28 protein-coding genes, 2 tRNA genes and 7 pseudogenes are annotated in these 42812 nt (G+C 65.9%); 22 read left to right on the top strand and 15 right to left on the bottom strand.

Annotated elements, in window-relative coordinates; translation table 11 throughout:
- Nucleotides 1-508: 508 nt before the first annotated feature.
- Together ACESMN_RS06435 and ACESMN_RS06430 are read left to right on the top strand one after the other, a co-directional pair.
- Nucleotides 509-943, top strand: a pseudogene (locus ACESMN_RS06435) (peptidoglycan-binding domain-containing protein); the annotation flags it as partial.
- Nucleotides 944-1012: 69 nt separating this feature from the next.
- A complete protein-coding gene (locus ACESMN_RS06430) occupies nt 1013-4384 on the top strand; it encodes a hypothetical protein (RefSeq protein ID WP_373052770.1) in 3372 nt (1123 codons plus the stop codon).
- 81 nt (nt 4385-4465) lie between these two features.
- Here the strand turns inward: ACESMN_RS06430 and ACESMN_RS06425 are convergent.
- Together ACESMN_RS06425 and ACESMN_RS06420 are read right to left on the bottom strand one after the other, a co-directional pair.
- A pseudogene (locus tag ACESMN_RS06425) lies at nt 4466-4972 on the bottom strand (IS21 family transposase); the annotation flags it as partial.
- Nucleotides 4973-5777: 805 nt separating this feature from the next.
- Nucleotides 5778-6110 (bottom strand): annotated as a pseudogene (locus ACESMN_RS06420) (GNAT family N-acetyltransferase); the annotation flags it as partial.
- A gap of 766 nt (nt 6111-6876) precedes the next feature.
- On the opposite strand from ACESMN_RS06420, the gene ACESMN_RS06415 reads away from it, so the two are divergent.
- The 6 genes and pseudogenes from ACESMN_RS06415 to ACESMN_RS06390 all read left to right on the top strand — a co-directional run.
- The gene (locus ACESMN_RS06415) at nt 6877-7116 is read left to right on the top strand and encodes a ribbon-helix-helix domain-containing protein (protein ID WP_373052768.1); all 240 of its coding nucleotides are present in this window, start codon (nt 6877-6879) and stop codon (nt 7114-7116) included.
- Nucleotides 7116-7526 (top strand): annotated as a pseudogene (locus tag ACESMN_RS06410) (putative toxin-antitoxin system toxin component, PIN family). Before ACESMN_RS06415 ends, ACESMN_RS06410 begins: the two are co-directional and overlap by 1 nt.
- A gap of 330 nt (nt 7527-7856) precedes the next feature.
- Nucleotides 7857-8213: pseudogene (locus ACESMN_RS06405) on the top strand (argininosuccinate synthase); the annotation flags it as partial.
- A gap of 93 nt (nt 8214-8306) precedes the next feature.
- The gene (locus ACESMN_RS06400; protein WP_373052767.1) at nt 8307-9080 is read left to right on the top strand and encodes a VacJ family lipoprotein; all 774 of its coding nucleotides are present in this window, start codon (nt 8307-8309) and stop codon (nt 9078-9080) included.
- Between the two features lie 692 nt (nt 9081-9772).
- Entirely contained in the window at nt 9773-11047 is a 1275-nt protein-coding gene (locus ACESMN_RS06395) for a PQQ-dependent sugar dehydrogenase (RefSeq protein WP_373052766.1), read from the top strand.
- Between the two features lie 341 nt (nt 11048-11388).
- Nucleotides 11389-11649, top strand: a pseudogene (locus tag ACESMN_RS06390) (SOS response-associated peptidase family protein); the annotation flags it as partial.
- A gap of 18 nt (nt 11650-11667) precedes the next feature.
- Here the strand turns inward: ACESMN_RS06390 and ACESMN_RS06385 are convergent.
- Nucleotides 11668-11778, bottom strand: a complete 111-nt coding sequence (locus ACESMN_RS06385) for a carbon storage regulator (protein WP_373052769.1) — start codon at nt 11776-11778, stop codon at nt 11668-11670.
- A 155-nt stretch (nt 11779-11933) separates the two neighbouring features.
- Between ACESMN_RS06385 and ACESMN_RS06380 the strand changes: the two are divergent.
- Nucleotides 11934-12251 (top strand): annotated as a pseudogene (locus ACESMN_RS06380) (site-specific integrase); the annotation flags it as partial.
- A gap of 4 nt (nt 12252-12255) precedes the next feature.
- Here ACESMN_RS06380 and ACESMN_RS06375 read toward each other — a convergent pair.
- Both ACESMN_RS06375 and glgB read right to left on the bottom strand, forming a co-directional pair.
- Nucleotides 12256-12331, bottom strand: a tRNA-Ala gene (locus ACESMN_RS06375).
- Nucleotides 12332-12421: 90 nt separating this feature from the next.
- Nucleotides 12422-14638, bottom strand: coding sequence for a 1,4-alpha-glucan branching protein GlgB (gene glgB / locus ACESMN_RS06370; protein WP_373052765.1), 2217 nt, complete (start codon nt 14636-14638; stop codon nt 12422-12424).
- Nucleotides 14639-14746: 108 nt separating this feature from the next.
- Here glgB and glgC point away from each other — a divergent pair, with 108 nt between their 5' ends.
- The 3 genes from glgC to malQ are packed head-to-tail and all read left to right on the top strand — an operon-like array spanning nt 14747 to nt 19201.
- Nucleotides 14747-16012 carry a glucose-1-phosphate adenylyltransferase gene (glgC, locus tag ACESMN_RS06365; RefSeq protein ID WP_373052764.1) on the top strand — a complete coding sequence of 422 codons (1266 nt, stop codon included), beginning with the start codon at nt 14747-14749 and terminating at the stop codon, nt 16010-16012.
- The gene (locus tag ACESMN_RS06360) at nt 16002-17729 is read left to right on the top strand and encodes a glycoside hydrolase (protein WP_373052763.1); all 1728 of its coding nucleotides are present in this window, start codon (nt 16002-16004) and stop codon (nt 17727-17729) included. The genes glgC and ACESMN_RS06360 overlap by 11 nt, the downstream gene beginning before the upstream one ends.
- Nucleotides 17726-19201, top strand: coding sequence for a 4-alpha-glucanotransferase (gene malQ, locus ACESMN_RS06355; RefSeq protein WP_373052762.1), 1476 nt, complete (start codon nt 17726-17728; stop codon nt 19199-19201). The genes ACESMN_RS06360 and malQ overlap by 4 nt, the downstream gene beginning before the upstream one ends.
- On the opposite strand, the gene ACESMN_RS06350 is transcribed toward malQ, so the two are convergent.
- Together ACESMN_RS06350 and ACESMN_RS06345 are read right to left on the bottom strand one after the other, a co-directional pair.
- Nucleotides 19198-19380, bottom strand: coding sequence for a PLDc N-terminal domain-containing protein (locus tag ACESMN_RS06350; RefSeq protein WP_373052761.1), 183 nt, complete (start codon nt 19378-19380; stop codon nt 19198-19200). The genes malQ and ACESMN_RS06350 overlap by 4 nt on opposite strands.
- A gap of 56 nt (nt 19381-19436) precedes the next feature.
- Nucleotides 19437-20294 carry a tetratricopeptide repeat protein gene (locus ACESMN_RS06345; RefSeq protein WP_373052760.1) on the bottom strand — a complete coding sequence of 286 codons (858 nt, stop codon included), beginning with the start codon at nt 20292-20294 and terminating at the stop codon, nt 19437-19439.
- A 32-nt stretch (nt 20295-20326) separates the two neighbouring features.
- On the opposite strand from ACESMN_RS06345, the gene ACESMN_RS06340 reads away from it, so the two are divergent.
- On the top strand, nt 20327-21040 hold the full coding sequence (locus ACESMN_RS06340) for a hypothetical protein (RefSeq protein ID WP_373052759.1): 714 nt from the start codon (nt 20327-20329) through the stop codon (nt 21038-21040).
- 49 nt (nt 21041-21089) lie between these two features.
- Here the strand turns inward: ACESMN_RS06340 and egtC are convergent, their stop codons facing one another.
- On the bottom strand, nt 21090-21875 hold the full coding sequence (gene egtC, locus ACESMN_RS06335) for an ergothioneine biosynthesis protein EgtC (protein WP_373052758.1): 786 nt from the start codon (nt 21873-21875) through the stop codon (nt 21090-21092).
- A 148-nt stretch (nt 21876-22023) separates the two neighbouring features.
- On the opposite strand from egtC, the gene ACESMN_RS06330 reads away from it, so the two are divergent.
- Both ACESMN_RS06330 and ppx read left to right on the top strand, forming a co-directional pair.
- The gene (locus ACESMN_RS06330) at nt 22024-22560 is read left to right on the top strand and encodes a SixA phosphatase family protein (protein ID WP_373052757.1); all 537 of its coding nucleotides are present in this window, start codon (nt 22024-22026) and stop codon (nt 22558-22560) included.
- 28 nt (nt 22561-22588) lie between these two features.
- Nucleotides 22589-24097: an exopolyphosphatase gene (gene ppx, locus ACESMN_RS06325; protein ID WP_373052756.1), complete on the top strand. Its 1509-nt coding sequence runs from the start codon at nt 22589-22591 to the stop codon at nt 24095-24097.
- A 57-nt stretch (nt 24098-24154) separates the two neighbouring features.
- On the opposite strand, the gene ppk1 is transcribed toward ppx, so the two are convergent.
- The 4 genes from ppk1 to ACESMN_RS06305 all read right to left on the bottom strand — a co-directional run bounded on the left by ppk1 (nt 24155) and on the right by ACESMN_RS06305 (nt 29105).
- Nucleotides 24155-26230 (bottom strand): polyphosphate kinase 1, encoded by a 2076-nt coding sequence (ppk1, locus tag ACESMN_RS06320; RefSeq protein WP_373052755.1) that lies wholly within the window; start codon nt 26228-26230, stop codon nt 24155-24157.
- Between the two features lie 86 nt (nt 26231-26316).
- Complete coding sequence (gene argF / locus ACESMN_RS06315; protein WP_373052754.1) at nt 26317-27225, bottom strand: ornithine carbamoyltransferase; 909 nt, start codon at nt 27223-27225, stop codon at nt 26317-26319.
- Nucleotides 27222-28418, bottom strand: a complete 1197-nt coding sequence (locus tag ACESMN_RS06310; protein WP_373052753.1) for an aspartate aminotransferase family protein — start codon at nt 28416-28418, stop codon at nt 27222-27224. The genes argF and ACESMN_RS06310 overlap by 4 nt, the downstream gene beginning before the upstream one ends.
- Nucleotides 28419-28523: 105 nt before the next feature.
- The gene (locus ACESMN_RS06305) at nt 28524-29105 is read right to left on the bottom strand and encodes a superoxide dismutase (RefSeq protein ID WP_373052752.1); all 582 of its coding nucleotides are present in this window, start codon (nt 29103-29105) and stop codon (nt 28524-28526) included.
- Between the two features lie 364 nt (nt 29106-29469).
- On the opposite strand from ACESMN_RS06305, the gene ACESMN_RS06300 reads away from it, so the two are divergent.
- Both ACESMN_RS06300 and ACESMN_RS06295 read left to right on the top strand, forming a co-directional pair.
- Nucleotides 29470-30294, top strand: a complete 825-nt coding sequence (locus ACESMN_RS06300) for a hypothetical protein (RefSeq protein WP_373052751.1) — start codon at nt 29470-29472, stop codon at nt 30292-30294.
- Nucleotides 30291-31403 carry a hypothetical protein gene (locus tag ACESMN_RS06295; protein ID WP_373052750.1) on the top strand — a complete coding sequence of 371 codons (1113 nt, stop codon included), beginning with the start codon at nt 30291-30293 and terminating at the stop codon, nt 31401-31403. The genes ACESMN_RS06300 and ACESMN_RS06295 overlap by 4 nt, the downstream gene beginning before the upstream one ends.
- Here the strand turns inward: ACESMN_RS06295 and ACESMN_RS06290 are convergent.
- Entirely contained in the window at nt 31400-32248 is an 849-nt protein-coding gene (locus ACESMN_RS06290; protein ID WP_373052749.1) for an amidohydrolase family protein, read from the bottom strand. The genes ACESMN_RS06295 and ACESMN_RS06290 overlap by 4 nt on opposite strands.
- 104 nt (nt 32249-32352) lie before the next feature.
- Nucleotides 32353-33951: a sulfatase gene (locus tag ACESMN_RS06285; protein WP_373052748.1), complete on the bottom strand. Its 1599-nt coding sequence runs from the start codon at nt 33949-33951 to the stop codon at nt 32353-32355.
- A gap of 153 nt (nt 33952-34104) precedes the next feature.
- Between ACESMN_RS06285 and ACESMN_RS06280 the strand changes: the two genes are divergently transcribed.
- Together ACESMN_RS06280 and mdoH are read left to right on the top strand one after the other, a co-directional pair.
- The gene (locus ACESMN_RS06280) at nt 34105-35730 is read left to right on the top strand and encodes a glucan biosynthesis protein (RefSeq protein ID WP_373052747.1); all 1626 of its coding nucleotides are present in this window, start codon (nt 34105-34107) and stop codon (nt 35728-35730) included.
- Complete coding sequence (gene mdoH / locus ACESMN_RS06275; RefSeq protein ID WP_373052746.1) at nt 35720-37720, top strand: glucans biosynthesis glucosyltransferase MdoH; 2001 nt, start codon at nt 35720-35722, stop codon at nt 37718-37720. The genes ACESMN_RS06280 and mdoH overlap by 11 nt, the downstream gene beginning before the upstream one ends.
- 34 nt (nt 37721-37754) lie before the next feature.
- On the opposite strand, the gene ACESMN_RS06270 is transcribed toward mdoH, so the two are convergent.
- A complete protein-coding gene (locus tag ACESMN_RS06270; protein WP_373052745.1) occupies nt 37755-38351 on the bottom strand; it encodes a cytochrome b in 597 nt (198 codons plus the stop codon).
- 175 nt (nt 38352-38526) lie between these two features.
- Here ACESMN_RS06270 and ACESMN_RS06265 point away from each other — a divergent pair.
- From ACESMN_RS06265 to ACESMN_RS06255, 3 genes are all read left to right on the top strand, one after another.
- Nucleotides 38527-38601 (top strand) — tRNA-Val (locus tag ACESMN_RS06265).
- Between the two features lie 285 nt (nt 38602-38886).
- Nucleotides 38887-39477: a nuclear transport factor 2 family protein gene (locus ACESMN_RS06260; RefSeq protein ID WP_373052744.1), complete on the top strand. Its 591-nt coding sequence runs from the start codon at nt 38887-38889 to the stop codon at nt 39475-39477.
- Nucleotides 39478-40022: 545 nt separating this feature from the next.
- On the top strand, nt 40023-42503 hold the full coding sequence (locus ACESMN_RS06255) for a glycogen/starch/alpha-glucan phosphorylase (protein ID WP_373052743.1): 2481 nt from the start codon (nt 40023-40025) through the stop codon (nt 42501-42503).
- Nucleotides 42504-42812: the final 309 nt, after the last annotated feature.

Genomic DNA, 42812 nt, shown 5'->3' with positions numbered 1-42812 from the left:
TACTCAGGCACGACCAAAACCGCGTGTCTGAGCGCAGCGGCTTCACCCGGCGCCCCCGCCTCCGGAATTCCCGGGCCGGTTCACCTAGACCGAAGACGCGGCGGTGATCAACAAGATCCTCGGCCAGCAAAAGGAAGCCCCCCTGGAATCGGGAAGCCTATTGCCCTTAGCGCGGGCACCGTATGGGTTATTCGGCTGACGTGTCCCGCGTTCAATGCATGATGCTCTCACCCGCAGTCCGCGGCAGGCCATCGGCAGGTCGATCGCCTGAGAAGGTCTGGAGAGCAGCGCCGGCCAGGGATAATCCTTCGATGGAAGGACTGAAAGGGAGCAGGATTTCGGGGAATTGACGGCATGGGCCTTGCCCTCGCATGCATCTTGGGCGGAACTTGGGCCAGACGGGAAAAAGGCACTTATTGGTTCTACACTTACTTTCATGCAGGGTTGACGAGACCATGCGTGATACTTCACTCGCGCGATAAACGAGCCAAGTAGAGAGGGACTACGCATGCGTATTCTTTCATATGTCGGAAAGACAGTTTCATTGGCGGTGTTTCCCTTTTTATTCTTGGTGGCGCCGCCTGCTATTTCACAGAGTATAGACCTTTGGGGTGTCATTGAAGAGGCCGGTGAAATCATTCGGCGCGAGACGCAGGGCCGTCAGTCATCTGATCAACGGGTCCCGGAACAACCGGGAAATGCAGATTTTGAAAGGTTTCCGCCGCAGCCAGTGGAGCGGGTCCCGGAACAACAAGCCAATCCGAGTACGGTGCAGCCACCTGCGCAGACAGTTGATATTCTCAGCATCCAGCAAAATCTGGCGCAACTGGGTTATAGCCCGGGTGTTGCTGATGGCCTAATGGGGCCAAACACTAAAAGAGCTATCCAGCAATTCCAAAGGGATCAAGGGCTTCCCATCAATGGAGTGGCAAGTCGGCAGCTCCTTGAGAGACTAAGGACTGTGGCAGTAGCTCGGCAGTCTGGGGAACCCGTGACGGGAAGCACACCTCGCTTGGGCAACCTCACCGGCGTCGGCTCGGGCCGGGAACAGATTCCCCACGGCGCGGCGCTTGAACGTGGCGAAGCCTACGCCGCACTGCTGGACGTCTACATGCGGGAGCATCCAGACGCCGCGCAGCATCCGGATTTCCTGCCGTTTTTCGCAGGTCTCGGGTGCATGGCGGAAGGCTGGGGGAGGACCCAGAACCTCAACCCGTTCAAGGTGGCCGAAATCGAGAGGGCGGCACGGCCCCGCTTGGCCCGTAAGCTGGCTGATGCGCACGCGTCGCAGTCGGCTGAACCGGTGCTGATCACGTTCCGGGCCAACGTCACCGCGGGCGATTACGACATGGCGAACGGCATCTTTCCAATCACCTCGGGACGATCCATCGAGTCCGATATCCGCCCTGATGATTTCTGCCAGACTGTGGCGCGAGCCAAGGGTCCCTGCCCGCCCAGGGGCATCTGCCAGCAATCGCTTTTTCCGACGCATTTCCGGATCGCCGCCGCCGATGGGGCGCGTCTCGCGCCGCCCCACGTTGTCGACATGCTCGGCGGGAAAGTCGCAATCGGGCATGAGCGGGCGCGTGCGTTCTACGAGCGCGGCTTCCCGACGGTCGTCGTCGAGGTGACCGGGCGGGTCCGCTCCGTAACGCTCGGGGAGGCTGGCGTCGGGTTTGTAAGGCTCGAGCCGGTGCGGGCCACGCTCCGCACGCAGGGCAACGATCGGTATTCGCAGGAACTCGCCGTCCTGGGGCCGGAGCAGCTCGGTGCGTTTGCAGCCGGCACCGCGGGTGGAGCAGGTGCGCCGGGTGGCACGGATGCGATGATGCGCTTCGACCGGGACGTCTATCTGTTCCAGTCGGCCCATCGCTCGGCGATGCCCTTCGTTGCTTACAGCGCCGCGAATCTCGATGCATCCGAAGTAAAGGCCCTGACTGGCGCCATCACAGGCGCTATCGGTGCTGATCCGCGTTTCTTCGAGCGGGGTGGAGCACGAGAGATGGCCCATCACGTGACCGGAATCGGGCATGCAGTGGTCGCCGGAAACTGGCGCAACAAGCTCAACCATGCGCTCGAGTCCGATTATTCAACCGCAGACTATAGCGTGATCCAGATCGCGCGCGCGACCGGAGCTGCCGCAACGACGGAGACATCAGGGCCCCCGGAGGCGCCGCTGCCGTCCGCAGATTTCGGGCCTGACAAGATGCCGATCCTGCGCACGTGGATCCCGCATTATCTTGAGAACACTTCGCAGCCCGAGCAGATTGAGGTACTCAAAGGCTTCATCGCACAGCTGCATCAAGCGCACGACTACGCCGCCAACACGGTCTTCGCAGAGGGCGAGATCGAGGGGCGTAATGCGGAATTCCTCGCCTGGTCAGCGCACGATCGTTGGCTCGCCGCTCTGGAAGAGCAAAGCGTCGAGGCACCCTTCAATCTGTCTGTTCAAATGCAGACGCGGAACCTCCGATACGACTTTGAGAGCGGCAATCTGGTGCTGTTTTCCGGCCATGACGACAACGAATTGGCCATGTACAGGGCCTTGCGTAATGGGATCATTGAAGCGGGCGGAGTGGGTCAATCGAGCAGATTTCTAGGAATAAAACCGCCGCGATGGCCCAGAATCCGCGTCGCCGGGGGCAAAATCCCAGCCAGCTTTTCGATGGACGCGGCCCGCGCCGAAGAGATGATCGTCAATCGGGATATCGTTGTCTTCGACGTGGCACTCAGGATCGCCAGCGTCGACTACGTTAAGACCGAACGTGGCGAGCATAGCCTTGACCTGCAGGCCGAGATTCTCGGCGTGAATGTGGCCACCGACCGCGGTGTGCAACTCGCCGCACTGGCGGCGGAGGACATGCCCCAGATCGCGCCGGAGCCGGTTACTGACGAGGCCGCGCCGGTCAATGAAACGGTCCATCTTGCCCGGCCCCGGGACATTCTCGCCGCGATTGCCAAGGAAACCGAGGGCGATGCCACCGATCTGATCGCGTCGGTCTATCCCTCGACCTCTCAGGACGCCTTCGACAGGCGGGACGAGATCTCTGACCTCGCCGCCTCCGCACGCGACATCGATCTGGGCGGGTTCTGGATGTCGGGCTACGGCAAGTTGGCCGATTACGACTTCAACAGCCGAGAGTACGGCTTCGATTATGTCCGGTTGACCTATCCGGACGGCGTATCGCGCAACGAGAAAGGTATCAGGCGTCATGACCTGCTGCGCCTGGAGAACGTCGCCGGGAGATCCGGTGTCCGCTTCGCAATGCCCGAGGCGGAGGCGCAGCGTCTGCGCGATATGACGCGGGGGGCGGATGCGACATTCCGTGCGCGGCTTGCCGTACAACCGCCGGCAGTCGGTACGGGGGCCTCGGCATTACCGTTGACGGCAGAGCTTTTGGAACTCGTCGTGCTGCGTCCCGGCAGCGACCCGCAGATAGTCAACGACGACGAGGTCGTCGCGCGCATTGACCTCGATGCATCATCGAATGCGCAGCCGGACGGTGGCGGCGTCACCCCGAGTGGGGACGGATCCGCGGGCGGGGCGACGGCAGACGCCTACGATATTCTCGGCGTGCGGGTTGGGCAGCCGATGGCGGCGGGCCTTTCGCAGGTGGGGTCTGAATTCGCGACGGAGACGATTCTCCATGGTCGACGTAACATCTGGATCGATGCGAACGTTTCGCGGACGATTGAGGCGACAACGCCACTTGCGGAGTCGATGATACTGGTGCGCGAGGACGCGCGCGATTTCCTCGCGATCTTCTACGAACCGCTTTTGAGCGACGATCCGATCACGGGGATAGCCCGAACAATTACCTTTGCCGAAGGCTCTCGGCCCAAGCCGGAAGCAATTCGGGATCTACTAGTCGAGAAGTATGGCGAGATCGGCTACGAGAACGCCAGTGTCTACCTGTGGTCCCGAACCCGGAAAACCCCAATACCGAAGGTGCAGGGTGAGATGAGCGTGGGCGAGCTCATCGCGCAATCCACCGAGGAGCAGAACCGGAAAACGCAGCGCTGGGTGTGTGGCAAAGAACTGGAATCCATAGCCTTTGCACTCAGCGATTCGATCACCTCTTCTCGACGATACGGCTACCCGCCGTTTAAGACCGACTATCCGCTGGTCGACGACGCTGGGGAGCAGGTATCTCATCCTGAGGAACGGCCCCTTTGGGCCCTTGAGCTGCATCGCCTCGAAGATGTCAAGTGCGACACCGATGTTGTCATGGCCGCGATCCAGCAGGACGACTCGGGTCTTGTTGCGGCATTGCGGGTCCTGGTGACGAGTCGGGCTTACCTCGCAACCATCAAGGATGCCGCCGAAGTGACCTTTCTTGATCGAAATGCGGCGAAACAGACGGCCCCCGAGATTGACTTCTAGGTCAGCAAACTCGGCTGTCCGCCTCAGTCTCAGTGAATGGCACGTGCGTATTCCGCGGAAGCTGGCCACCGATTCCGCGTGAAGCGCGCGGCTGAGTTCACTCAGTGAGAAAAACGTCTGGTGGCGTAGCGTCGCCAGGATCCAGCGCTCGCCCAGCAACACGCCGGCCTCCGACGTTGGCCTTGTCCCGGGGGCGCCGGGCCCGGGGCGGCAGGATCGCGGTGCCGTAGTGTGCCGTCAGTTCCTGGTTGACGTCGGGTTCGTAGCGGTGGGGCTGCTGCACCCCGGCCTTTAGGTTATTCGGGACCAGGCATTCCAGCACCCCACCCAGGAAGGCGAACGCGCGCGCATGCGCTTGGATCCAGGCCGGCAGCTCCTGGCTCCAACTGGCCTCAGCGTCGGTGTAGTTTTCGGCCCCGAGCACGGCGATGAAGACCTGTGCCTGGCGCACCTCCCCGGTGGTCCGGTCGATCACCGGCATCGTCTGCCCGGCGTAGTCCACGAACAGCGCCTCGGCGGCACGGTGGGTCTTGCGCATCACCAGATCGCGACGGCCCGCCCACCCAGGTACGCGTCGCAGAACCAACTGTCCCCGGAAAATACGGGAAGCTGTCGGATCTCTAGGGCGTTACGGGAATCTGTCGGACCTCGAGGGCGTTGCGTTCTGTCATGAGAGATTGTCGCCGCGAGCGACGTGCTGGAGTCAAGGACAGAGCCTACATGAAGGGTCGATGACTTGATGGCAGCCCGATGCACGACGCTGCCCTGTGACCGGCAACCGTCGCTGACGAGTGACTCGCAGTCTGCATCGTCTGGCGGGAGCGGGTGACGACCTTGTACCGCCGCCCAGTCATTGCTCGCGAACGACCCGTTACCGATCTGCTGCGGACGCCCGCGAAAGTCGATCATAGGCATCGTTCTCTGCGGCCGGCGCTCCAAGCTGGGAGGATCAGCGTCTGGAGGGTCTGAACTGGACAAACTGATCCACGGCCACCCTTGTCCGGAAACCGCGGAGATAGTTCAGTCGGGACCGAGCGCGGGTACAGGTGGATCGTTTCCCAACGGCTCCCCACGATCAGGCCGTACCGCCCTCGGGTTACGATGCTCCCAGAACCATCAAAAAAATCCGCCCCGGGGGGGCGGAAAGGGCGCGATGGAGGAGAGTCGCGCGCGCAGGTCTTCAAAAAACCCGTCAATGACCTAGACTCGGATCCTTCGCCCCAGCGCGATGAACCACGCTTCGTCGGATGTACCATTCACTGTCGATTTGCCGGAATCCTTTTGTTCTTAGGGGTGGCACCCCACATGCGTCAGATCGCATGGGCGAGATACATGGTCCCGATGATGGTCAACGAGGCCATGCCTGATGCGACCAGAATTCTCATGACGGTCTCCGGTTCTGGGCAGCGTTGAGCCACACCTCCCCCCAGCCGTGCGCCTGCGCCGCTGCGATCGCGTGATGCAGCAGACGTGAACCGATGCCTTGTCCCCGGTAGACGCACAGCACGGCCATGCGGCCGATCTGCCCGCTGGGCAGCAGGCGCAGCGTTCCGACAGGCTCTCCCTCTGGTGTGAGCGCCAGCCAGTGCAGCGCGCTGGAGTCGAGACCGTCGAACTCCATGCTTCGCGGAACATTCTGCTCTTTCACGAAAACCTCGCGGCGCACGGTTTCCAGAGGCGTTCTGTCGGCGGGCCAACTGGCCTCCCGTATCCGGACTCGCTTCATTCCTGTCGGTTGCTGGCAAGGGGGCGGAGCCGGGTCGACAAGTTGAGCGGCAACGCCAACCCGGCATGCGATGCTGGACATGACGAACTCCAATCGTGATGGAAAGACGCACCCATATTGGCTGATTGCCGCGACAACATCGTTACGTCCAAAAGGCGGTTCAATTACGTCAACCGGTACTACCGTAAACGCGGACATAGCGTCTCGGGGGGGGCGCCCAGTCCTACCTCGTGACTCGTTTTTTAGGCCGCATGACTCCGAAGGCGCTGTCGCCGCGCGTGCGCACCTTCCACCCTCAGGAAGCCCGGGCCGCTTCAGCGCGGGAAGCCCCACCGGGGAGTCACGAAGTCGTGAATGGACGAACATCACGCTTGTCACCTTCGCAAGCGATTCTGTGCCGCCAAGGACCAGTGGAGGCGCACCCCGGACCCAGTACCGCGTACCCGGTACCCAGGTCCGTCCAGGTGACGCCGCTCGCCTCGGGGTCGCTTCCGACCCTGAGCGGTCTCCCAGGAGTCCGCTGCCGGGGGACCGCAAAGGACCAGGCTGCGGGCACTCACTCAGTTCTGGCACGGTCTGGTACGGCGGGCGTAATCAGGGGCACCTGGCCCTGGACCCTCTCGGCGGCACACTGGGTGCTCAGGGGGCCGGCCGCGTAAACAGTCTTCCTCGGGCGCGGCCTGCCAGTCATTAGCACGGTTGCATGGCCTGCTGCAATTGACGTGTAAACACACAAGTGCACAAACTCCTATGAGTGGAGAGCTCCATGAATACGATTCGCTGGAATGTCGTTGTCTCGGCCGACACCGACCAGTCCCTTCGCATGTTTCTGGCCAGCCAGGGCGGAGGACGGAAAGGCGATCTGTCGCGCTTCATTGAGGAAGCGGTACAGGCGCACATCCTGGAGCTGAGTGCCGAACAGGCGAAGGCCGCAAACGCCCATCTTAGTGAGGCAGAATTGACCGAATCGGTTGACGAAGCGCTCCAGTGGGCGCGCAAGCGCTGATGCGGGTCGTGTTGGATACCAATATCCTGCTCAGCGCCCTGATCTCGCCGCACGGTGTGCCCGATACGATCTATCGCGCCTGACGCGCGGGGCGCTTCGAGGTCGTTACCTCGCGGATACAACTCGAGGAAATCCGTCGGGCCAGCCGCTATCCCAAGCTCCAGGCCATCCTGCAGCCCGCCAAGGTGGGCGTCATGATCAATAACCTGCAACGGGCGGAGGTACTGGAGCACCTGACGATGGACGTCGAAGCCAATGATCCGAATGATTCGTTTCTGCTGGCTATGGCCCTGGCAGGCGATGCGGACTACCTGGTGACCGCTGATCGCCGCGCAGGTCTCTTGCAACTCGGACACATCGAACGCACCCGGATCGTCACGCCCGCCGCGTTCTGCGCCGAGGTGCTGTGATCGATGCCGGTCGGCTTTTTGACGCAGAAGCAAGGCGACGACTTTGGTCGCTAGGTCACGGTGGGACGGCCTGTCCGATCATCGAGGTTCTGGCTGTCAGCCGGGCTGGATTGAAGGCCGACGTGCGCATCTGCCATGGACAACCGCCTCCCGACGTGCACCCGATCTGAGCCGCTCGGCGACTGAAACCTGCGCCGAATCCCCGCGCCCGGTACAACGCCGGGCTTTTCCTGTTGAGTCCTCCCCATGTCCTCGAGCCAGGAAACCTCCCGTCGCCGCACTTTCGCGATCATCTCGCACCCGGACACGGGCACGACCAGGATCACCTGGTTGACGCTGGACCGCGAGGTGGCGCACCAGAAGGACGAGCTGATGCCGCGCTACGCGAGCCTGATCTGCAACGGCTACTGGTGGAGTCCCGAGCGCCGCATGCTGCTGGCGGCGATCGACCAGACTCAGTCGTTCGTCACTCAGTCGGTCGTCAATGGTGCGGTGCGGGTTCGCCTGTACAAGGGGAACGTGATCGGGGGCGGGCGCCAATCGGCGCGTGACAGCCTTTTCGACGATGCGATTGCGACCTTCGAGGAGGACGCTGGTGCCTATGACCAGAGAGACGCAGAGGGTTTCATCAAGCTGAACGCGTTGTGCTTGGGCATCGCCGCTGGCCGCGGGAGATCTTTGGTCTGATCCGGCGGGTCTCTGGTAGCATTGCGACTCTGTTGGGAGCGCCTCGGCAGGCCGAGGCGCTCGAGGCGCACTGCAATCCGGACGCACGCGACGATGAGACCCGACATCCCGAGATCGCCGCTGCCGCGGATGCTGGCGCTTGTCATTTTGTTCTTCGGCCTTTTCGGCTGCGCCAGCGTTGCCGCGGTGGACCGGCACGCGTCAGACCCCTTCGAGCGCTACAACCGCGCCGTTTTCGCATTCAACCAGGGGTTCGACCGGACGGTGCTGAAGCCCGCGGCAAAGGGCTATCGGCGGCTCCCGGATCCGATTCAGACCGGGATCGGCAATTTCTTCGGGAACATGGCCGATGTGCGCAACGCGGTGAACAACCTCTTTCAGGGCAAGTTCGAGAATGCCGCCACGGATACCGGCCGCATCATTCTGAACACGACCGTGGGTGTCGTCGGGATGATCGACGTGGCCAGCTCTGTCGGATTGCCCAAGCACCAGGAGGATTTCGGGCAGACTCTCGGCATATGGGGGGTTCCCGCGGGGCCCTACCTGCAGATTCCGTTCCTCGGACCCAGCACCCTTCGCGATGCGCCGGCGCTGGTCGTGGACTGGTACACCCACCCCGCTCCGTACGTGCTCCAGGATTACAGCGAGGTCCTGATCGGACTCGCGGCCGTCGGTATCGTCCAGCTTCGGGCCAGCGCGCTTGGCAGTGAAGATCTGCTCGGAACGATCTCGGAGGACCCCTACGTGGCCCTGCGCGAGGCCTGGCTCCAGCGGCGCGAGTTCCTGGTACGCGATGGCGCGCCGGCTGATGACGATCTCTGGCTCGACGAACTCGAGATGCTGGAGCAGGAGGAGGTTTTTCGGTGAGCATTGCCACGGTCGCGTCGATGATCGAGGTCCTGGGCCTGCGCCCGGGGGCCGCAGGATCTGCCGGTGGATCAGGGCGTATTGGATTCTGGATGGGCGAGTCTCGGGCGATCCAGTGGGTTGGCAGATGCCGAGGGCGAGTTTGTTTACGCGGCATCGTTCGGCCGAACGTACGTTCGCCCGATTGGAGCGCAAGAGAACCTCAAGACATAGGCACGATTCGGTGCACCCGGGCAAATTGGCAAAGGCAAGAGTGAAGAAAAGCAGGGGCGGTGTTTGTCTGGATAGTTGCTGAGAACCTGGGCTGCTCTATGGCGGCAAGCGGCCAGACCGAACTGATGCGTCGATGCCCGCTTCGGGCCGGCCACTGCCGTTGACAGCAATCGGGATTTCAAGTCGACCTAGATCGGGCTGTCGCGGCTCCATTGGAACGGCCTGCAGAGCCAAGACTGCCTGGAACTGGCTGTCCAGTTGAAGATGGTGACGCTCTCCTGACTGAAGTCGATTTTGTTCAGGATAGAGCAAACCGACGTAGCGGCGACGGTAGGCGGTTGCGTAAATGCACTCTCTTCAATGCATGGCGTCGGATCGAGCCACGTCAACCCCAACGTGGGGGTTAGGATAGAGTTTGAATCCAGTCGTTCGGGCTATGAATCCGAACGGTCGATGATTTTTAACAGGAGGAAGCCGCCATGCGTTACACCCTGTCGATTCTTTTTCTGTTGTTTCTGACTGCCTGCAACGCCGGGCAGGATGCATCGGAACCCCGAACGGGCGCCGAATCAGCCGCCGATACTTCGGCCGAAGCCGCCACCGGCGCCGGCAGTGACCGTGCGCCGGAGGAAACCCGCCCGCCGGAGACCGACTACGAGCCGGCCTTCGAAGGTCAGACCCGCGCCCCGAAACCGGCCGGAACCGTGGCCTGGACGACCGAGACCCTCGCCCGGGGGTTGGAGCACCCGTGGGGTCTCGACTTCCTGCCAGATGGCGCGATGCTGGTCACCGAGCGCCCGGGACGTCTGCGCGTGGTCAGTGCCGACGGCGAGATCTCCCAGCCGATTGAGGGCGTGCCCGAAGTCGACAACCGCAAGCAGGGCGGACTGCTGGACGTGACGATAGCGCCGGATTTCGAATCCAGCCGAACGATCTTCATGAGCTTTTCCGAGCCGCACGAAGACAGCACCAACAACACCGCGGTTGCGCGGGCACGGCTGAGCGACGACCGCAGCGCGCTCGAGGACGTGAAAGTGATCTTCAGCCAGCACCCCAGCGTCGAATCCACAGGACATTACGGCTCGCGCATTGTGTTCCAGGACGCCGATACAATCTGGGTGACCATGGGCGACCGCCAGGGCGACCCGGTGCGCAAGAACGCGCAGGATCCGACCAACCTGATCGGCACGGTCGCGCGTATCAATACCGACGGTTCGATTCCCGAAGACAACCCGTTCGTCGACCATGACGAAAACGCGCCCGAGATCTGGTCATACGGCCACCGCAATATCCAGGCGGCTGCAGTTCACCCCGAGACCGGCGAACTCTGGACGATCGAGCACGGTCCGCGCGGCGGCGATGAACTGAACCTGACCGAGGCCGGCGAGAACTACGGCTGGCCGACCATCGCCTACGGCATCGAATACCGCGGCGGTGAAGTCTATGAAGGCAGGACCGAAGCCGAAGGCATGGAGCAGCCGGTCTATTACTGGGATCCGGTCATCGCGCCGTCCGGCATGACGATCTATACCGGCGACGTTTTCCCGGAATGGCAGGGCGACATTTTTGTCGGCGGTCTGCGCAGCCAGCGAGTCTCCCGGCTTGTGCTCGAGGACGGTCGCGTCGCCGCGGAGGAATGGCTGGAGATCGGCCAACGTGTGCGCGACGTGGTCCAGGGACCGGACGGCTACATCTACCTGCTCACCGACGAAGACGATGGTTGGGTCATGCGCATCGTGCCGGAAGAGGGCTGACACGATCCGCTCCCTTACTCGAGCTTGCCCAGCGGGTCACCTGGATGAGTACGCCGGTGCCGGCCTCGTTGAACGTATCATTGCAGGACTTCAAGTGACTGTAACGACGGTGGTTGGCAACGCCATGCATCCCTTCACTTGGAAAGCCCGCAAACGATGCCGTCGGTTGTTGTCATGCTGACCTTTACCGCTGTTTTGCGACACGAGAGGGAAAGCTCCGAGCAGAGTGGGGGATGGATATTCCAGATAGCCGGGGTTCATGCCAACCCAGCAAAGGCATGACGAGCCGGAGATATCCATGATTAGCGTGCGCGTGGGCGCTGGCGCTTGCCGGCTCCGGCGCGATCCTCACCGAGCCGGTCTCTCCGGCCTTTGCCTTCATCCATGATCGCCAGCCGGTGGTGCTCGATGCCGAGTGCCGGTGGCAGTGGCTGGATCCGGAACTGTCGGACCGGGAGACGATCCGCAAGGTCGCACGACAGCTGAACCCGGACCGGCTGATGGCATATCCGGTGTCGAGTAGGGTCAACCGGCCGGCGAACGACGATCCGGGGCTGATCGAGCCGGAAGCGGATGCAGGGGGTGATCGACCGAAGCGGTAGCCGCCGGTGCGACTCGGGTCAGGAAGCCAATGGCTTCGGGCCGACCCGGACGAGTTCCTCGCGGAGCGCAGTGATGCCCGCCGGCGCGTCGATGCCAAGACGGACCTGGTCGCCCCTGAGCTTGACGATGGTGACCAGATGTCGTCGGCAACGTGGACGGTTTTGCCGATGCGTCCGGTTGGGACGAGAACGTGATTCTCCTTCCCTCAGAGTTCCCGATTCGACCAGGGGTGCTCACAGCGGTGGAGCCCACCGGCCGGTGGCCTGGTGGTCGCTGGCAGGGTGGCGAGCGCCTTTCTGACGTCAAGCGGAGTTTCGCCACGGCCTGCCGGAAGGCGGGGATCACGGACTTTCGCATCCACGACCTCCGGCACACCTGCGCCGCCTGGCTCGTATCGGCCGGAGTGTCGCTGGCCGAAGTGCGGGATCTACTCGGTCACAGCACGATCCGGATGACGGAGAAGTACGCGCATCTGGCGCCGGAAAATGTGCGCGCCGCGGTGGCCGTGCTGGAGGATCGAGGTCACGATCTGGTCACGCAGGAAGAGGAGGAAAAGAAAAAGCCGCCTGTGGATGCGGCTAAGTCTTTGAAATCATTTTAGAACTTGGTGGAGCGGAGGAGGATCGAACTCCCGACCTTCGCATTGCGAACGCGACGCTCTCCCAGCTGAGCTACCGCCCCAATCCGCTTATGATAGCAGTGGCGGGCGAGCAGTGGGAAGGGCGAAGCCTACTGTTCCCGCACCGGCTGGCGGCCGCCGACGGCAAGCCATCACTCCGGCGTGAGGATCAGCGCTGCCAGCGGCGGCAGGTCCAGGCGCAGCGTGGCCGGGAAGCCGCGGTGGGGACGCATCTCGGCCACGCCGGCGTCGGAACCGCGCGAGGCGCCGCCGTAGAATTCTGAGTCGGTGTTCAGGCGCACGCGCCACCGCCCGCCGTGCGGCACCGGGATCTCGTAGTCGAGACGGTCCACCGGCGTGAAATTCAGGATCACGACGGCCTCCGACTCGGCCCCGCGCCGCACATAACTCAGCACCGAGTGTGCGGCGTCGTCGCAATCGAGCCATCCGAAGCCCTCGGACTCGAATTCACGCGCGTGCAGGGCCGGTTCCTCGCGGTAGATCCGGTTCAGGTCGCGCACGAGGGCCTGCAGTCCCTGGTGCAGCGGATATTCGAGCACGTACCAGTCGAGTTGCGCGGCTTCGTTCCACTCCATTCCCTGGCCGAACTCCTGGCCCATGAACAGCAGCTTCTTGCCGGGATAGGTCCATTGATAGGCATAGAGCAGCCGCAGCTGTGCGTGCTGCTGTGCTTCGTCGCCGGGCATGCGCCCACGCAGGCTGCCCTTTCCGTGCACGACCTCGTCGTGGGAGAACGGCAGCACGAAGTTCTCGCTGTAGGCGTACAGCATGCCGAACGTGAGCTGGTTGTGATGGTGCGCGCGGTGGACCGGGTCCAGCTTGAAGTAGGCGAGGGTGTCGTGCATCCAGCCCATGTTCCACTTCATGGTGAAGCCGAGGCCACCGCTCTCCGTGGGCCGACTCACGCCTGGCCAGGCCGTGGATTCCTCCGCGATCATCAGCACGCCGGGATGGCGGGTCTGCACCGTGCGGTTCAGTTCGTGCAGGAAGGCGATCGCCTCGAGGTTCTCGTTGCCGCCGCGCTCGTTCGGGATCCAGTCGTTCGGCTGCCGGGAGTAGTCGAGGTAGAGCATCGAGGCCACCGCATCGACGCGCAGGCCGTCGATGTGGAAGTCCTCGATCCAGCACAGCGCACTGGAGAGCAGGAAGTTGCGGACCTCCGAGCGCCCGTAGTTGAAGATCAGGGTGCCCCAGTCGCGGTGCTCTCCCCGGCGCGGGTCTTCGTGCTCGTACAATGCGGTGCCGTCGAAGCGCGCGAGGGCGAAGCTGTCCTTCGGGAAGTGCCCGGGAACCCAGTCGAGCAGTACGCCGATACCCGCCTGGTGGGCCTGGTCGACGAAGAAGCGGAAGTCGTCGGGCGCGCCGAACCGCGAGGTGGGCGCGAAGAAGCCGGTGCTCTGGTAGCCCCAGGAACCGTCGAAGGGGTGCTCGGTGACCGGCAGCAGCTCGATGTGTGTGAAGCCCTGCTCGCGGACGTAGGGAATCAGTCGCTCGGCCAGTTCGCGGTAGCTCAGGGATCGCCCGCCGTCACCGTGTTGCCAGGAGCCGAGGTGCACCTCGTAGATGCTCATCGGGCGCTCCTTCCACGCGTACGGGTCACGCCGGTGCAGCCAGGGCTCGTCGCCCCAGGCGTAGTCCGACTGGCCGAAGACCCGGCTTGCGGTATTGGGGCGGAGCTCGAAGTAAGCTCCATAAGGATCGGTTTTCAGGAAGACATGTCCGGTGTGACGGTTGCGAATCTCGAACTTGTACAGGGTGCCGTTGCCAAGCCCGGGTATAAAGACCTCCCAGACGCCACTGGAGCCGTGTACCACCATTGGATGGACGCGGCCGTCCCAGTGGTTGAAATCACCGACCACGCTGACGCGCTCGGCGGACGGTGCCCACACTGCAAAGCGCACGCCACTGACGCCGTCCCGGGTCTCCGGATGCGCACCGAGCATCCGGTGCGCGTGCCAGTGGCGCCCCTCGCCGAAGAGGTGCAGGTCGAAGTCGGAAATGTTGGGCGGGAAGCTGTAGGGATCAACAAACTGTAACGCGCGTCCGTCAGGCTCCGTGTAGAGGACGGTCGGGTGCAGCGGACAGGCCGTCAGCGGTCCGGTCCAGGTGAACAGCCCGGGAATGTCCGGGTGGGGGGCCAGCGGCTCCTTCTGTGCCTGGCCCCCGGATTCGATTCCGGTCAGCAGCCAGGCCTGCGCAGCCCGAGGCAGTAAGGTGCGGAAACATACCGTCTCATGGTCCAGGGCGTGGCGCCCGAGGAGCCGGTGCGGATCGTGCCAGCGCGCGTCTGCGAGACGGCGCAGTTCCTCGTCTGATGGGCGGATGCATTTGTTAACGGCTGTTGTCATACTGAGGTCTGCTCACCTGGCTGCCCGCAGCGACCAAACCGAGACACTGAACAACCGGTCCAGTTGGGCGCGGACAACGGACAATTGAATGGACGGAAGGATTATCGCATGAATCCGCAACCCCAACGCTTCGTCAGCCGCCTGACCCGGGAAACCCTTGCGCTGATACTCGCGGGCGGCCGTGGTTCCAGGCTCAAGCACCTCACGCTCTGGCGCGCCAAGCCCGCGGTACCGTTCGGCGGCAAGTTCCGGATCATCGATTTTCCACTGTCCAACTGCATCAACTCCGGGATCCGGCGGGTGGGGGTGCTTACCCAGTACAAGGCGCACTCCCTGATCCAGCATGTCCAGCGTGGCTGGAGCTTCCTGCGCGGTGAATTCGGCGAGTTCATCGAGCTGCTGCCGGCACAGCAGCGCATCGAGACCTCGTGGTACGCGGGAACCGCGGATGCGGTGTACCAGAACATCGACATCATCCGGCAGCATGCGCCCGAATATGTGCTGATCCTCGCCGGCGACCACATCTACAAGATGGACTACGGGCAGATGATCGCCTACCACGTGGAGAGCGGCGCCGACATGACGGTGGGCTGCCTGCAGGTGGAGAGGGAGAGCGCGCGGGCCTTCGGGGTGATGGCCGTGGACGAGAAGGGCCAGGTGAACGGCTTCCTCGAAAAGCCGGAGGACCCTCCCGAGATGCCGGGCCACCCGGGCACCGCACTCGCCTCGATGGGCATCTACGTCTTCAATACCGGCTTCCTGTTCGAACGCCTGATCCGGGACGCGGACGACAGCCGCTCGAACCACGACTTCGGCAAGGACATCATCCCGGGCATCATCGACCGTTACCGGGTGATGGCCTACCCCTTCCGCGACGAGCGCGAAGGCGTGCAGGCCTACTGGCGCGACGTCGGGACCGTGGACTCCTACTGGCGGGCGAACCTGGAGCTGATCGGGGTGACGCCGGAACTGAATCTCTATGACAGCGAGTGGCCGATCTGGACCTACCAGGAGCAGTGGCCGCCGGCGAAGTTCGTGTTCGACGACGATGACCGGCGCGGCATGGCGATCGATTCCATGGTCTCCGGCGGCTGCATCATCTCCGGCAGCACCGTGCGTCACTCGCTGCTGTTCTCGGATGTCCAGGTGAACGCCGGTTCGCGTGTCCATGACTCCGTGATCCTGCCGAGCGTCAACGTCGGCGAGAACTGCGAGATCCGACGCTGCGTGATCGACCGCGGCTGCCAGATCCCGGACGGCGTGCGCATCGGCGTGGACGAAGAGGAAGACGCACGGCACTTCTTCATCTCCCCGGGCGGTGTCCGGGTGGTGACCCCGGAGATGCTCGGACAGCTCTCGCGCTATGTCCGCTGACCGGGCGGAGACCGATCCCGCGGGGGCTCCGCTGGACGTGGTGCTGTGCTGGCACATGCATCAGCCGCAGTACTTCGAGCACGGCCAGGGCCGCTACGCATTGCCCTGGACCTACCTGCACGCGCTGAAGGACTACGCGGACATGGCGGCGCATCTCGAGGCCGTCCACGAGGCCCGTGCCGTGGTGAATTTCGCGCCGATCCTGCTCGAGCAGATCGCGGACTACGCACGGCAGGTTGCGGGCCATCTTGAACACGGACACCCGATCGCGGACCCGGTCCTCGCGCTCCTGACCGCGAAGACCGCGCCCAAGGATTCCGAGGCGCGCGCCGAGATCATCCGGGTCTGCCTGCGTGCGCATGCGCCGCGGATGATCGAGCCGTTTCCGCTGTTCCGGGACCTGGCCAGGATCGCCCGGCAGGCCCAGCAGGACCCGGCCCTGCTGCGTCACCTCGCGCCGGCCTTTTTCCTCGATCTCGCGACCTGCTATCACCTGGCGTGGCTCGGGGCCACCGTCCGGCGCGACAACCCCGAGGTGCAGCGCTGGCTGGCGGAGGAGGACGGTTACGACGCCGGGACCCGGCGGCAATTGCTGGAGCTGATCGGCTATGTGCTCGCGGACATCATTCCCCGCTACCGGGAACTGTCCGAATCCGGGCGCGTGGAACTCTCGTTCACGCCCTACGCCCACCCGATCATGCCGCTGCTGCTGGACATCGAGTCGGCGCGGGAGGCGATGCCGGAGGTGGTGCTCCCCGAACATGTCGCCTATCCGGATGGGGAGGGACGGGTGCGCTGGCACATCGAGCGGGGTCTGGAGGTCTTCGAGCGGCACTTCGGTTTTCGCCCGCAGGGCTGCTGGCCGTCCGAGGGGGCGGTCAGCACCGCCACGCTGCGGCTCCTCGACGAATACGGTCTCCGCTGGGCCGCCAGCGGCCAGACAGTGCTTGCGAACAGCCTCGCGGTCGCGCCCGACACGGAACACGAGCCGCAGGACGGCTGGCTTCACCAGCCCTACCGGCTCAAGGACACGCGCCTGCTCGCGTTCTTCCGCGACGACGGCCTGTCCGACGCGATCGGGTTCCGCTACGCGGACTGGCATGCGCGCGACGCGGTCGGCGACTTTGTGCATCACCTCGAAAACATCGTGGACGCGGTGCCGCCCGGCGGCGTGGTGTCGGTGATCCTCGATGGCGAGAACGCCTGGGAGTACTACCCGGAAAACGGCTTCCACTTCCTGCACGATCTCTATCGGCGCCTGGCCGAGCACCCCCGCATCCGGCTTCGAACCTTCGCGGATGTCTGTGCACCCGGGACCGACGGGGTGTCCGAACTCCCGGCGCTGGTGGCCGGGAGCTGGGTTTACGGGACCTTTTCAACCTGGATCGGCGATCCGGACAAGAACGCCGGCTGGGATCGACTGATCGAGGCGAAACAGGCGGTGGATGTCGCGCTGGAGCAGCACCCCGAGCTGAACGGCGCGGCGGTGATGGAACAGCTTGCGACCTGCGAGGGCTCGGACTGGTGCTGGTGGTTCGGCAGCTACAATCCCGCGGGGTCGGTGAGCGACTTCGAGATCCTGTACCGCCGGCATCTGGCCGCGCTGTACCAGCGCGCCGGATTGCCGGTGCCCGAATCGCTCTCGCTGGTGCTGTCCACGGGCGGCGGCGAGCAGGCGGCCGGCGGCACCATGCGCCGGGGCCAGGCGCACTCATGAATGCGAACCGGACGGCAAACCGGCTGCTCGACAAGCGCCGGTCCGGGATCATCCTGCATCCCACCTCGCTGCCAGGTCCGGGTCCGGTCGGCCGGATCGGGTCGGAGGCCCGCCGTTTTCTGGACTGGCTCGAGGAGGCCGGGTTCAGCCTCTGGCAGGTGCTGCCGCTCAACCCGCCGCAGGGCGACGGATCGCCCTACGCGTGCATCTCGGCGTTTGCCGGCGACACGCGCCTGATCGACCCCGAGGACATGGTCCGCGACGGATGGCTGTCCGCGGACGCCGCCGGGATGCCGAGCTCGCAGGCGCTGTGGGAGGCCCACCAGGCACTGGAATCGGCCGGGGACGCCACGTGGGACGAGTACCGGGCCTTCGTGGAGAAACAGAGCGACTGGCTCGAGGATTTCGCCCTGTTCGTGGTGATCAAGCAGCTGCAGGGAAACCGCCCCTGGTGGGAATGGCCCGCGCCACTGCTGCACCGCGAACGGAGCCGGATCGAGCAGTTGCGCGCCGAGGCCGCAGAGTCCCTGGAGGCGGTCCGCTTCGCCCAGTTCGTGTTCTTCCGGCAGTGGACCGGACTCCGCCGGGAGGCGAACAACCGCGACATCCTGCTGCTCGGGGACATGCCGATCTTCGTGGCGCACGATTCCGCGGACGTCTGGGCGAACCCGGAGAACTTTGATCTCGATGAGCGGGGCCAGCCGCGAACCGTCGCCGGGGTGCCGCCCGACTACTTCTCCGAGACCGGGCAGCGCTGGGGCAATCCCCACTATCGCTGGGACTACATGGCCAACACCGGTTACGCGTGGTGGATGCGGCGGATCGGATGGGCGCTGGAAGAGCTGGATGCGCTGCGCATCGATCACTTCCGGGGTTTCGAGGCCTACTGGTCGATTCCGGCAGACGAGCCGACCGCAATCGGCGGGGAATGGAGGCCCGGTCCGGGTGCGGCCTTCTTCGAAGCCTTGCTGGAGCGCTTCGGGGAGCTGCCGCTGCTCGCGGAGGATCTCGGCGTGATCACGCCCGAGGTGACCGCTCTGCGCACGCATTTCGGCCTGCCGGGAATGAAGATCCTGCAGTTCGCCTTCGACGGGGGGGATGACAACCCCTACCTTCCCGAGAATCACGAGGAACTGGGAGTCGTCTATACCGGCACTCACGACAACGACACGACCCTCGGGTGGTTCGAGTCATTGCCGCCGGAGGACCGCGCCCGGGTGCTCCAGAGACTGGATGAGCCGGAGGGCGAGATGCCCTGGCCTCTGATCCGCACGGCGCTGGAGTCGCCGGCACGGGTGGCCGTGATACCGATGCAGGACGCGCTGGCGCTCGACGGCAGCCACCGCATGAACAGGCCCGGCACGACCGAGGGCAACTGGGGCTGGCGCTTCGACTGGGGAGACGTCCCGCCCGGGCGTGCCGGGGACTTGCGCCGGATGAACGAGGACGCCGATCGCATCCCCGATCGTTAGCGGCCCGAACGTGGTCCGAAGATCAGCCACAGGATGAAGCCGAGAAGCGGCAGCAGCACCAGAATCACGATCCAGACGACCTTGGCGGTGGTGGAGGCACTGCTCTGGACGGTGCTGACGATTGCCCAGATCACCAGGATCAGAAGGACGAGGCCGAGAAGGCCGGAGACTTCAATCATGGGTGGAATCCTCTGCCGTGACGGGCACCCGTGGCAGTCGCTGGCGCACGGGCATCCTATCGTTCATTGAGCCACTGGAGTGCGCGGCGCCGCGCTTCGCGCAGTTCGGCATCGCTCAGCTCCGCCGCAATCTGCTGCCGGAGCTGCTCGCCGGTGCGGTTGCCTCCGGACGCCGCCAGGCTGGCCCACTTGTGTGCCTCGACGCGGTCGCGCGGGAGGAGCTCGCCGCGCGCGAGCACGGCCGCCAGCCAGGCCTGCATCTCGGGGTGGCCCGCCTCCGCGCCGATCCGGGCGTAGTGTACCGCGCGTTCCGGGTCGGCGGGCAGGTTGCCGACGCCCTCCATGTACATCTGTGCAAGGTAGAAGGCGGCGTCGGTCTCGCCGTCCTCCAGGGCCCGGACCAGCAGGTCCCGGGCGCGCGCGGCGCGTTCCGGCCGCACGCCGGCCCTTGCGTCCGATACCATCAGTGATGCCAGCGCCAGGCGTGCGGCGCTGTCATCCCGCTCCTCGATGACACGCCGGAACCATGCCTCGGCCGCGGCGCGATCCGATTCCAGGCCGATGCCCCGAAGATGCATCCAGCCGATGCGCAACCCGTATTCGTTCTCGCCGGCCTCGTAGGCACTCTGGTAGTACTCGAGCGCCTTCGCGACGTCCGGCTCTACGCCGAGCCCCTGTTCGTAGAGCCACCCGACCTCCCCCATGGCCTGGACCGAGCCGCTCTCGGCCGCCGACTCGAGCCAACGGCGGGCCTCGACCACGTCGGGCGGCTCGCTCTGCAGGTGTTTCTCCGCCTGGAGTCGCTGCTCCTCCGCCTCGACTTCGGCCGCGGTTTCGGGGCTGTACGGAAGCGGCTCCGCGTGGGCAGGGCCCGATACGAAGAAGACGACAAGAAACAGGAATGCCCAGTGCATGCGTCCGGCTCCGGTGCCGATGGATCCTCTCTATGCTAACGTTAACGGCCGTTCACTGCATGATGCTCGACCGCGTGGAACAGAACCCCGACGCAAGGAGACGCTCGTCTCCCCTTCCATGGATCCTCGTATTGCTGCTGACGGTGCTGCTGGTGGCGGCCGGCTTGCGCATTTATTACCTGATGCAGGCGGAGCGGGAGACCGCGGTGATGCTGTCGCCCGCGGAACGGGAGACGCTGGACGAGAAACTGGCCGTACTGCAGGAGGCGTCGGTGAGGGCCGCGTCCGAGACCGCGGCACCCGAGGCGCGCACAGCGCCCGGCCGGGAGACGGCACCCGCCCCGGAGGTCTACGACGAGGATCCCGAGCGGCGCTATCTGCGCTTCACCGAGCGCGAGCTGAATGCGGCGATCGCGCGTGATCCGGCACTCGCGGGTCGGGCCGCGGTGCGTCTGTCGCCGGAACGGGTGTCCACGAGCTTCGTGGTGGACGTGCCGGAGGATCTGCCGATGCTCGGCGGACGGCGGGTCCGTGTGCAGGCCGGGCTGCAGGTGACGACCGAGGGCGACCGCGTTCAGGCGCGGCTGCTCGGCGTCAGTGTGGCCGGGGTGCCGCTGCCGAACGCATGGCTCGGCGGGTTCAAGGGACGCGACCTCCTCGAGGGCAGCGCCCTGAGCGCGCTTGGCGCCGGGATCGAATCGGTTGAGGTAGGGGACGGCTGGGTGGCGGTGCGGCTCGCCGCTTGAACCGCTGCGCCCGACTGCGGAAGCGCCGGTGGCGATCCGATAACCAGCCTCAGCGCAGCGCGAGCAGCTCCGGGGGTTCGTCGGGCACGACCACGAGGACGTGCCCCTCCGGGACGCTGCGCCAGCGCTCGCGTTCCGTGAGCGGCTCCGAGGCGATCACCACCGCACCTTCGGGAAAGCCGTCGTCGTCACTGGTGAAGTACAGGCTGGGGCAGGGGTCATTGATCGCGTGGCGGCTCGCGACCAGGCGGTCGCCGTCGGTGAGGATCACGTTCAGCAGTGCGCGGCCGGGTCCCATCCACGGCTCCAGGGTGGTAAACGCCTCCATCATCGCGCCTTCGAGGCTCAGGTCCGCGTCGTCGATGAGGTACTGGCGGATCAGCGCGAAGAGGTACTCCGAGTCCGTGGATCCGAGGATCTCCGCCTCTATGTCGGGGTCGAGGAGATTCTGGATCTCGCGCCGGATGTCCGGGCGAAAACCGTCGATCAGACCATTGTGGCTGTATAGCAGGTCGCCGTTCGCGAAGGGCTGGGCGTTGACCACGTCACCCCCGAACCCCGGCGTGGCGCTGCGCACAGCCGCGATCCACAGATCGGCGTAGAGGTGGCGGGCGAGGGGCGCCAGGTTGGGATCCTGCCAGATCGGATCCCCCCGCCGATACACGACCGCGGTGTCATCCTCTCCGTACCAGCCGAAGCCGAAGCCGTCGGCGTTCAGCCGAGCGTAGCGGAGCTCCTCGGGATCGCTGGCCTGGCGCGCCAGACTGTGCGGTGGGGTGAAGAGTATCTCCTGCAGCGCCAGTTCGGGACCGATGTAGGCGACGTGACGGCACATGGCTGACCTCGTGGGGTGGGTCGCGGCATGGGATTCATGGTAGCTTTCCCGCCCGAGCGATGCACTCGCACAACTTCGTCCCGCGACCCGTGAAACCCTTCATGTCGATCAGTTCCCCAACCCGCATGCGACCACGCCGGGGGCTCCGGTGAAGAAGACGGCACCGGCTCCGGACACGCGCCTGCTGGTGCTGGTTCGGCATGCGCAGGCAGGCGACGCCGAGCGCTTCTGGCAGGAGACCGGCCGGCCCGATCGGGAGCGGCCCCTGACCGGCGAGGGGCGCAAGCGCAACGAGGCCGCCGCCTCGGGCCTGTCCAGACTGGTCGCACGGGTCGATCACCTGTGGAGCAGCCCGTACACGCGGGCCTGGCAGACCGCGCAAGGCATCGCCGAGGTCTTCGGGCGCCCGGCCGAGGCGCCGGATCCGCTGGAGCCGCCATGGCGGCTCCAGACCCTCTCGGACTGGCTGGAATCGCAGGTCGCCCGGGGCGAGACCGCGATCCTGGTGGGGCACGAGCCCGATCTCTCCACTCTGCTCGGCAAGTGGCTCTGCGGGGCGGGCGGACGGGCCCCGGTTCCGATGGAGAAGGGTGCGGCCTGTGCGCTGCAGGTTTCCGGAAGGATCGCGCCGGGGACGCTGGAACTGGTCTGGAAACTTCCGCAGTATGGCCTGCGGCGGCTCTAGCGGAAACCATCAACAGCAGGGAGGCGCGATGTCAGCGAGCACACAGCACAACGGCTTCGAGACGGTCGCCGCCGTCGATCTTGGCTCGAACAGCTTCCACATGATCGTGGCCCGCTGGCATGAAGGCGAGGTGATCACCGTCGATCGCCTGAAGGAGACAGTGCGCCTGGCCAGTGGCCTGGACAATCGCAACCGTCTCTCCTCGGACGCGCAGGAGCGTGCGCTGGCGTGTCTCGGGCGGTTCGGGCAACGCCTGCGGGAAATGCCGCCGGGGAGCGTCCGGGCGCTCGGCACCAACACGCTGCGCAAGGCGCGTGGCGCCCGCCGGTTTCTCGAGGACGCCGAAGAGGCCCTCGGGCACCCGGTGGAGATCATCGGCGGCCGCGAAGAGGCGCGCCTGATCTACCTCGGGGTCTCGCACACGCTGGCCGATGACCGGGGGCGCCGGCTGGTGATCGACATCGGCGGTGGCAGCACGGAATTCATCATCGGCGAGCGCTTCGAGCCCCAGCTCGCAGAGAGCCTGCAGATGGGTTGCGTGACCTTCAGCAGCCTGCACTTCCCCGATGGCCGGATCAACGGCCGACGGTTCCGCCAGGCGGAACTGCACGCGCAGCTGGAGCTGCAGCCGATCGCCGCGCCCTACCGGGCGCTCGGCTGGGAGCAGGCGCTGGGATCGTCCGGGACGCTGCTGGCGCTGGACCGGATCCTGCAGGAGACCGGGCTGGAGAAGAGCCCGGGCATGAGCCTGGCGTCACTCGAGGCGCTGCGTGCCCGGATGATCGAGGCGGAAGACATCGAACGGCTGAGTCTGCCGGGTCTCAGTGATGACCGGCGCCCGGTGATCGTCGGCGGGCTGGCGGTGGTCATCGGCGCCTTCCGCGCGCTCGGGATCGAGCGATTGACCACGTCCGACGGGGCGCTGCGCGAGGGGGTCGTACACGACCTCTTCGGGCGCTTCCACCACGAGGATGTGCGGGCGCGCACCATCCGCCACCTGCGCAAGCGCTTCGCCGTTGACGCCGTCCATGCCGAGCAGGTGGTGGAAGAGGCGCGGCGCCTGTTCGGCCCGGTCGCGGAGACCTGGGGCCTGGGCAACGCCGATGCGGAGCTGCTGAGCTGGGCGGCGGAACTCCACGAGATCGGTCTGGCGCTTGCCCACAGCCGCTATCACAAGCACGGGGAATATCTCCTGACCCACGCCGATCTGCCGGGATTCTCCCGCCAGGAGCAGGCCGAGCTTGCGCTGCTGGTGCGGGTGCATCGCCGCCGCCTGCAGGAACGCCTGTTCGAGAACCTGCCGAAGGCCCGGCGCAAGCGGCTGGTGCGGCTGGCGGTGCTGCTGCGACTGGCGGTGCTGCTGCACCGCTCCCGGACCGATGCGCCGGTGCCGCTCGAGCAGATCTCGGCCTCGGGCAAGAACCTCCGCATCACCTTCGGAGACGATTGGCTGGCGGAACACCCGCTGACTGCGGCCGACCTGGAACGCGAGGCCGCCCAGCTGAAGGAACTGGGCTTCACGCTGAAGGCATCGTGATGCGGGATCGGCATCGCCGGCGCGCCCCGATGCAGCGCGCCGGCCGCGGCGCGAGCGTTATCGGTTGGCCAGTCTGGCCAGCAGATCCTGCTGCGCGGAATAGGGCTCCTCGCCGGGCGTCGGGGTCAGTCGCCGGTAGCTGCCGTCCTTCTGCAGGACCCAGGCGGAGGTGTTGTCGCGCATGTAGGCAAACAGCGACTCCTCGGCCGCCCGCTCGCGCAGCTTCGGGTCCTTGATCGGGAAGGCGGCCTCGACCCGCCGGAAGAAGTTGCGCGGCATCCAGTCCGCGCTGGACATGTACAGTTCGGGCTGCCCGTCATTGCCGAAGTAGAACACGCGCGAGTGTTCCAGGAAGCGCCCCAGCACGGAGCGGACCTCGATGTTCTCGGAGACCCCGGGTACCCCGGGACGCAGGCAGCAGATTCCGCGCACCAGCAGCTGGATCTGCACGCCGGCGCCGGAGGCGCGGTAGAGCGCCTGGATCACGCCGCGTTCGATCAGGGAGTTCATCCGCGCCGCGATCAGCGCGGGCCTGCCGGCCCGAGCGTGCTCGGTCTCGCGCTCGATCCGCTCCACGATCGCGGTGTGCAGCGTGAACGGAGCCTGCAGGAGGTCCTTCAGCTTCGAGACCTTGCCAAGGCCGGTCAGCTGCTGGAAGATCCGGTGCACGTCCTCGGTAATCACCGGGTCCGCGGTGAGCAGGCCGTAGTCGGTGTAGGCCTTGGCCGTTCCCGCGTGGTAGTTGCCGGTGCCGAGATGGGCGTAACGGGTGATGCGATCCTTGTCGCGACGCACGATCAGCGCCAGCTTGGCGTGCGTCTTGTAGCCGACCACGCCGTAGGTGATGTGCACGCCCGCGTCCTGCATGCGGTTCGCGAGCTCGATGTTCGCCTCCTCGTCGAAGCGGGCCCGCAGCTCGATCACCACGGTAACCTCCTTGCCCGCCTGTGCCGCCTCGATCAGAAGCTCCACCAGCTCGGACTGGGTACCGGTGCGGTACAGCGTCTGCTTGATCGCGAGCACGCTGGAATCGCGCGCGGCCTGCCGGATGAACTCGACCACCGGCATGAAGGATTCGTAGGGGTGGTGCAGCAGGATCTCCTGGGCGCGCACCGCCTCGAAGATGCTGACGCCGGTGCCGTGGTAACGCGGCAGGCTGGGGACGAAGGGACTGAACTTGAGGTCCGGGCGTTCGACCAGATCATGCACCGCGATCAGGCGATTCAGGTTCACGAGCCCGTGCACCTGGTAGAGCTCCCTTTCGGTCAGCTTGAACTGGGCAAGCAGGAACCGCGCATCGTCCTCCGGACAGTTGTCCGCGATCTCGAGGCGCACCGCCTCTCCGTAGTTGCGCTGCGGGAGCTCCCCCTCGAGGGCGTTGAGCAGGTCGTCGATCTCCTCCTCGCGCACAAACAGGTCCGAGTTGCGCGTCAGCCGGAACTGGTAGCAGCCGGTCACCTTCATGCCCTGAAACAGCTCGTCCACGTGTGCGTGCAGGATCGAGGACAGGAACACGAAGTCGTTGTCGCCGCCGGCGACCTCGCGCGGAAGGCGCACGACGCGGGGCAGGGAGCGGGGCGCCTGCACCACCGCGCGGCGGGATTCGCGGCCGAAGGCGTCCTTGCCCTTCAGCGTGACGATGAAGTTCAGGCTCTTGTTCAGGATGCGTGGAAACGGATGCGCCGGGTCCAGGCCCAGCGGGCTGAGCACGGGCTGGAGCTGCTCCCGGAAGTAATCCTTCACCCAGCGCCGCTGCACGTCGTTCCAGTGCGTGCGCCGGATGAAGCGGATCTCCTTTTCCGCCAGTTCCGGGATCAGCACCTCGTTCAGGGTGCGGTACTGCTCCGCGACGAGTTCGTGCGCCACCACGCTGATCTTCGCCAGCTGCTCCGAGGCGGTGAGCCCGTCGGGCCCCGGCGTGTGGACGTTCAGGGCGACCTGCTGTCGCAGCGAGCCGACCCGGACCTCGAAGAATTCATCGAGGTTGGTGGAGGAGATGCACAGCAGCCGCAGGCGTTCCAGCAGCGGGTAACCCTGATCGAGTGCCAGTTGCAGCACCCGCCGGTTGAACTCCAGCAGTGAAAGCTCGCGGTTCAGATACAGCTCGGGATTGTCGAGATCGATGTCGTTCATCGGGGAGGGGCGATGAGGTCAGGTCCCGAGCGTAAACCAATCCCCCGGTGCGGTATAGCGCGCACCGTTCGGGTTTCCCAACGCGTTCAGGCCGCCAGCAGGAACTCGACCAGGGCCTTCTGGGCGTGCAGCCGGTTCTCGGCCTCGTCCCAGACCACGCTCTGCGGCCCTTCCAGGACCTCGGTGCTGACCTCTTCCTCGCGATGCGCGGGCAGGCAGTGCATGAAGACCGCCTCGGGTCGTGCCAGGCGCATCAGCTCGGCATCGACGAAGAAGCCCGAGAAGGCCTGCCGGCGGGCGCTCTTCTCGTCCTCCTGGCCCATGCTCGCCCAGACGTCGGTCACCACGAGATCGGCCTCTTGCGCCGCCTGGCGCGGGTCACGCACCAGTTCCAACGCGGGTCCTGCGACGGCGCTGATCTCCGGGTCGGGGTCGTAGCCTTCGGGGCAGGCGGCCGAGAGCGTGAAACCGAGGAGGCGGGCTGCATGGATGTAGCTGTTGCACATGTTGTTGCCGTCGCCGATCCAGGCCACGCGCTTGCCGCGAATGTCACCGCGGTGCTCGAAGTAGGTCTGCAGGTCGGCGAGAAGCTGGGCCGGATGCTCCCGGTCGGTCAGTCCGTTGATCACCGGGACCGAGGCGTAGTTGGCGAAGCGTTCGACCTTTTCGTGCTCGTAGGTGCGGATCATCACGCAGTCGACCATGCGCGAGAGTACCCGCGCGGTGTCTTCTATGGGCTCGCCGCGTCCGAGCTGGGTGTCGCGCGGCGACAGGAACAGCGCGTTGCCGCCGAGCTGCTGCATGCCCACCTCGAAGGACACCCGGGTGCGGGTCGAGGACTTCTCGAAGATCATCGCCAGCGCCTTGCCGCGCAGGATGCCGTCGTGGTGGGTGCCGGCCCGGGTCTCGTCCTTCAGCTCGATCGCACGCTGGATGATCTGGCGGATCTCGGTGCCGGTGAGGTCCGCCAGGGATACAAAATGCCTCAGGTTCATGCGGTAATCCTATGTCTTTCCGTCTTGTCGATCAGCTCTAGCACGATGTCGGAAACCGTGTCGGCGATCTCGGCCACCTGCGCGTCGTTGATGATCAGGGGCGGAAGCAGGCGGACCACGCGTTCCGCGGTGACGTTGATCAGGAGACCCCGGTCCAGGGCAGTGCGCACGAGCTCGCCAGCGGGACGGTCCAGTTCAATGCCGAGCATCAGGCCCCGGCCGCGGATCTCCACGACCTCGCGCTGGTGGCCGAGCCTCTCTTCAAGGAGCCGCAGCAGTCGGGAACCCAGCCGAGAGGCCTCCTCGCGCAGTCCCTCGGCCTGCATCACGTCCAGTACGGTCAGCGCGGCGCGGCAGGCGAGAGGATTTCCGCCGAAGGTGGTGCCGTGGCTCCCCGGGGTGAACAGGTCCACCGCGCGACCGGCGACGAGGCTCGCGCCGATGGGCACGCCGTTACCCAGGCCCTTGGCGAGGCTGAGCACGTCGGGCAGCATCTCCTCGTGCTGAAAGGCGAACCAGCGCCCGGTGCGCCCGATCCCGGCCTGCACCTCGTCGAGCATCAGCAGCCAGTCGTTCTCGGTGGCGAGCGCGCGCAGATCGCGCAGATAGCCGTCCGGCGGGATGCCGATTCCGCCCTCGCCGGTGATCGGCTCGACCAGGATCGCGGCGACCTCCGGGTCGCTGCGGTACTCGGCGACCGCGGTCGAATCGCCGAACGGGACCCGGATGAAGCCCTCGAGCAAGGGCTCGAAGCCGTGCTGTATGCGGGCATTTCCGGTGGCCGTCAGCGTAGCCATCGTGCGTCCGTGAAAGCTGCCTTCCATCACGATGATCTTCGGCCGCTCGATGCCGCGACGGTGTCCGTGCAGTCGGGCCAGCTTGATCGCGGCCTCGTTGGCCTCGGCGCCCGAGTTGCAGAAGAAGACCTGATCCATGCCCGAGAGCGCGCTGAGGCGGCGCGCGAGCTTTTCCTGCAGCGGGATCCGGTAAAGATTGGAGGTGTGTATAAGCGTGTGCGCCTGGTCCGCGACGGCGGCCGCGATCTTCGGGTGGGCGTGGCCGAGCCCGCAGACGGCAATGCCCGAGAGGGCGTCCAGGTAACGGTGACCCTCGGTGTCCCACAACCACGCGCCCTCGCCGCGCTCGAAGGCGACCGGCAGACGGTTGTAGGTGTTCTGAAGGATGTCAGCCATCGGGATGTCTCCGAATTGAAGAAGGCCGGTGACGCCGTTTACACGCCGCACCGGCCCCTCGGGGAGACACGGCTCGGCGTGTCTCCATGTCTGCCGATTGTCGGACTATTTCATCTGGCTGGCAACGAAGTCCCAGTTGACCACGTTCCAGAAGCCTTCCAGGTACTTGGGCCGCAGGTTGCGGTAGTCGATGTAGTAGGCGTGTTCCCACACGTCCGCGGTCAGCAGCGGCGTCTTGCCGTCGCGCAGCGGATTTTCCGCATTGGAGGTGTTCACGATCTCCAGCGAACCGTCGGGATTCTGCACCAGCCAGGTCCAGCCGGAGCCGAAGTTGTTCGCGCCCATCTCGTTGAACTTCTCCTTGAAGGCGGCGACCGAGCCGAAGGTGGCACTGATGGCGTCGGCCAGTTTGCCGGGGGGTTCGCCGCCACCGTTGGGGCCCATGCAGTTGAAGTAGAAGGTGTGATTCCACACCTGCGCTCCGTTGTTGAAGATGCCGCCGGGCGGTGCCTTCTCGACAATCTCTTCCAGGGTGGCATTCTCGAATGCGCTGCCGGGCAGCAGACCGTTGAGCTTGGTCACGTAGGTCGCGTGGTGCTTGTCGTGGTGAAACTCCAGGGTCTCCGCAGAGATATGCGGTTCCAGTGCATTCTTCTCATAAGGCAGTGCGGGCAGTTCGTGTGCCATGCGGGATCTCCTTGACGGTATCTGCGAGGCTTCGCAGGGTTTTGGCGGACCCGGAAAGATAGACATACGACTTCCCGGATGCAATTCCCGACGTATTCGGTCAGCGTTAACGCGGTCGCCTCTGGCGGTATCGGTGACGAAACGCGCGCGACAGATCGCTTATCATGCCACTTGTCCCAGCCGGAAGCACCGGAGCCCCCCTTGAACCCGCAGCCCCGCCGACATGTCGGATCATCCGCGGCGCCTCCTGCGTGGCGACCGCCGGTCTCAGCATGTGGGTCAGCAACACGGCCACCGTGGTGCTGCTGCTGATCCCGGTCGCACTCTTCTGGGTCGGCCCGATGCTGGGATCGGGGTGACGGCGATGGCAACGACATCCAGTGCACCGGCCATGCGCTCGGCGCTCAACGACATGCTCTGGCTGCTGCCCGTGCCCCTCGTGCTGGTGGTGCTGAGTCGGGTCGGGGTCCTGCTGACGGACGGTGCGTTCGTCGGCGTCGTGCTGGGGCTGGCGCTGTTCATGACGGCGGGCATCTGGCTGCGGTCGGTGGTGCGCAGAAGGATCTTTCTTGCCGGCGCGCTGCGAGCGGACAGCCCGTGGTACCGGCACTTGCGCGGCGGAGCGCTGATGGCGCTGGTGGCCCTGGCGGGCGCGATTCCCCTGGCGGCGATCCTGGTGGTCGCGACCGTCCGGGTGGACGGTCCGCATCTGCTGCTCGGGATGGTGCTGAATGTGCCGGTGCTGGTGCTGCTGCGGGGATTCTGGAGCCGGCGGATCGCCGGTCATGCGGTCCCGCGGTTCCGGCCGATGCTCGCGCTGCGTCTGGCGCTGGCGGTCAATCTCGGATTGCTGCTCCTGGCGCTGGCGGCCGCGGCGCTGTTTCGTACCTACCCGGAACTCTCCGGGCTGACGCTGGTGGACGCGGTGCTGTCCGAGGCCGGCCGTCAGCAGGCCGCAAGCGGGCTGCTGCAGGGGCTGATGCAGCTGGCGGCGGCAAAGGACGCGATGGCCTGGTGGCTGGGACAGCAGGTCCTGCCCGGCGTGATCGAGCCGGGTCTCCAGGTCGCCGGCTGGATGGTGCTCGTGGCAACCGATGGACTGGTGGTATGGTCCTATCTGTTGATATGCGCCTCGGTGCTGACACTGGTGCACTGGCGCGCGTGGCATCCCGGGAGCCATCCAGAATGAATAGCCATGCGCAAACTCGCAGTATCGGCGGCAACATGGCCAGGGCGCTTGGCGTGGTGCTGGCGCTGGCGCTGCTGACGGTCCTGGTGATCGACCAGCGCCCGTGGGACCGTCTGTTCGCGTCGGATTCCCGGGTCGGCGTCGTGATTCAGGGTCAGCGCTTTCTGCTCGCCGCAGAGGACGCCGGCATTGTCGAGCAGCGTGCGGTACGGCAGGCGGATCGTGGAGCCGCCGAGGCCGGCGACGCGGCCGGCCGGCTGGTGGCGGCCGAGCTCGACGTCCTGTTCGAGCGGCTGTCGGCGCGCGTGCCGGCGTATGCGGACTGGTACTTCTCGCTGCGCGGAGAGTACACGCGCCTGTGGCTGCTCATCCTGCGCTGGGGCGGACTCCTGACCGCGGATCCGGTGGTCTACAAGGGGATGGAGCTCGTGTTCGGCGGTGAGGAGCTGGCGGGACAGGTCAGTGCGATCGAAGGCCGGGTGGAGGGGCTGCTGGCGGCGCGCGCGCGCGAGTTGCGGACCGCCTGGCTGGAGGAGTTGCTGATGGTCGCCGGAGAACAAGGGGTCGAGGATGCGCCGGGAACGCCCTCGACGGTGGTGGTACTGGACGACCTGGCGCGAGAGTTTGCCGGTCACGGCAGCAGCGAATTCCTCACCCGTCTGTCGGCGAGTTCGGCCGGTGCGGCGTCCGTCGGCGCCGCGGCGCCGCTGGCGGCACGCCTCGCGCTGCGTTCCTCCGCGGCCGCAGCCGGCGGGGGATCCGTGGCGCTGAAGGGGGCAGGGCGCGGCGCGGCGAGGGCCGGCGGTGCGGGCGCCGGGGCGCTGGGCTGCGCCGCTGCCGGCCCCGCGGCCTGGGCCTGTGCGCTGGCGGTGGGCGGGGCCGCCTGGCTGGCGACCGACTGGGCACTGCTCTCTGCGGACGAGTGGCGCAACCGGGACGCATTGATCGCCGACTGGGAGAAACGGCTCGCGCTGCTGCGCGCGGATCTCGAGCAGAGTCTGCTCGAGCATTACGGCCAGGCCATCGAGGCCTGGCACGAGGGGATGCGGGTGGAGGTCGAGCGGACCTTCTCCCCGCTCGACTCCGTCCGCGGTGCCTCGGCCCGCTAGTGGGCCACGAGCAGACGCCGGGCGTTGCCGTAGGCGATCCGCTCGGCGACGTCGGGCGGCAGCTGGTCCAGCCAGGCCCTGATGTCGGATACGTGCTGATCGAGTTCCGACCAGCGGCGAACGCTGAAGGTGTCGGCCCCGATCAGAAACCGGTCGGCGTGAGTGATCAGCAGGTCCTGCCAATCCAGCGGCATGAAGCCGTCGGCGATCAGCCGTTCGCTGCGCATCGACAGGTCCACATGCAGACCGGGGTAGCGGCTCAGGTAATCCGCGATCAGCGGCGGGTAGGGGAAGGTGCCGGCGTGTGCCCAAAGGATCACGGCATCGGGCTCGAGCTCGTAGGCGCGGTCGATCACCGCCGGGTCGCCGTGGATCATCACCGGCAGTCCGCGCTCGCGCCCGATCGAGACCAGTTCCGCGAAGACCGGCGAGTGCCGATCGTCCGCGAACAGGTGCAGCTCTCCGATCCCTCGCCAGGAGCCCCTTGCAAGGCCTTCATCCAGGCGGTTGCGCACCCATTCGGGGAGATCCTTCTCGTGCATCCAGGTGTCCTTCTGCGCGGGGGTCCGGTAGACACCAAGAAACGGGAGGATCGCGTCCGGCGCGGCGTCCATCGCGGTCTCGACGAGGCCGCGGTCAGGGGTGATGATCACCGCCCGCTCGACCCCTGCCTCCTCGAGGGCGGCACCGATGCCCTCCGGGGTAACCGCGTCGACATGCGCTGCGTTGTAATGCAGGTGGGCATCAAACAGCGGGCCGTCGTAGGCGGCGGCAGTGGCCACGATTGCCAAGAGGGCAGTGGACGTGATGGCTCGCACCGCCGAGCGGATACACCTGGATGACATGGCTTGCTCCTGATCTTTAGCGTGCAAATCGCGGGTGGCGCCCCAACCAACCCCCCCTGCAAACGGCGGGGAAGGTTCATTGTGAAGGGTACCTCCTGGCGCCGTCACCGCTCACGTGGCGATGGGGCCCCGAACGCCTCCTGCAGCCAGCCGCGGAGCCGGTCCATGCCGGCATCCGTGGGCTCGGACGGCGGCCGGCCGCCGGGCACGAAACCGCGGTCGCGAAAGGGTTCCAGCAGTTCGGGAGCGCCACTGAACACGTGGACCGGTACGCCGGGACTCGCGTCCGCGCCGGTGATCAGGGGCGCGGGCTGGTGATCCCCGACCAGGATCAGGAGCGTCTCCGAGTCCGTGAAACGGGCGGCATAGCGACCGGCGGTCTCGAGGGCATACGCCACCGACAGGGCATAGTGCTCGCGCACGCGATCGTGGTTGCGCCATAACGACTCCGGTGTCTCGCCCTCGCCCTCCCACTGCAGAAAGACGCTGCCGTCGCCGATCTGATCCCAGTCTTCGATCACCGGCAGGATCGGAACCCAGGGTGCGTGGCTGCTGATCAATGCCAGTTTCGCGAAGACCGGGCGATCGTCACCGCGGCGCAGCGAATGCTCGAAGTGCCACCAGGTGAACTGGTCGGGCATGGTCACCCAGTTGAATTCGGGGCCGGCATAGGGGATATCGCTCGCCTCGTGGATCTCATCGTAGCCATACCAGCGACCCTCCGGCCAGGGCCGGGTGATGGCGGGCATGACCGCAAGGGTGCGGTGGCCCGTTTGCTGGAAGTCCTGCACCAGCGATGCCCGCTGCGTGCCGAGCAGGAATTCGTAATGCATCTGGTTCCGCACCCGTAGCCCGGTCAGCAACGAGGCGTGCGCGAGCCATGACTGCCCCCCGAACATCGGTGCATTCAGGGTGCCGCTGACCATGTGCAGGCCGGCCGCCGCGACATCCTGCTCGATTGCCTCCAGTTGTTTGCCCACGACCCGCGCATAGCGATCGTCGAAGAGGGCCGACACGCCGTAGGACTCGATGAAGCCGATGATCACGTCGATGCCGTCGAGACCGGGAAGCGGCGTCGCGCGGCCGGCGTCCGGCTCGTCGGCCAGCAGCGCCTCGAACTCCCGACGCTCGCTATGCGCGCTCCGTCCGAAACGCAGTTGATCCAGCACCAGGGTCGCGCCCGGGGTGATCGCGCGCGGAAGGCTGGGCAGGGCCGTGCCAGCGTGGAAGGCGGTGGTGCCGGCGATGCCCGCCGCGAGCATCGCAACGCCGGCCGCCAGTGCGATGGGGGACCGTGGTGCCGGCAGCGAGAGCAGCAGCCAGCGCACGAACAGCGCCAGCCCGGTCACCACCAGCAGCAGCGCGACGCCCGCGGCAATCGCTCCAGGGACCGAAACGCTGCCCGCCATCAGGTGGTAGACCGAACGGATCAGCGGGTAATCGAGGTAGAGGTTCAGGGAACGTCCGAGGCTCATCCGGGCCAGCCCGTCGGCGAGTGCCAAGAGGCTCAGCAGGGCGAGCAGGGACGCCGCGACCCCCGCGAGGCCCCGCGACCAGCGGCCCGGTGGCATCAGCGTGAACAGGCCCGCCAGCACCAGGGCCTCCAGCGCCACCCAGTTCGGGCCGAAACCGCCGTGCCGGGGAATCTCCAGCCCGAGCAGCAGCGCATTCAGGATCGCGAAGGTGGCAAACAGTCGAAGCAAGTGAGCTCCTCTCCGGGTGATCGGCTTTCGGTCCGCGGCCGCGGATGGACGGGGCCGGGAAGAACCGACAACTTCTGGCGGGGAAAGTTGTCCCAAGCGTTCGTGCAGACGGACGATGCGGCAGGGGAGATTATGGGCGGTTCGGGATCCGGGATGCAGTGGCGATGGCCCGCATCGCGAAGCGAGGGCTTCGGGTTCAGCGGATGGTCCGTGCGGCGCATCGGGCGGCAGGCCCGCCGTGTGGGCTTCACGGGCCTGCTGTGCCTCGCCGGGCTGCCCGCGGCGGCGCCGGGTGAAGACGGCTGGACCGCCGAGTCCCTGTTCGAGCAGGTCACGGAGCTGGCGGCCGCACGGTCGAAGAGCGCATTCGAGCCGCCTGTCTCCGGCCTGCCCGAGGCACTGCGCGATATCAGCTACGACCAGTACCGCGCCATCCGGTTCCGGCCGGAGCAGGCGCTCTGGCGTGGCGAGACCCGCTTCGAGGTGCAGTTCTTTCACCCCGGTTTCCTGTTCCCATATCCGGTCAGGCTGAACACGCTGGAGTCCGGGGTCATCAGTCCGATCGCCTTCCGGCAGGACCTGTTCCGCTATGACGCGGAGGCCGCCGCGCTCGAAGGGAAGGGCGAGGGCGGCAACGGTTTCGCCGGCTTTCGGCTGCACTACCCGCTGAACACCGACGGACACAAGGATGAGGTGATGGTCTTTCTCGGGGCGTCCTACTTCCGCCTTGTGGGCCCGGGTCAGGTATATGGCCTGTCCACGCGAGGCCTCGCGATCGATACCGCGTCGCCCGAGGGTGAGGAATTTCCCGCCTTTCGCGAGTTCTGGCTGGTGCGTCCGGGCCCCGAGGCCGACCGCGTCACCATCCTGGCGCTGCTTGACAGCCCGTCGGTCAGCGGCGCCTACCGGTTCGACCTCACCGCCGGCGAGGAGGTGGCGGTGGATGTGGAGAAGTACCTGTTCGCGCGTACCGACGTGGGCAAGCTTGGCGTTGCGCCGCTGACCAGCATGTATCACTTCGGCGCGACCAGCGAGCGCTCGTACGATGACTTCCGGCCGCGCGTCCACGACTCCGAGGGACTCCAGGTGCTGACCGGTGCCGGCGAGTGGATCTGGCGACCGCTGGCCAACCCGCGCGCCGTGCGGGGAACCTCCCTGCGCGACCGCGATCCGGGTGGTTTCGGGCTGGTGCAGCGCAACCGGGAGTTCGCGGACTATCTGGACATGGAGGCCGAATACCACCGCCGGCCCAGCCAGTGGGTGACCCCGATGGGCGGTGACTGGGGCGCCGGCGGTGTCGAGCTGGTGGAGATTCCCGCGCCGGACGAAACCATCGACAACATCGTCGCCTTCTGGGTGGGCGACCGTCCGTTCTCGGCCGGCGAGCGGCGCCACTATCGCTACCGGCTGACCGTCTTCGACGACACGCCCCCGGGCGATCCGCCTGCCCGTGTGGTGCGCACACGCAGCGGCTGGGGTGCGGTTCCCGGTGCGGCAGACCCGCCGCCGCGCAGCCTGCGCCGCTACATCGTCGATTTCGCGGGTGGGGCACTCGAGGGTCTCGGTCCGGACGCGGCCGTCGGTGTGCAGCTGGATACGAGCGCAGGACGTCTTGACGATGTGCACGTACGCCGGCTGCCGGACGGCGAGGGCTGGCGCGCCACCTTCCTGCTGGATCCCGCGGGCGGGCGCGCCGCGGATCTGCGCCTGCTGCTCACCCTGGATGGCGCCCCCGTCACGGAGACCTGGAATCACGTGTGGTATCCCGATGAACTCTGAAGCGGTGGTCGGACACGATCCGGCCAGGGATCCCGCGGGCGAGGCCGCGGGGGAGATCCTTCAGGCGCCCGGTAGGCGAGGGCGGCGCGTGCTTTTCCTGGGATTGGTCCTGGGCACGGTGGCCCCGGCCGCATTCCTGATGACCCGCATCCTGCCGACCACGGGAATGGGGCCGCTGCTCTGGGTGATATTCGCGCTGTTTCTGTGCACATTCACCTGGATCGCGATCTCGTTCTGGACCGCGGCGGCAGGTTTCGTGCTCCGTTTGCTGAGGCGCGATCCCCTCAGCCTGCGTCCGGTCCCGGCGGGAGCCGTGTCCGCGGGGCCTGTCCGGCTGGCCGGACGGCGGACCGCCATCGTGATACCCATCTGCAACGAGGACCCGGCGCGCGTGATGCAGGGCGCGGAGGCCATCTGCCATTCCCTGCTGGCTACCGGACAGGCGGCGGCCTTCGATCTGTTTCTGCTCAGCGACAGCAATGACCCGGATGTGATTCCGGAGGAGGAGCGGACCGTGTGGGCCCTGCAGGGTCGACTGCCGGCACCCTGCCGTACCCACTATCGGAGGCGGCCGGTGAACAGCGGTCGCAAGGCCGGCAATATCGCCGAGTTCTGCCAGCGCTGGGGCGGCCGCTACGATTACATGATCGTCCTGGACGCCGACAGCGTGATGGAGGGCCCGACGCTGGTGCAGCTGGTGCGGCTGATGGATGCGAATCCCGACGCGGGCCTGATCCAGACAATGCCGCTGCCGGTGCGTCAGGAATCCCTGTTTGGACGCTTCCAGCAGTTCGCCAGTGCCCTGCACGGGCCGATGCTCGCCACGGGTCTGAGCTTCTGGCAGGGGAGTGCCGGCAACTACTGGGGACACAACGCGATCATCCGTGTCCGGCCGTTTGTGGAGCACTGCGAGCTTCCGGTGCTGTCGGGCCGGCCGCCGCTGGGTGGCGAGATCCTGAGCCACGATTTCGTTGAGGCCGCGCTGCTGCGCCGTGGCGGTTGGGACGTGTGGCTGCTCCCGGATCTCTCCGGAAGTTACGAGGAACTCCCGGGCAACCTCGTGGATTACGCCCGGCGTGATCGGCGCTGGTCGCAGGGCAATCTCCAGCACCTGCGGCTGCTGAGCACGGCCGGGCTGCATCCGGTGAGCCGGCTGCACTTGCTGTTCGGGGCGCTTGCCTATCTCGCCTCGCTGTTCTGGCTCCTGATGCTGGGGACTGCCTCGGCGGCCGCGGTCGTCGCGTATCAGCTCCAGGCGCCGGGGATGGCCTCGGCGGCGCAGCACGGCTCCATCCCGGTGTACGCACCCCTGGCCTACCTGCTGCTGGCGGTAACCGTGGTCCTGTTGCTGCTGCCGAAGCTGTTCGGCGTGGCCCTCGCCCTGCGCCGCGAACCGGAGCGATTCGGTGGACCGGCGCGTCTGGTGCTTGGCGGACTGCTCGAAACCCTGTACTCGGTCCTGATCGCGCCCTTGATGATGGCCTTCCACAGCCTTTTCGTCGGGGCGGTCGTCCTCGGGCGCAACGTGAGCTGGACGTCCCAGTCGCGCGAGGGGCGGATGGTGTCCTGGCACGAGAGCTGGCAACGTACGCGGCCCTTCGTGCTGGGAGGGCTGGTCTGGGGAGCGGCGGTTGCCTGGGGCGCGCCAGGATTCTTCTGGTGGCTGTCCCCGGTGTTCAGCGGGTTGCTGCTCTCACCCCTGCTGGTGCGCGTCAGCGGGAGCCAGCGCGCAGGATACTGGCTGCGTGAACGGAATCTGCTGCTCGCCCCGTCGGAACTCGCGCCCAGTGCCGCACTGGCGGTGCTCGGCAGGCTCGAGTCCTGTGCGGTTGCGGCCCCCGAGCGGACGGGTTCGGGAGACGCGGCCGGTGCGCCGGTCGCCTGGCTTCAGGATCGCCGGGCGCGCCGGGCGGGCACCCGGGACCGCGTGAGGAACAGACGCGGGCTCGGGTCGGAAAGCGGGTGGGAGGACGCCTGCAACGACGCGTGAGCGGTGTCGGGCGATTGCACCGGTCTGACCGTGATCAGCCGACTTCTCTTCGGCGCAGGAGACTCATCCTCTGCATTACCTCGTCGCGGCGGATGAGCCAGTGGTGCATGGCGCCGGCGATATGCAGAACGATCAGCGCGATCAGTGCATAACCGACGTACTGGTGCCAGAGAAAGAGGGTCTCCGACAGTGCGTCGTCACGACCGATCAGGCCGGGCAGCTCGAACTGGAACAGATTGACCGGAAACCCGCCGGCGGCCGTGGCCAGCCATCCGAGGATCGGCATTGCGATCAGCAGAAGGTAGAACAGCCTGTGCACCATCTGGCTGGCGACGCGCTGTGGGGCCGGCAGTGGTGTCGCATAGGCGGGCTTGCCGAAGGTGAGCCGGGTCAGCAGCCTCAACAGCATGAAGCCGAGAATCAGCACCCCGAGGGTCTTGTGGGTCGTGTAGACCAGGTCGGTCCCTGCCGCACCGAGCATCTCGCGGAGACCGTCGAACCCGAAATATCCGATGGTGCCGCCGAAGGCGAAGGCCAGTAGCACGAGGACCGCGATAAGCCAGTGCAGCAGGCGCTGTATCAGCACATAGCGCGGCATCCCGGGTTGATCGGCGGAGGTGACGTCGCTCATGGTCGCTCCCTTCGGTTGGAGATTCGGTGTGATTGGCCTGCGCTTTGGAGGAGCGGAAGAGAAAACGGTTCCCGAAGCGCGGCCGTCGGTGGCGGCCTTCCCCGGGGTCGGGCACAGCTCGCGGCGAGTGCTTGACCGCAACCCGGTCGGGGCTTACTCTTTGCCCGCCTAACCCGGGCGGTTAGCTCAGCGGTAGAGCACTGCCTTCACACGGCAGGGGTCACTGGTTCGAACCCAGTACCGCCCACCAAAAAAAGACTAGGTGACAGCGACCCGGGAGTCCACCCCGGTCGCCTCTTCTCGCCGGTGGCACGAAGACGGCGCAGGTGACCAATGGCGGACGAGACAACGAGCCGGGACACGCCACGGCGCGGTCATGCTCAGTGCAACCCGCCCCGCGACTGCTCTCGCAACCGGGCCACCGGCATGTCGGATGGTGCCACCACCTGGATGCTCGCCGTGCCCTCTTCGATGGCGGCCTGCCCCGCGTGCTTTTCCCCCTGGCCGACACCCTGCTGCGCCGGAGGCTGTTCAGGTGAACCGCGCCCGCTACCCGATTCTGCCACTCCTTGTCCTCGCCACGACGCTGCTCACCGGATGCGGGGGTGGCATGACCGCCGCCGAACTCGATGCCAGCTACCTCGTTGCGCTCGAGGAAAGCGCCGGGCCCGCGCGGCGCATGGAGGAAGATCCCGAGCGCCTGGAAGCCGCGCTGGCCGGCGTGCGGGAATACTTTGGCGACGTCACCCGCGCTTCCGTACGCGAACTGACCGCACAGGTCTACGCGCCGGACGCCTACCTGAACGATAACCTCGCCGCGGTACGCGGAGCTGATGCCATCGAGACCTACTTCCTCGACGCAATCGAGTCCGCGGACGTCCTCCGGCTCGAGTTTCTCGCGACGGCCGTCGACGGGATCGATGTCTACGTCCGCTGGCGCATGCATATGGAGGTCCCGGCCCTCAACCGGGGCGAACCCATGATCAGCTACGGAATGAGCCAGTTCCGCTTCGACGAAGCCGGCCGGGTGCTCCTGCACAAGGATTTCTGGGACTCCGCCAGCGGGCTCTTCGAGCACGTGCCCGTGCTCGGCCGCGTGCTCCGCCACCTGCGCCCCGCACACTGAGCGCACCCGGCGCGGGCGGGGAGGTTATGTCGATCGGCGAAGACCGAATGGAGCGGGAGTTCGGGCGATAGTGGTCCGCTCGTTCCGGTCTCCACCGTTGGACAGGCAGTTGCCCCTTTGTGAAAAGGGCGTTTTTCCTTCCTATACTCCCGGCATCCGATCCAGCCGTTCGAGGCCCCACGGATCCCTCGAATCCGCCATCTGGTTCGCCCCGTGGCCGGCGCCGCGGGTCCATGCCCTGGTTGCAGAAAACAGTGTGGAGCTGTCGCCGATGAGCTCGATTGCATGCCCGACGACATCCTCCGCGCTTCCCTATACGGGCGACGAGTCGACCATGCCTGCGCGGAGTTCCAGGAAGGTTGCGAGGACTTCGGTACGCTCGGCTCTGAGGCCGGGATCGCGGACCACGTTGAAGGTGGTCGAGGTGCCCAGGCCAATCGCGGGCAGTGCTTCGCCGGACGCGGGTATGAGTGTTGTCAGCGGCTTCAACGCTCGCTCCGATGCCGGTGCGACCTAGAGGATTGCACTACCCCAGGGAGCACACCATGCACGGATCGACCGACGAACGCACCCGCACGGGGATGAGTCCGGAGGCGCTGAAGCGTGCCTTCGTGGACAGCATGTTCTTCAATCAGGCTCGGTACTGGCGGGTCGCAACCACCCACGACCTGTTCATGGCCGCGGCATACACCGTGCGCGACCGCATGCTGGAGCGCTGGATCCGCACCGCGGAGGCCTACCGCGACGTGCGTGCGCGCACGGTCTGTTATCTGTCCGCGGAATTTCTTCTGGGTCCGCAGTTGGGCAACAACCTGATCAATCTGGGGATCGTCGACAGCGCTCGTCAGGGAGCACGGGATCTCGGGATCGACCTTGAGGCCATCTTCGCCGAGGAGCCGGAACCAGGACTCGGAAATGGTGGCCTCGGACGCCTGGCCGCCTGCTACCTGGATTCGCTCGCGACGCTGTCGGTCCCTGCGATCGGCTACGGCATTCGGTACGAACACGGGATCTTCGACCAGAGCATCGACGACGGCTGGCAGGTGGAAGACTGCGACCTCTGGCTCAGCCATGGCAACCCCTGGGAAATCCCCCGTTACCATCTCCGATATCCGGTGCAGTTCGGGGGCCACACCGAGCCCTACACCGACGAACACGGACGCTTTCGGGTGCGCTGGGTTCCACGCATCGACCTTTACGGCATCGCCTACGACACACCCATTCTGGGTTTTGGGGTCGACAACACGAACCTGCTCCGGCTCTGGCATGCCACAGCAGGCAGGTCCTTCGACCTGCAGGCCTTTCATCAGGGCGATTATTACGGTGCGGTACATGCGAAGGTCGCGGCCGAGAACATCACCAAGGTGCTGTACCCGAATGACGAGCCCGAAGTGGGCAAGGAACTGCGGCTCAAGCAGCAGTATTTCTTCGTGTCCTGCTCGCTGCAGGACATGATCCGCCTGCACCTGCAGGATGCGGAAACCCTGGAAGACTTCCACGAGAAATTCTCGGCCCAGCTCAACGATACCCATCCGGCGATTGCCGTGGCCGAGCTGATGCGCCTGTGTGTCGACGAGCACGGCATGGACTGGGAGCCCGCCTGGGATATCACACGCCAAACCTTCGCCTACACCAACCACACGCTGCTGCCGGAGGCGCTGGAGACCTGGCCGGTGGACCTGTTCGGTCGCCTGCTGCCGCGGCATCTCGAGATCATCTACGAGATCAACCGCCGGTTCCTGGACGAACTGCGCATCCGTTTTCCCTTCGACCCGGAGCGCATCGAACGCATGTCGCTGATCGCGGAGGGGCCGGTGCGGCGGGTACGCATGGCGAACCTGGCCACGGTGGGCAGTTTTGCGGTGAACGGGGTCGCCGCGATGCATTCCGAATTGGTGAAATCCACCGTGCTGCGCGACTTCCATGATCTGTGGCCCGAAAGGTTCCACAACGTGACCAACGGCGTGACCCCGCGGCGCTTCATCCAGCTCAGCAATCCCGACCTCTGCGGCCTCGTTACGGAAGTGGCTGGCACCGGCTGGGCTCGGGATGCGGACAACCTGCGCAGGCTCGAACCGCACGCGCGGGATGCCGCCTTCCAGGAGCGCTGGCGCGCGATGAAACGCGCGGCGAAGGAACGGCTGGGGGCGCGTATCCAGCAGACAACCGGGGTGCTGGTGGATCCGCTATCCATGTTCGATATCCAGGTCAAGCGCTTCCACGAATACAAGCGCCAGCACCTGAACCTGCTGCACATCGTCACGCTGTACGAGCGCATCAAGCAGAACCCGGGGCTGGACATGACGCCACGCACCTTCGTGTTCGGCGGCAAGGCGGCACCCGGGTATTTCATGGCGAAGCTGATCATCAAGGCGATCCACTCGGTCGCCGAGGTCATTAACCGCGATCCCCAGGTCAACGGACTGCTGCGGGTGGTGTTCGTCCCGAACTTCAACGTAAAGAATGCCGAGGTGATCTACCCGGCGGCCGACCTTTCCGAGCAGATTTCCACCGCCGGCAAGGAGGCCTCCGGTACCGGCAACATGAAGTTCTCGATGAACGGCGCATTGACCATCGGCACGCTGGACGGTGCCAACGTGGAGATCCGCGACGCGGTCGGGCCGGAGAACTTCTTCCTGTTCGGGCTGACCGTCGAGGAGGTCGAGCGCACACTGGCCGAGGGCTATCGGCCCTGGGAGATCTATCGGGAACACACGGAACTGCGGACCGCGATCGACCTGTTGCACTCGGGCCTCTTCTCACATGGTGACACGGATCTCTTCCGCCCGCTCACCGACAGCCTGATCCACCATGATCCTTACCTGCTGTTGGCCGACTATCAGGCTTACGTCGAAACCCAGGCGCAGGCAGAGGCCCGTTTTCGCAACCCAATGGACTGGACACGCATGTCGATCCTGAACACGGCGCGCATGGGCCACTTCTCCTCGGACCGGGCTATTCGTGAGTATTGCGAGAAGATCTGGCGGGTGCAGCCGGTACCCGTTTCACTCACCACCACCCGGTGAAGACCCGGCCTCAAACGGCGCAATTCGCTGCGCTCATTGGCACCCCACACGTGAACGCCATGGTCATCGAGGGAACCAGGGCGCTCCGTGTCTGCGATCAGGAGCCCTGGGCAGACTCGGGATGCGCAACAGGGTCAGGCCTCGCCCTGTAGCATGCAGGCCACCCCTTGCGCGCGGAATTGTTGAGAATGGATGAGTGGCTGGAGTTGGCTCTAGTGGGCCATGCGGAAAGTTCGGTACCAGATCGCTTCGCCAGAAGCGCCGGCGCTGCGTTGGGCAAGTTTGAAATAGGCCCACTATTCCTGCACT

Origin of the sequence: Thioalkalivibrio sp. (assembly GCF_041690275.1) — a bacterium.
GTDB lineage: Bacteria > Pseudomonadota > Gammaproteobacteria > Ectothiorhodospirales > Ectothiorhodospiraceae > Thioalkalivibrio.
The sequence above is the reverse complement of the archived record's forward strand: the minus strand, read 5'-3'. Positions and strand labels throughout refer to the sequence as shown.

What these genes read in the sequence shown, in the direction of transcription:
- ACESMN_RS06270 (WP_373052745.1), bottom strand. Translation starts at nt 38,351, where the DNA reads ATGAGCGACGTCACCTCCGCCGATCAACCCGGGATGCCGCGCTATGTG.
- ACESMN_RS06295 (WP_373052750.1), top strand. Translation starts at nt 30,291, where the DNA reads ATGAATAGCCATGCGCAAACTCGCAGTATCGGCGGCAACATGGCCAGG.
- egtC (WP_373052758.1), bottom strand. Translation starts at nt 21,875, where the DNA reads ATGTGCCGTCACGTCGCCTACATCGGTCCCGAACTGGCGCTGCAGGAG.
- ACESMN_RS06255 (WP_373052743.1), top strand. Translation starts at nt 40,023, where the DNA reads ATGCACGGATCGACCGACGAACGCACCCGCACGGGGATGAGTCCGGAG.
- ACESMN_RS06305 (WP_373052752.1), bottom strand. Translation starts at nt 29,105, where the DNA reads ATGGCACACGAACTGCCCGCACTGCCTTATGAGAAGAATGCACTGGAA.
- ACESMN_RS06400 (WP_373052767.1), top strand. Translation starts at nt 8,307, where the DNA reads ATGAGACCCGACATCCCGAGATCGCCGCTGCCGCGGATGCTGGCGCTT.
- ACESMN_RS06395 (WP_373052766.1), top strand. Translation starts at nt 9,773, where the DNA reads ATGCGTTACACCCTGTCGATTCTTTTTCTGTTGTTTCTGACTGCCTGC.
- ACESMN_RS06415 (WP_373052768.1), top strand. Translation starts at nt 6,877, where the DNA reads ATGAATACGATTCGCTGGAATGTCGTTGTCTCGGCCGACACCGACCAG.
- ACESMN_RS06280 (WP_373052747.1), top strand. Translation starts at nt 34,105, where the DNA reads ATGCAGTGGCGATGGCCCGCATCGCGAAGCGAGGGCTTCGGGTTCAGC.
- glgC (WP_373052764.1), top strand. Translation starts at nt 14,747, where the DNA reads ATGAATCCGCAACCCCAACGCTTCGTCAGCCGCCTGACCCGGGAAACC.
- ACESMN_RS06340 (WP_373052759.1), top strand. Translation starts at nt 20,327, where the DNA reads ATGCTAACGTTAACGGCCGTTCACTGCATGATGCTCGACCGCGTGGAA.
- ppk1 (WP_373052755.1), bottom strand. Translation starts at nt 26,230, where the DNA reads ATGAACGACATCGATCTCGACAATCCCGAGCTGTATCTGAACCGCGAG.
- argF (WP_373052754.1), bottom strand. Translation starts at nt 27,225, where the DNA reads ATGAACCTGAGGCATTTTGTATCCCTGGCGGACCTCACCGGCACCGAG.
- ACESMN_RS06310 (WP_373052753.1), bottom strand. Translation starts at nt 28,418, where the DNA reads ATGGCTGACATCCTTCAGAACACCTACAACCGTCTGCCGGTCGCCTTC.
- glgB (WP_373052765.1), bottom strand. Translation starts at nt 14,638, where the DNA reads ATGACAACAGCCGTTAACAAATGCATCCGCCCATCAGACGAGGAACTG.
- malQ (WP_373052762.1), top strand. Translation starts at nt 17,726, where the DNA reads ATGAATGCGAACCGGACGGCAAACCGGCTGCTCGACAAGCGCCGGTCC.
- ACESMN_RS06350 (WP_373052761.1), bottom strand. Translation starts at nt 19,380, where the DNA reads ATGATTGAAGTCTCCGGCCTTCTCGGCCTCGTCCTTCTGATCCTGGTG.
- ppx (WP_373052756.1), top strand. Translation starts at nt 22,589, where the DNA reads ATGTCAGCGAGCACACAGCACAACGGCTTCGAGACGGTCGCCGCCGTC.
- ACESMN_RS06300 (WP_373052751.1), top strand. Translation starts at nt 29,470, where the DNA reads ATGGCAACGACATCCAGTGCACCGGCCATGCGCTCGGCGCTCAACGAC.
- ACESMN_RS06360 (WP_373052763.1), top strand. Translation starts at nt 16,002, where the DNA reads ATGTCCGCTGACCGGGCGGAGACCGATCCCGCGGGGGCTCCGCTGGAC.
- ACESMN_RS06290 (WP_373052749.1), bottom strand. Translation starts at nt 32,248, where the DNA reads ATGTCATCCAGGTGTATCCGCTCGGCGGTGCGAGCCATCACGTCCACT.
- mdoH (WP_373052746.1), top strand. Translation starts at nt 35,720, where the DNA reads ATGAACTCTGAAGCGGTGGTCGGACACGATCCGGCCAGGGATCCCGCG.
- ACESMN_RS06345 (WP_373052760.1), bottom strand. Translation starts at nt 20,294, where the DNA reads ATGCACTGGGCATTCCTGTTTCTTGTCGTCTTCTTCGTATCGGGCCCT.